58 protein-coding genes and 1 pseudogene (2 of these 59 cut by a window edge) are annotated in these 57,671 nt (G+C 50.3%); 35 read left to right on the top strand and 24 right to left on the bottom strand.

The window, feature by feature from the left end:
• Together mdtJ and A9587_RS25610 are read right to left on the bottom strand one after the other, a co-directional pair.
• On the bottom strand, nt 1–42 hold the 5' portion of the coding sequence (gene mdtJ / locus A9587_RS02265; protein ID WP_000276139.1) for a multidrug/spermidine efflux SMR transporter subunit MdtJ. Its footprint begins 324 nt before the window's first position; the window shows 42 of its 366 coding nt (coding positions 1–42); its start codon is at nt 40–42; its stop codon lies off the left edge, out of view.
• 105 nt (nt 43–147) lie between these two features.
• The gene (locus tag A9587_RS25610; protein WP_085947940.1) at nt 148–318 is read right to left on the bottom strand and encodes a protein YdgV; all 171 of its coding nucleotides are present in this window, start codon (nt 316–318) and stop codon (nt 148–150) included.
• A 125-nt stretch (nt 319–443) separates the two neighbouring features.
• On the opposite strand from A9587_RS25610, the gene tqsA reads away from it, so the two are divergent.
• On the top strand, nt 444–1,478 hold the full coding sequence (gene tqsA / locus A9587_RS02275; protein ID WP_001516351.1) for an AI-2 transporter TqsA: 1,035 nt from the start codon (nt 444–446) through the stop codon (nt 1,476–1,478).
• A gap of 24 nt (nt 1,479–1,502) precedes the next feature.
• Here the strand turns inward: tqsA and pntB are convergent, their stop codons facing one another.
• Together pntB and pntA are read right to left on the bottom strand one after the other, a co-directional pair.
• Nucleotides 1,503–2,891, bottom strand: coding sequence for a Re/Si-specific NAD(P)(+) transhydrogenase subunit beta (gene pntB, locus A9587_RS02280; RefSeq protein ID WP_105263197.1), 1,389 nt, complete (start codon nt 2,889–2,891; stop codon nt 1,503–1,505).
• A gap of 10 nt (nt 2,892–2,901) precedes the next feature.
• On the bottom strand, nt 2,902–4,434 hold the full coding sequence (gene pntA, locus A9587_RS02285) for a Re/Si-specific NAD(P)(+) transhydrogenase subunit alpha (RefSeq protein WP_001516350.1): 1,533 nt from the start codon (nt 4,432–4,434) through the stop codon (nt 2,902–2,904).
• A gap of 522 nt (nt 4,435–4,956) precedes the next feature.
• On the opposite strand from pntA, the gene ydgH reads away from it, so the two are divergent.
• The 3 genes from ydgH to folM all read left to right on the top strand — a co-directional run bounded on the left by ydgH (nt 4,957) and on the right by folM (nt 8,227).
• Complete coding sequence (ydgH, locus tag A9587_RS02290) at nt 4,957–5,901, top strand: DUF1471 family protein YdgH (RefSeq protein WP_001516349.1); 945 nt, start codon at nt 4,957–4,959, stop codon at nt 5,899–5,901.
• Nucleotides 5,902–6,085: 184 nt separating this feature from the next.
• On the top strand, nt 6,086–7,468 hold the full coding sequence (locus tag A9587_RS02300) for an amino acid permease (RefSeq protein ID WP_000412361.1): 1,383 nt from the start codon (nt 6,086–6,088) through the stop codon (nt 7,466–7,468).
• A 36-nt stretch (nt 7,469–7,504) separates the two neighbouring features.
• Nucleotides 7,505–8,227, top strand: coding sequence for a dihydromonapterin reductase (gene folM, locus A9587_RS02305; RefSeq protein WP_105263198.1), 723 nt, complete (start codon nt 7,505–7,507; stop codon nt 8,225–8,227).
• Here the strand turns inward: folM and A9587_RS02310 are convergent.
• Nucleotides 8,224–8,559, bottom strand: coding sequence for a GlpM family protein (locus tag A9587_RS02310; RefSeq protein WP_000524883.1), 336 nt, complete (start codon nt 8,557–8,559; stop codon nt 8,224–8,226). The genes folM and A9587_RS02310 overlap by 4 nt on opposite strands.
• A gap of 128 nt (nt 8,560–8,687) precedes the next feature.
• On the opposite strand from A9587_RS02310, the gene rstA reads away from it, so the two are divergent.
• The 3 genes from rstA to tus all read left to right on the top strand — a co-directional run bounded on the left by rstA (nt 8,688) and on the right by tus (nt 11,716).
• Nucleotides 8,688–9,407 carry a two-component system response regulator RstA gene (rstA, locus tag A9587_RS02315; protein ID WP_001092496.1) on the top strand — a complete coding sequence of 240 codons (720 nt, stop codon included), beginning with the start codon at nt 8,688–8,690 and terminating at the stop codon, nt 9,405–9,407.
• Nucleotides 9,408–9,410: 3 nt separating this feature from the next.
• The gene (gene rstB / locus A9587_RS02320; RefSeq protein ID WP_000732531.1) at nt 9,411–10,712 is read left to right on the top strand and encodes a two-component system sensor histidine kinase RstB; all 1,302 of its coding nucleotides are present in this window, start codon (nt 9,411–9,413) and stop codon (nt 10,710–10,712) included.
• Between the two features lie 74 nt (nt 10,713–10,786).
• Nucleotides 10,787–11,716: a DNA replication terminus site-binding protein gene (gene tus / locus A9587_RS02325; protein WP_000135173.1), complete on the top strand. Its 930-nt coding sequence runs from the start codon at nt 10,787–10,789 to the stop codon at nt 11,714–11,716.
• On the opposite strand, the gene fumC is transcribed toward tus, so the two are convergent.
• Nucleotides 11,713–13,116, bottom strand: a complete 1,404-nt coding sequence (gene fumC / locus A9587_RS02330) for a class II fumarate hydratase (protein ID WP_105263199.1) — start codon at nt 13,114–13,116, stop codon at nt 11,713–11,715. The genes tus and fumC overlap by 4 nt on opposite strands.
• Nucleotides 13,117–13,322: 206 nt before the next feature.
• Nucleotides 13,323–14,969 carry a class I fumarate hydratase gene (gene fumB, locus A9587_RS02335; RefSeq protein WP_001516347.1) on the bottom strand — a complete coding sequence of 549 codons (1,647 nt, stop codon included), beginning with the start codon at nt 14,967–14,969 and terminating at the stop codon, nt 13,323–13,325.
• A gap of 198 nt (nt 14,970–15,167) precedes the next feature.
• On the opposite strand from fumB, the gene manA reads away from it, so the two are divergent.
• Both manA and A9587_RS02345 read left to right on the top strand, forming a co-directional pair.
• A complete protein-coding gene (manA, locus tag A9587_RS02340; RefSeq protein ID WP_016261997.1) occupies nt 15,168–16,343 on the top strand; it encodes a mannose-6-phosphate isomerase in 1,176 nt (391 codons plus the stop codon).
• Between the two features lie 98 nt (nt 16,344–16,441).
• The gene (locus A9587_RS02345; protein ID WP_016248682.1) at nt 16,442–17,950 is read left to right on the top strand and encodes a YdgA family protein; all 1,509 of its coding nucleotides are present in this window, start codon (nt 16,442–16,444) and stop codon (nt 17,948–17,950) included.
• A 42-nt stretch (nt 17,951–17,992) separates the two neighbouring features.
• On the opposite strand, the gene uidC is transcribed toward A9587_RS02345, so the two are convergent.
• From uidC to malI, 6 genes are all read right to left on the bottom strand, one after another.
• Nucleotides 17,993–19,258: a glucuronide uptake porin UidC gene (uidC, locus tag A9587_RS02350; protein WP_105263200.1), complete on the bottom strand. Its 1,266-nt coding sequence runs from the start codon at nt 19,256–19,258 to the stop codon at nt 17,993–17,995.
• 38 nt (nt 19,259–19,296) lie between these two features.
• Nucleotides 19,297–20,670 carry a glucuronide transporter gene (gene uidB / locus A9587_RS02355; RefSeq protein ID WP_001075870.1) on the bottom strand — a complete coding sequence of 458 codons (1,374 nt, stop codon included), beginning with the start codon at nt 20,668–20,670 and terminating at the stop codon, nt 19,297–19,299.
• On the bottom strand, nt 20,667–22,478 hold the full coding sequence (gene uidA / locus A9587_RS02360; protein WP_001516343.1) for a beta-glucuronidase: 1,812 nt from the start codon (nt 22,476–22,478) through the stop codon (nt 20,667–20,669). The genes uidB and uidA overlap by 4 nt, the downstream gene beginning before the upstream one ends.
• 383 nt (nt 22,479–22,861) lie before the next feature.
• Nucleotides 22,862–23,449 (bottom strand): DNA-binding transcriptional regulator UidR, encoded by a 588-nt coding sequence (uidR, locus tag A9587_RS02365; RefSeq protein ID WP_000369704.1) that lies wholly within the window; start codon nt 23,447–23,449, stop codon nt 22,862–22,864.
• A 229-nt stretch (nt 23,450–23,678) separates the two neighbouring features.
• Nucleotides 23,679–24,446 (bottom strand): 7-alpha-hydroxysteroid dehydrogenase, encoded by a 768-nt coding sequence (gene hdhA, locus A9587_RS02370; protein WP_000483368.1) that lies wholly within the window; start codon nt 24,444–24,446, stop codon nt 23,679–23,681.
• Nucleotides 24,447–24,559: 113 nt separating this feature from the next.
• Nucleotides 24,560–25,588 carry a mal regulon transcriptional regulator MalI gene (gene malI / locus A9587_RS02375; protein ID WP_001516341.1) on the bottom strand — a complete coding sequence of 343 codons (1,029 nt, stop codon included), beginning with the start codon at nt 25,586–25,588 and terminating at the stop codon, nt 24,560–24,562.
• Nucleotides 25,589–25,762: 174 nt separating this feature from the next.
• Here malI and malX point away from each other — a divergent pair, with 174 nt between their 5' ends.
• From malX to add, 3 genes are all read left to right on the top strand, one after another.
• Nucleotides 25,763–27,355: a PTS maltose transporter subunit IICB gene (malX, locus tag A9587_RS02380; protein ID WP_105263201.1), complete on the top strand. Its 1,593-nt coding sequence runs from the start codon at nt 25,763–25,765 to the stop codon at nt 27,353–27,355.
• A 9-nt stretch (nt 27,356–27,364) separates the two neighbouring features.
• Nucleotides 27,365–28,537: a MalY/PatB family protein gene (locus tag A9587_RS02385; RefSeq protein ID WP_001516339.1), complete on the top strand. Its 1,173-nt coding sequence runs from the start codon at nt 27,365–27,367 to the stop codon at nt 28,535–28,537.
• A 103-nt stretch (nt 28,538–28,640) separates the two neighbouring features.
• Entirely contained in the window at nt 28,641–29,642 is a 1,002-nt protein-coding gene (gene add, locus A9587_RS02390) for an adenosine deaminase (RefSeq protein WP_000567479.1), read from the top strand.
• 96 nt (nt 29,643–29,738) lie between these two features.
• Here add and A9587_RS02395 read toward each other — a convergent pair whose 3' ends face one another.
• Complete coding sequence (locus tag A9587_RS02395; protein ID WP_001282501.1) at nt 29,739–30,779, bottom strand: oxidoreductase; 1,041 nt, start codon at nt 30,777–30,779, stop codon at nt 29,739–29,741.
• A gap of 240 nt (nt 30,780–31,019) precedes the next feature.
• Here A9587_RS02395 and blr point away from each other — a divergent pair, with 240 nt between their 5' ends.
• From blr to gstA, 12 genes are all read left to right on the top strand, one after another.
• Entirely contained in the window at nt 31,020–31,145 is a 126-nt protein-coding gene (gene blr, locus A9587_RS02400; protein ID WP_032141301.1) for a division septum protein Blr, read from the top strand.
• A gap of 268 nt (nt 31,146–31,413) precedes the next feature.
• Nucleotides 31,414–31,629, top strand: coding sequence for a transcription modulator YdgT (ydgT, locus tag A9587_RS02410; RefSeq protein WP_000126621.1), 216 nt, complete (start codon nt 31,414–31,416; stop codon nt 31,627–31,629).
• Nucleotides 31,630–31,715: 86 nt separating this feature from the next.
• On the top strand, nt 31,716–32,156 hold the full coding sequence (locus A9587_RS02415; RefSeq protein ID WP_001516338.1) for a DUF2569 domain-containing protein: 441 nt from the start codon (nt 31,716–31,718) through the stop codon (nt 32,154–32,156).
• Between the two features lie 76 nt (nt 32,157–32,232).
• Nucleotides 32,233–32,814, top strand: coding sequence for an electron transport complex subunit RsxA (gene rsxA, locus A9587_RS02420; RefSeq protein WP_000133193.1), 582 nt, complete (start codon nt 32,233–32,235; stop codon nt 32,812–32,814).
• Nucleotides 32,814–33,392: an electron transport complex subunit RsxB gene (gene rsxB, locus A9587_RS02425; RefSeq protein ID WP_000991825.1), complete on the top strand. Its 579-nt coding sequence runs from the start codon at nt 32,814–32,816 to the stop codon at nt 33,390–33,392. The genes rsxA and rsxB overlap by 1 nt, the downstream gene beginning before the upstream one ends.
• Nucleotides 33,385–35,415: an electron transport complex subunit RsxC gene (gene rsxC, locus A9587_RS02430; RefSeq protein WP_105263202.1), complete on the top strand. Its 2,031-nt coding sequence runs from the start codon at nt 33,385–33,387 to the stop codon at nt 35,413–35,415. The genes rsxB and rsxC overlap by 8 nt, the downstream gene beginning before the upstream one ends.
• Nucleotides 35,416–36,474, top strand: a complete 1,059-nt coding sequence (gene rsxD / locus A9587_RS02435; protein ID WP_001516335.1) for an electron transport complex subunit RsxD — start codon at nt 35,416–35,418, stop codon at nt 36,472–36,474.
• A gap of 3 nt (nt 36,475–36,477) precedes the next feature.
• Nucleotides 36,478–37,098 carry an electron transport complex subunit RsxG gene (gene rsxG, locus A9587_RS02440; protein WP_000920812.1) on the top strand — a complete coding sequence of 207 codons (621 nt, stop codon included), beginning with the start codon at nt 36,478–36,480 and terminating at the stop codon, nt 37,096–37,098.
• A 3-nt stretch (nt 37,099–37,101) separates the two neighbouring features.
• The gene (gene rsxE, locus A9587_RS02445) at nt 37,102–37,797 is read left to right on the top strand and encodes an electron transport complex subunit RsxE (RefSeq protein WP_001289639.1); all 696 of its coding nucleotides are present in this window, start codon (nt 37,102–37,104) and stop codon (nt 37,795–37,797) included.
• The gene (gene nth, locus A9587_RS02450) at nt 37,797–38,432 is read left to right on the top strand and encodes an endonuclease III (RefSeq protein ID WP_001030339.1); all 636 of its coding nucleotides are present in this window, start codon (nt 37,797–37,799) and stop codon (nt 38,430–38,432) included. The genes rsxE and nth overlap by 1 nt, the downstream gene beginning before the upstream one ends.
• 609 nt (nt 38,433–39,041) lie before the next feature.
• Nucleotides 39,042–40,544 (top strand): dipeptide/tripeptide permease DtpA, encoded by a 1,503-nt coding sequence (gene dtpA, locus A9587_RS02460; RefSeq protein WP_000100948.1) that lies wholly within the window; start codon nt 39,042–39,044, stop codon nt 40,542–40,544.
• 105 nt (nt 40,545–40,649) lie between these two features.
• The gene (gene gstA / locus A9587_RS02465) at nt 40,650–41,255 is read left to right on the top strand and encodes a glutathione transferase GstA (RefSeq protein WP_000765734.1); all 606 of its coding nucleotides are present in this window, start codon (nt 40,650–40,652) and stop codon (nt 41,253–41,255) included.
• Nucleotides 41,256–41,298: 43 nt separating this feature from the next.
• Here the strand turns inward: gstA and pdxY are convergent, their stop codons facing one another.
• From pdxY to anmK, 5 genes are all read right to left on the bottom strand, one after another.
• Entirely contained in the window at nt 41,299–42,159 is an 861-nt protein-coding gene (gene pdxY, locus A9587_RS02470) for a pyridoxal kinase PdxY (protein WP_000789755.1), read from the bottom strand.
• 60 nt (nt 42,160–42,219) lie between these two features.
• The gene (gene tyrS, locus A9587_RS02475) at nt 42,220–43,494 is read right to left on the bottom strand and encodes a tyrosine--tRNA ligase (RefSeq protein WP_001516333.1); all 1,275 of its coding nucleotides are present in this window, start codon (nt 43,492–43,494) and stop codon (nt 42,220–42,222) included.
• Nucleotides 43,495–43,622: 128 nt separating this feature from the next.
• Nucleotides 43,623–44,279, bottom strand: coding sequence for a pyridoxamine 5'-phosphate oxidase (gene pdxH / locus A9587_RS02480; RefSeq protein ID WP_016248676.1), 657 nt, complete (start codon nt 44,277–44,279; stop codon nt 43,623–43,625).
• Between the two features lie 58 nt (nt 44,280–44,337).
• Nucleotides 44,338–44,667: a C-type lysozyme inhibitor gene (mliC, locus tag A9587_RS02485; protein ID WP_000480882.1), complete on the bottom strand. Its 330-nt coding sequence runs from the start codon at nt 44,665–44,667 to the stop codon at nt 44,338–44,340.
• 84 nt (nt 44,668–44,751) lie between these two features.
• Entirely contained in the window at nt 44,752–45,873 is a 1,122-nt protein-coding gene (anmK, locus tag A9587_RS02490) for an anhydro-N-acetylmuramic acid kinase (RefSeq protein ID WP_105263203.1), read from the bottom strand.
• Between the two features lie 274 nt (nt 45,874–46,147).
• On the opposite strand from anmK, the gene slyB reads away from it, so the two are divergent.
• Nucleotides 46,148–46,615: an outer membrane lipoprotein SlyB gene (gene slyB / locus A9587_RS02495; RefSeq protein WP_000597202.1), complete on the top strand. Its 468-nt coding sequence runs from the start codon at nt 46,148–46,150 to the stop codon at nt 46,613–46,615.
• Between the two features lie 46 nt (nt 46,616–46,661).
• Here the strand turns inward: slyB and slyA are convergent, their stop codons facing one another.
• The gene (gene slyA / locus A9587_RS02500; protein WP_001516330.1) at nt 46,662–47,096 is read right to left on the bottom strand and encodes a transcriptional regulator SlyA; all 435 of its coding nucleotides are present in this window, start codon (nt 47,094–47,096) and stop codon (nt 46,662–46,664) included.
• A 200-nt stretch (nt 47,097–47,296) separates the two neighbouring features.
• Between slyA and A9587_RS02505 the strand changes: the two genes are divergently transcribed.
• From A9587_RS02505 to A9587_RS02515, 3 genes are read left to right on the top strand one after another with little or no spacing between them, the layout of a single operon-like run.
• Nucleotides 47,297–47,533 carry a DUF1656 domain-containing protein gene (locus A9587_RS02505; RefSeq protein WP_000670973.1) on the top strand — a complete coding sequence of 79 codons (237 nt, stop codon included), beginning with the start codon at nt 47,297–47,299 and terminating at the stop codon, nt 47,531–47,533.
• 2 nt (nt 47,534–47,535) lie between these two features.
• Complete coding sequence (locus A9587_RS02510) at nt 47,536–48,393, top strand: efflux RND transporter periplasmic adaptor subunit (RefSeq protein WP_000023825.1); 858 nt, start codon at nt 47,536–47,538, stop codon at nt 48,391–48,393.
• The gene (locus A9587_RS02515) at nt 48,393–50,405 is read left to right on the top strand and encodes an FUSC family protein (protein WP_105263204.1); all 2,013 of its coding nucleotides are present in this window, start codon (nt 48,393–48,395) and stop codon (nt 50,403–50,405) included. The genes A9587_RS02510 and A9587_RS02515 overlap by 1 nt, the downstream gene beginning before the upstream one ends.
• Here A9587_RS02515 and sodC read toward each other — a convergent pair.
• From sodC to A9587_RS02530, 3 genes are all read right to left on the bottom strand, one after another.
• Nucleotides 50,402–50,923 carry a superoxide dismutase [Cu-Zn] SodC gene (gene sodC, locus A9587_RS02520; RefSeq protein WP_000819798.1) on the bottom strand — a complete coding sequence of 174 codons (522 nt, stop codon included), beginning with the start codon at nt 50,921–50,923 and terminating at the stop codon, nt 50,402–50,404. The genes A9587_RS02515 and sodC overlap by 4 nt on opposite strands.
• A gap of 79 nt (nt 50,924–51,002) precedes the next feature.
• Nucleotides 51,003–51,899 carry an aldo/keto reductase gene (locus A9587_RS02525; protein WP_000250649.1) on the bottom strand — a complete coding sequence of 299 codons (897 nt, stop codon included), beginning with the start codon at nt 51,897–51,899 and terminating at the stop codon, nt 51,003–51,005.
• Between the two features lie 48 nt (nt 51,900–51,947).
• Nucleotides 51,948–52,187, bottom strand: a complete 240-nt coding sequence (locus tag A9587_RS02530) for a DUF1289 domain-containing protein (protein ID WP_024191872.1) — start codon at nt 52,185–52,187, stop codon at nt 51,948–51,950.
• Nucleotides 52,188–52,289: 102 nt separating this feature from the next.
• Here A9587_RS02530 and nemR point away from each other — a divergent pair, with 102 nt between their 5' ends.
• From nemR to A9587_RS02555, 5 genes and pseudogenes are all read left to right on the top strand, one after another.
• Nucleotides 52,290–52,889 carry a DNA-binding transcriptional regulator NemR gene (gene nemR, locus A9587_RS02535; protein WP_061091132.1) on the top strand — a complete coding sequence of 200 codons (600 nt, stop codon included), beginning with the start codon at nt 52,290–52,292 and terminating at the stop codon, nt 52,887–52,889.
• A 41-nt stretch (nt 52,890–52,930) separates the two neighbouring features.
• A complete protein-coding gene (gene nemA / locus A9587_RS02540; protein ID WP_000093624.1) occupies nt 52,931–54,028 on the top strand; it encodes an N-ethylmaleimide reductase in 1,098 nt (365 codons plus the stop codon).
• Between the two features lie 80 nt (nt 54,029–54,108).
• Nucleotides 54,109–54,516: a lactoylglutathione lyase gene (gene gloA, locus A9587_RS02545; protein WP_001237802.1), complete on the top strand. Its 408-nt coding sequence runs from the start codon at nt 54,109–54,111 to the stop codon at nt 54,514–54,516.
• 102 nt (nt 54,517–54,618) lie between these two features.
• On the top strand, nt 54,619–55,266 hold the full coding sequence (rnt, locus tag A9587_RS02550; protein ID WP_001282288.1) for a ribonuclease T: 648 nt from the start codon (nt 54,619–54,621) through the stop codon (nt 55,264–55,266).
• Between the two features lie 203 nt (nt 55,267–55,469).
• Nucleotides 55,470–55,733: pseudogene (locus tag A9587_RS02555) on the top strand (ATP-dependent helicase); the annotation flags it as partial.
• 48 nt (nt 55,734–55,781) lie between these two features.
• On the opposite strand, the gene grxD reads toward A9587_RS02555, so the two are convergent.
• Nucleotides 55,782–56,129 carry a monothiol glutaredoxin 4 gene (grxD, locus tag A9587_RS02560; protein ID WP_000108172.1) on the bottom strand — a complete coding sequence of 116 codons (348 nt, stop codon included), beginning with the start codon at nt 56,127–56,129 and terminating at the stop codon, nt 55,782–55,784.
• Nucleotides 56,130–56,463: 334 nt separating this feature from the next.
• Between grxD and mepH the strand changes: the two genes are divergently transcribed.
• Entirely contained in the window at nt 56,464–57,291 is an 828-nt protein-coding gene (gene mepH / locus A9587_RS02565; protein WP_038354310.1) for a peptidoglycan DD-endopeptidase MepH, read from the top strand.
• A 127-nt stretch (nt 57,292–57,418) separates the two neighbouring features.
• Nucleotides 57,419–57,671, top strand: the beginning of a protein-coding gene (gene sodB / locus A9587_RS02570) for a superoxide dismutase [Fe] (protein WP_000007276.1). Its footprint extends 329 nt past the window's final position; 253 of the gene's 582 nt are visible here — the first part of the coding sequence; it begins with the start codon at nt 57,419–57,421; the stop codon falls past the right edge of the window.

Below are 57,671 nucleotides of genomic sequence, written 5' to 3' on the forward strand. Positions count from 1 at the left end.
TGTGGCAATAGCCAGACCTAATAAAGCCCAATAAATATACATCGTCCTTCCCCTGCAAGAGAATTATTTTAATGTTCGCTGAATTCAGCGAAACCAAAGAAAAGTATTCAGTCCAGCGCAGAGCGCCAGCTTTGACAGAAGAAAGGACTAAAGCGCGTTGCGCCAGTGTTGCTCGCCTGCGAGCAAGATGCTGGATGAGGTACGAAGATGGGTAAATGTAGAAAATAACGTCCTGAACAAATTGTCCATAATATTACAATTATCCGCAGTGTTGCTTCTCGTCATCGCGGATGATAATTGTCCTCGGTAGTTGTACACGCCTGATTTGTATCATAGCTTAAGAATTAACTCAAAACATTTTCATATCTTTACCTGAGTAGTTTGATTTTCGTTATAATGCCGCAGAAAAAATATTATTCGCGAAGAAAAAAACGGGGATAAACATGGCAAAGCCGATCATCACGCTCAATGGCCTAAAAATCGTCATTATGTTGGGAATGCTGGTCATTATTCTCTGCGGTATCCGGTTTGCCGCCGATATCATCGTCCCCTTTATCCTCGCCCTATTTATCGCAGTCATTCTTAACCCGCTGGTACAACGCATGGTTCGCTGGCGAGTACCGCGCGTACTGGCGGTGTCGATTTTAATGACCATCATCGTAATGGCGATGGTGCTTATGCTGGCCTATCTCGGTTCAACACTCAATGAACTGACCCGCACTTTGCCACAGTATCGCAGCTCAATCATAAAGCCTCTGCAAGCTCTGGAGCCTTTATTACAGCGCGTGGGTATTGATGTCTCAGTTGACCAACTGGCGCATTACATTGACCCGAACGCGGCGATGACGTTGCTGACCAACTTACTGACGCAGTTATCTAACGCCATGTCATCAATATTTTTATTGCTGTTGACGGTGCTGTTTATGCTGCTCGAAGTTCCGCAACTGCCCGGCAAACTCCAGCAAATGATGGCACGTCCGGTCGAAGGAATGGCGGCGATTCAGCGCGCGATTGACAGTGTGTCGCATTACCTGGTGCTGAAAACGGCCATCAGCATCATCACCGGACTGGTCGCCTGGGCGATGCTCGCAGCACTGGACGTTCGCTTTGCTTTTGTCTGGGGATTGCTGGCCTTTGCGCTTAATTACATTCCTAATATTGGTTCGGTCCTTGCGGCTATTCCCCCTATCGCCCAGGTACTGGTGTTTAATGGTTTCTACGAAGCGTTGTTGGTGCTGGCGGGATATCTGCTGATTAATCTGGTCTTCGGTAATATTCTGGAACCACGCATTATGGGACGCGGATTGGGGCTTTCCACACTGGTGGTCTTTTTGTCGTTAATTTTTTGGGGATGGTTGTTAGGACCGGTGGGGATGCTGCTTTCGGTGCCGTTGACGATTATTGTCAAAATTGCGCTTGAACAAACAGCGGGAGGTCAAAGCATCGCCGTGCTGTTAAGCGATCTCAAGAAAGAGTAACGGCCTCCGCAGAGGCCGTTGAGGTTACAGTGCTTTCAGAATCGCATCCACGCTGGCTTTGGCGTCACCAAACAGCATGTGGGTGTTTTCCTTGAAAAACAGCGGGTTTTGCACACCAGCATAGCCGGTGTTCATCGAACGTTTAAAGACAATCACGTTCTGCGCTTTCCACACTTCCAGCACAGGCATACCGGCAATTGGGCTTTTCGGATCGTCCTGCGCCGCCGGGTTAACCGTATCGTTCGCACCAATTACCAGCACGGTATCGGTATCAGCAAAGTCATCGTTGATCTCGTCCATTTCCAGCACGATGTCATACGGCACTTTCGCTTCTGCCAGCAATACGTTCATATGCCCAGGCAAACGCCCCGCAACCGGGTGAATACCGAAACGCACGTTGATACCGCGGGCACGCAGTTTCTCGGTGATTTCTGCCACCGGATATTGCGCCTGCGCGACTGCCATGCCGTAACCTGGGGTGATGATCACTGAATGCGAATTTTTCAGCAGTTCCGCCGTCTCTTCCGCCGTAATTTCGCGATGTTCACCCACTTCCTGATCGTCGCCGGTAGAGGAACCATCGGTGCCGAAACCACCCGCAATGACGCTGATAAAGGAACGGTTCATCGCCTTACACATGATGTAAGAAAGGATTGCCCCCGAAGAACCGACCAGCGCACCGGTCACAATCAGCAAGTCGTTGCTGAGCATAAAGCCCGCGGCCGCTGCCGCCCAACCAGAGTAAGAGTTCAGCATCGACACCACCACTGGCATATCTGCGCCACCGATGGAAGCCACTAAATGCCAGCCGAAGACCAGTGCAATGACGGTCATTATCAGCAATGCCAGAACTTGCAGGCCAACGCTTTCGGTGCGGACAAACACAATCAGCAGCAGGAAGGAAACGACCAGAGCAGCCAGATTCATTTTGTGACGGTTTGGCAGCATCAGCGGTTTAGACGAAATTTTGCCGCACAACTTACCGAATGCCACGACCGAGCCGGTGAAGGTCACCGCACCAATGAAGATACCGAGGAATACTTCCGTCAGGTGAATGTTGGCCAGAATCGGAGCCATATCCGCATCGTGATGCAGATAGCTATTAAAACCAACCAGCACCGCCGCCAGCCCCACAAAACTATGCAGGATCGCCACCAGTTCCGGCATTTCAGTCATTTCGACCTTCTTCGCCAAGCGGATACCAATTGCGCCACCGATGACCATCGCCAGCAAGATCCAACCAACATTGCCAGTATCCGGCCCCAAAATAGTAGCGATTAACGCAATCGCCATCCCGGCGATACCGAAGTTGTTACCCTGGCGAGAGGTTTCATGTTTCGAAAGCCCGGCCAGGCTGAAGATAAACAGGATCGCGGCAACAATGTATGCAGCTGTAACTAATCCTCCAGACATATGTTACCCCTTAGTTTTTGCGGAACATTTTCAGCATACGCTGAGTCACGGTGAAGCCACCGAAAATATTAATGCTGGCTATAAGCACCGCGATAAAACTAAGGAAGCTAACCCAGCCGCCCTGGCCAATCTGCAACAGTGCTCCGACAACAATAATCCCTGAAATCGCGTTGGTGACCGACATCAGCGGCGTATGTAGCGCGTGCGATACATTCCACACCACGTAATAGCCCACAACGCACGCCAGCGCGAACACGGTGAAATGCCCGAGGAACTCTTTTGGTGCAACATTTGCCAGCCAACCGAAGAGGATGATTGCCAACGCCATCAGGGCGTATTTACGCCACGGTGAACAGGTGCATTTTTCCTCTGCTTTGACTTCCGGTGCGGCTTTCTGTGTCGCCTGTGGCTGGGCTGAAACCTGAATCGGCGGTGCCGGCCAGGTAATTTCGCCAGCACGAATCACGGTCACGCCGCGAATCACTACATCATCAAAATCAACAGTAATGTTGCCGTCTTTCTCCTTGCACAACAGCTTCAGCAGATTGACAAGGTTGGTGCCGTAAAGCTGTGAGGATTGTGTTGGCAGACGCCCCGGAAGATCGGTATAACCAATCACTTTGACGCCATTTTCCGTAGTGAAGATTTCACCCGGCACGGTGTATTCACAGTTACCGCCGTTTTGTGCGGCCAGATCGACAATCACACTGCCCGACTTCATGGAGTCAACCATTTCGCGGGTAATCAGTTTCGGTGCCGGTTTACCTGGAATAAGCGCGGTGGTCACAATGATATCGACCTCTTTTGCCTGCGCAGCAAAGAGTTCCATTTCTGCCTTGATGAACGCTTCCGACATCACTTTGGCATAGCCATCGCCGCTGCCTGCTTCCTCTTTGAAATCCAGTTCGAGGAATTCCGCGCCCATACTTTGAACTTGTTCTTTCACTTCCGGGCGGGTATCAAACGCACGCACAATCGCACCGAGACTATTTGCCGCACCAATGGCCGCGAGACCCGCAACACCCGCACCAATCACCATCACTTTTGCCGGAGGCACTTTACCTGCCGCGGTGATTTGCCCGGTAAAGAAACGCCCAAACTCATGCGCCGCCTCAACAATGGCGCGATAGCCGGCGATGTTCGCCATCGAACTTAACGCGTCCAGTGATTGCGCGCGTGAGATACGCGGTACGGAGTCCATCGCCATCACGGTGACGTTACGTTCCGCAAGCTTTTGCATTAGCTCCGGATTCAGCGCAGGCCAGATAAAACTCACCAGCGTTGTTCCTGGATTCAGTAACGCAATTTCATCATCTAACGGCGCATTGACCTTCAGAATGATATCTGACTGCCAGACGTTATTCCCTTCTACTATTTCAGCGCCCGCTTGCACAAACGCTTTATCGTCAAAACTTGCCAGTTGACCCGCGCCGCTCTCTACCGCGACGGTAAAACCCAGTTTCAGCAACTGCTCCACTGTTTTGGGCGTTGCTGCAACACGGGTTTCATTGGTTAACCGTTCTCTTGGTATTCCAATTCGCATGATATTCCCTTCCATCGGTTTTATTGATGATGGTTTGCCTGTGTCAGGAACCACACAAGCCGCTCATATACGAGCTAAATGTTACTCCGTTAAAATAAATTAGTAACAAACGCCCTATAACGTACTGAAAATAATGCTTGCGATCTAGCGCCAAAAATCACTATTTCGGCGTTAACTCGAAAAATATTAACGATTCAGCCTTGATAGTGAGATAAACACCATAGAACAACGGATAAAGGGCGATAATTGTCTCCGATAGCCAGGTAAAACATGAGATCACCCCGGTGCAAACTGTCACTTAACATTAAATTAACTTATACAATTCAGCCGTTTCAGCCGTTGTATGTTGCCACGGTTACTTTTTAATCACAGATGATTATTCGATCAGGTTTAAAATCAAATCAGGAAGTCTGATATGAAAAATCACGCAGACAGTTACACCGTTTAAATGCAATAATCAGCCACGTTTCTCGTTAATAACAATACCAGTACCTGGTTTGCGCAAGGCGAAGGATTATTTTTATGAAGCTTAAGAACACCCTCCTGGCGTCGGCACTGCTTTCTGCTACGGCATTCTCCGTTAACGCAGCAACAGAACTGACACCGGAGCAAGCGGCAGCGGTTAAACCTTTTGATCGTGTAGTGGTTACCGGACGTTTCAATGCCATTGGCGAGGCGGTGAAAGCCGTTTCCCGTCGTGCTGATAAAGAAGGTGCAGCCTCCTTTTATGTTGTCGACACGTCAGATTTCGGTAACAGCGGTAACTGGCGAGTGGTTGCCGATCTCTATAAGTCTGATGCTGAAAAAGCAGAAACCGAAAAAAATCGCGTGATTAACGGTGTGGTTGAACTGCCAAAAGACCAGGCCGTTCTGATTGAGCCGTTTGACACTGTCACCGTCCAGGGCTTCTACCGTAGCCAACCGGAAGTGAATGACGCCATCACCAAAGCGGCGAAAGCAAAAGGCGCATACTCTTTCTACATCGTTCGCCAAATCGATGCCAACCAGGGCGGTAACCAACGCATTACAGCGTTCATCTATAAAAAAGATGCTAAGAAACGTGTAGTCCAAAGCCCGGATGTGATCCCGGCAGACTCCGAAGCCGGACGTGCAGCCCTGGCTGCCGGTGGCGAAGCCGCGAAGAAAGTTGAAATCCCGGGTGTTGCCACTACCGCATCACCAAGTTCCGAAGTTGGTCGTTTCTTCGAAACTCAGTCCTCAAAAGGCGGACGTTACACTGTCACGCTTCCTGACGGCACTAAAGTCGAAGAACTGAACAAGGCAACCGCAGCGATGATGGTGCCGTTCGACAGCATTAAGTTCTCAGGTAACTACGGTAACATGACCGAAGTCTCCTACCAGGTTGCTAAACGTGCCGCGAAGAAAGGTGCGAAGTATTACCACATCACCCGCCAGTGGCAGGAACGTGGTAATAATCTGACCATCAGCGCAGACCTGTATAAATAACTATTCAGTATCCCAATGAGGCGGCTTTATGCCGCCTTTAGCATTTTTAGTCACAAATTTCCCCGTGACCATTGCATGCAGACACATCTCTTCGTAAAATCCCGCGCTTCAGTGGCAAACACCATTTTTATGCGTCCTGCCCTAATATTTATTCTTTTGAACACCTTTTAAACACTGGATATCGATGGAAAAGAAACTGGGACTGAGCGCACTCACCGCGCTGGTATTAAGCTCAATGCTGGGCGCAGGTGTTTTCAGTCTGCCACAAAATATGGCTGCGGTTGCCAGCCCGGCAGCACTGCTCATCGGTTGGGGCATTACTGGCGCTGGCATTTTATTACTCGCCTTTGCCATGCTGATCCTGACACGCATTCGTCCCGATCTTGACGGCGGCATCTTTACCTATGCTCGTGAAGGTTTTGGCGAACTCATTGGTTTCTGCTCCGCATGGGGATATTGGCTGTGCGCGGTTATCGCTAACGTCTCCTATCTGGTGATCGTCTTTTCTGCATTGAGTTTCTTCACCGATACGCCGGAACTGCGCCTGTTTGGCGATGGCAACACCTGGCAATCGATCGTCGGTGCATCCGCACTTTTGTGGATTGTTCACTTTTTGATCCTGCGCGGTGTACAGACCGCTGCCAGCATTAACCTGGTGGCAACGCTGGCAAAATTGTTGCCATTGGGACTGTTTATTGTACTGGCGCTGATGATGTTCAAACTGGACACCTTCAGACTCGACTTCTCTGGCCTTGCACTTGGTGTACCGGTGTGGGAACAGGTGAAAAACACCATGCTGATCACCCTGTGGGTATTCATTGGTGTGGAAGGTGCGGTGGTGGTTTCTGCGCGTGCGCGTAATAAACATGATGTCGGCAAAGCGACACTCCTGGCGGTACTTTCCGCGCTGGGCGTTTATTTACTGGTCACTCTGCTTTCGCTGGGCGTGGTTGCGCGTCCTGAACTGGCGGAAATTCGTAACCCGTCTATGGCGGGCCTGATGGTGAAAATGATGGGGCCGTGGGGCGAGATTATCATCGCTGCCGGATTGATCGTTTCCGTTTGTGGCGCATATTTAAGTTGGACCATTATGGCGGCAGAAGTCCCCTTCCTGGCAGCGACCCATAAAGCATTCCCGCGCATTTTTGCCCGCCAGAACGCACAGGCTGCGCCATCCGCCTCGCTGTGGCTGACCAACATCTGCGTGCAAATTTGTCTGGTGCTAATCTGGCTGACCGGTTCCGATTACAACACGTTGCTAACCATTGCCTCAGAAATGATTCTGGTGCCCTATTTCCTTGTTGGCGCGTTCTTGCTGAAAATCGCAACCCGCCCGCTGCATAAAGCGGTAGGTGTCGGTGCCTGCATTTATGGCTTATGGTTATTGTACGCCTCTGGTCCAATGCACCTGTTGTTGTCCGTCGTTCTGTATGCGCCGGGGTTGCTGGTATTCCTGTACGCGCGTAAAACGCATACACATGATAATGTTCTGAATCGTCAGGAAATGGTACTGATTGGCATGCTGTTAATTGCCGCAGTTCCGGCGACCTGGATGCTGGTGGGATAACGTTCGTCCCATCGTTGGATAGCAAAGGAGATAACGATGGGTAATACCCAGCCCTTGCCAATATTAATCACTGGCGGAGGCCGTCGCATCGGCCTCGCCCTCGCCTGGCATTTTATTAATCAAAAGCAACCGGTGATTGTCAGCTATCGGACGCACTATCCTGCCATTGATAGCCTGATTCAGGCGGGAGCACAGTGTATTCAGGCTGATTTTTCGACGAATGATGGCGTGATGGCGTTTGCCGATAAAGTATTAAAAAGCACCCACGGCCTGCGTGCCATTTTGCACAATGCCAGCGCGTGGATGGCAGAAAAACCAGGTACGCCACTGGCTGACGTGCTGGCCTGCATGATGCAAATCCACGTTAATGCCCCATACCTTCTTAACCACGCTCTGGAAAGATTACTGCGTGGTCACGGGCACGCCGCCAGCGATATTATTCACTTCACCGATTATGTGGTGGAACGAGGCAGCGACAACCATATCGCCTATGCAGCAAGCAAAGCAGCCCTGGATAATATGACCCGCTCATTTGCCCGCAAGCTGGCACCGGAAGTGAAAGTGAATTCTATTGCACCGTCGCTGATCCTGTTTAATGAACATGATGATGCTGAATATCGCCAACAGGCGCTGAATAAATCGCTGATGAAAACCGTGCCTGGCGAGAAAGAGGTGATCGATCTGGTCGATTACTTGCTCACCAGTTGCTTTGTTACCGGGCGCAGTTTCCCGCTTGATGGAGGTCGACATCTGCGTTAATGCAGTTTCATCCAGCAAATAATCAGCACCCATGCGCTTAGTCCCCAGCACACCACAGAACCTACAAAAGCCGCGGGCAAGCGCATGATTCCAGTGAAATACCACAGCGACGCCAGATAAATAAAATAAGGAATGATCGACCACATACTGAAAATGATGGTTGCGCGTAAGGCTTCAATGCCGCGTTCGCTGGCAACAATATAATGCGCGATGAGCGCAAAGGTTGGGAAAAGCGGGATCAGCCCGGCTATGTAGTAATTTTTCGTTTTTGCTAATACACCAATCAACACCACCACCAGCGCACCAAGCGCGGCTTTGATTACCAGCCCCATCTTTTTACCTTAACACTTCCATAACAAGTCCTTAGTAGAATACCTGATGCAAACTTGTTTAGAAACGATTGATAGTAAGTAAAAACGGTGCAGTGTATTGTGACGTTTTTATATCTACCGTGAATAATATGAACACTATCGTATTTGTGGAAGATGACGCAGAAGTTGGTTCACTGATTGCCGCATACCTGGCGAAACATGATATGCAGGTAACCATAGAACCTCGCGGCGACCATGCAGAAGAAACGATCCTGCGGGAAAATCCGGATCTGGTGCTACTCGATATCATGCTACCAGGCAAAGACGGCATGACTATCTGTCGCGATTTAGGTTCTAAGTGGTCCGGACCAATCGTTCTGCTGACCTCCCTCGACAGTGATATGAACCACATTCTGGCGCTGGAAATGGGTGCCTGCGACTATATTCTCAAAACGACTCCTCCTGCAGTTCTGCTGGCTCGGCTACGTTTACATTTGCGTCAGAATGAGCAAGCGACGCTGACCAAAGGCATTCAGGAAACGCCTCTGACGCCCTACAAAGCATTGCATTTCGGCACGTTGACCATCGACCCTATTAACCGCGTAGTCACCCTTGCTAACACTGAGATTTCACTCTCTACCGCCGATTTCGAACTGCTCTGGGAATTAGCCACTCATGCGGGGCAAATTATGGATCGCGATGCGTTGTTGCGAAATTTACGCGGCGTCAGTTATGACGGTCTGGATCGTAGCGTGGACGTGGCTATTTCGCGGTTAAGAAAAAAACTGCTCGATAACGCTGCTGAACCGTATCGTATTAAAACTGTGCGTAACAAAGGCTATCTTTTTGCGCCCCATGCATGGGAATGAGCGATGAAAAAACTGTTTATCCAGTTTTATCTTTTACTGTTTGTCTGCTTTCTGGTGATGTCCCTGCTGGTTGGACTGGTGTACAAATTTACCGCCGAACGCGCGGGCAAACAGTCGCTGGATGATTTGATGAACAGTTCGCTGTACCTGATGCGTAGCGAGTTGCGGGAGATCCCCCCGCACGACTGGGGAAAAACACTGAAGGAGATGGATTTAAATCTCTCTTTCGATCTGCGCGTCGAACCCTTGAGTAAGTATCATCTCGATGAAATTTCCATGCACCGACTGCGTGGCGGTGAGATTGTTGCTCTGGATGATCAGTACACTTTTTTGCAACGCATCCCACGCAGCCACTACGTGCTGGCCGTCGGTCCCGTTCCTTATCTCTATTACCTCCATCAAATGCGTTTGTTGGATATCGCGCTGATTGCCTTTATTGCCATCTCTCTCGCCTTTCCAGTGTTTATCTGGATGCGTCCGCACTGGCAGGACATGTTAAAACTGGAAGCAGCGGCGCAACGATTTGGCGATGGCCATCTCAATGAACGCATTCACTTTGATGATGGTTCGAGCTTTGAACGACTGGGCGTAGCATTTAACCAGATGGCGGACAATATCAATGCATTAATTGCCAGCAAAAAACAGCTTATCGACGGGATTGCTCACGAACTGCGAACGCCGTTAGTGCGCCTGCGTTATCGGCTGGAGATGAGCGATAACCTGAGTGAAACAGAGTCTCAGGCTCTGAATCGTGATATCAGCCAACTAGAAGCCTTGATCGAAGAACTGCTGACCTATGCCCGATTAGACCGCCCGCAAAATGAGTTGCATCTTAGCGAGCCAGACCTACCGTTATGGCTGTCAACACATCTGGCCGATATCCAGGCTGTTAACCCCGACAAAACGGTACGGATAAAAACGCTCATGCAAGGTCATTATGCGGCGCTGGATATGCGCTTAATGGCGCGCGTGTTGGATAACTTGATCAATAACGCCCTGCGCTACTGCCATTCAACCGTAGAAACCAGCCTGCTACTGGCAGGAAACAGAGCGACATTAATTGTCGAAGATGATGGGCCAGGAATAGCCCCACAGGATCGCGAGCATGTCTTTGAACCCTTTGTGCGTCTCGATCCTAGCCGTGACCGTTCAACCGGCGGTTGTGGGTTGGGACTGGCGATTGTCCACTCTATTGCACTGGCAATGGGCGGCACGGTTAACTGTGACTCCAGCGAACTGGGTGGTGCCCGCTTCTCGTTTAGCTGGCCGTTATGGCATAACATCCCGCAATTTACCTCTGCCTGACACTACGCGCACGGTGGTCAAGTTACCGTCATTGTGTTATATAATAAGTATGTTGTAACTAAAGTGGTGATTTTATGGCTCGTTACGATCTCGTTGACCGACTCAATACTACCTTTCGTCAGATGGAGCAAGAACTGGCCGCGTTTGCCGCTGAGCTTGAGCAGCACAAGTTGCTGGTTGCCCGCGTGTTCTCTTTACCGGAAGTCAAAAAAGCGGATGAGCATAATCCGCTGAATTGCATTGAAGTTAAGCAACATCTCGGCAAAGAGGCGCAGGCGCTGGCACTACGTCATTTCCGCCATTTGTTTATTCAGCAACAGTCCGAAAACCGCAGCAGCAAGGCCGCTGTTCGTCTGCCTGGCGTGTTGTGTTATCAGGTCGATAATCTTTCACAAGCGGCGCTGGCAAGTCATATTCAGCGCATCAATCAACTCAAAACCACTTTTGAACATATCGTCACGGTTGAGTCAGAACTCCCCACGGCGGCGCGTTTTGAATGGGTACATCGTCATTTGCCGGGACTGATTACCCTTAACGCTTACCGCACGCTCACGGTTCTTCACGATCCTGCCACTTTACGTTTTGGCTGGGCGAATAAGCATATCATTAAGAATTTGCATCGTGATGAAGTACTGGCTCAACTGGAAAAAAGCCTGAAATCACCACGCAGCGTCGCGCCGTGGACGCGCGAGGAGTGGCAAGGAAAACTGGAGCGTGAGTATCAGGATATCGCCGCCCTGCCGCAGGATGCGAAATTAAAAATCAAACGCCCGGTGAAGGTGCAGCCAATTGCCCGTGTCTGGTATAAGGGAGATCAAAAACAGGTACAACATGCCTGCCCTACGCCGCTTATCGCGTTGGTTAATCGGGATAATGGTGCTGGTGTGCCGGACGTTGGCGAGCTGCTAAATTATGATGCCGACAATGTGCAGCACCGTTACAAACCCCAGGCGCAGCCGCTTCGCTTAATCATTCCACGGCTGCACCTGTATGTTGCAGATTAACGCCCGACTTTCATACTGCCGACCATCTGTTCTGGTCGTACCCAACTATCAAACTCGGCTTCGCTAAGATACCCCAACGCAAGGGCTGCGGCTTTTAAAGTCAGCCCTTCTTTGTGTGCTTTTTTAGCGATCTCAGCGGCTTTGTCATAGCCAATGTGGGTGTTGAGCGCAGTCACCAGCATTAGCGACTCATTGAGCAATTGATTGATTCGCTCACGATTCGGCTCAATTCCCACTGCACAATGTTTGTTAAAACTTTCCATGCCATCCGCCAGTAAGCGCACCGATTGCAGGAAATTGTGGATCACCATCGGGCGGAAGACGTTCAGTTCGAAATTACCGGAAGCGCCACCGATGTTGATCGCCACGTCGTTTCCCATCACCTGACAGCAAAGCATGGTTAACGCTTCACACTGCGTTGGGTTCACTTTCCCTGGCATGATTGAGCTGCCCGGCTCGTTTTCCGGAATTGAGATTTCGCCAATGCCACAGCGAGGGCCTGAAGCCAGCCAGCGGACATCGTTCGCAATTTTCATCAGTGACGCCGCCAGCCCTTTCAACGCGCCATGAGCCTGAACCAGTGCATCGCAGGTCGCCAGTGCTTCAAATTTGTTCGGAGCAGTAACAAACGGCGCACAGGTAATTACCGAAAGCTCATCCGCTACGCGACGGGCATATTCCGGATGGGTATTCAGCCCCGTCCCTACCGCTGTACCGCCCAGCGCCAGTTCCGCCACATGCGGCAGGCTGTATTCAATATGTTTGAGATTATGCTCCAGCATCGCTACCCAGCCGGAAATCTCCTGGCCCAGTGTCAGCGGCGTGGCGTCCTGCAAGTGGGTACGACCAATTTTGACGATATCGGCAAATGCGCGCGATTTCTCATTCAGCGTTTGTGTCAGTGTTTTAAGCTGCGGGATGAGTTGCTTGCGTAGCGCCAGCAGCGCCGCAACGTGCATTGCTGTCGGAAAGACATCATTTGAACTTTGGCTTTTGTTCACGTCGTCGTTAGGGTGAACTTTACGTTCCATTCCGCGCACGCCACCGAGCAGTTCGCTCGCCCGATTGGCCAGCACTTCGTTCATATTCATGTTGCTTTGCGTGCCGGAACCCGTCTGCCAGATAGCCAGCGGAAATTCATCGTCATGCTGTCCCGCCAGCACTTCATCCGCTGCCTGACGGATAGCACTCGCTTTCTCTTCAGAGAGTAAACCTAAATCTTCGTTAACTTTTGCCGCTGCACGCTTAGTCAGCGCCAGCGCATGAATCAGTGAGGTGGGCATTTTCTCCGTGGAAATACGGAAATGCTCCAGCGAGCGTTGAGTTTGTGCGCCCCACAGCTTATCTGCCGGGACATCGATCGCACCCATCGAATCTTTTTCGCTGCGTACTGTATTCATGGCCTGCTCCTCACCTGATTAATTTTTTCTTTCTGTTTTGCTTTCGTTAAGCAACTTTTAGCTCACTCATTATTTACTATTTTGCAACAAATGTTTGGTCTTTCGTGCCATGTAAAAAAGCCGCCCCGAAGTAAAGGGCGGCTCAGATTGTTTGCAAAGTACGCTTTGTTCATGCCGGATACGGCGTGAACGCCTTATCCGACCGCTTATTTCACGCAGCGGGTACACTGCGTGAGTTGAATCTGCTGGAAGAAGTCATTCCCTTTATCATCAACAAGGATAAATGCCGGGAAATCTTCCACTTCAATTTTCCAGATAGCTTCCATACCCAGTTCCGGATATTCAACACATTCCAGGCTCTTAATACTGCCCTGCGCCAGCACTGCTGCCGGGCCGCCGATACTGCCAAGGTAAAAGCCACCATGTTTTTTACAAGCATCGGTCACCTGCTGACTGCGATTACCCTTCGCCAGCATGATCATACTGCCGCCCTGCGCTTGCAGTTGATCGACGTAAGAATCCATCCGTCCGGCGGTCGTTGGGCCAAGAGAGCCGGAGGCATAACCTTCTGGCGTTTTTGCCGGACCAGCATAGTAAATCGGGTGATCTTTGATGTATTGCGGTAACCCTTCGCCGTTGTCCATGCGCTCTTTCAGTTTGGCGTGGGCAATATCACGACCAACAATAATCGTGCCGTTCAGCGACAAGCGGGTAGAAACGGGATACTGCGACAACTGTGCGAGGATCTCTTTCATCGGACGATTAAGGTCAACGCGCACCGCTTCGCCTTCCCCTGCTTTACGCAATTCTTCCGGGATATATTTGCCTGGATTATGTTCCAGTTTTTCGATCCAGATCCCCTGACGATTGATTTTCGCTTTGATATTACGGTCAGCAGAACAGGAAACGCCCATACCAACCGGACAGGATGCGCCGTGGCGTGGCAGACGAATCACGCGGATATCATGGGCAAAATATTTACCGCCAAACTGCGCCCCCAGACCAAGATTTTGCGCTTCAATCAGCAACTCTTTTTCCAGCTCCACATCACGGAACGCCTGACCGTGCTCATTCCCTTCCGTTGGCAGCTCGTCATAGTATTTAGCGGAAGCCAGTTTTACTGTTTTAAGGTTAGTTTCCGCAGATGTACCACCGATCACGAAGGCAATGTGATACGGAGGACACGCCGCCGTGCCCAGCGTACGCATTTTCTCAACCAGATAATTTTTCAGTTTCCCTGGCGTCAGTAACGCTTTGGTTTCCTGATAGAGATACGTCTTGTTTGCTGAACCGCCACCTTTGGCGATACAGAGGAATTTATACTCGTCGCCATCAACAGCATAAAGATCGATCTGCGCTGGCAGGTTGGTGCCAGTATTCACCTCTTTATACATATCCAGCGCTGCGTTTTGCGAGTAGCGCAGGTTATCTTCGATATAGGTGTTATAGACACCGCGCGCCAGCGCCGCTTCATCACCACCACCGGTCCATACACGCTGCCCTTTTTTACCGACGATTATCGCGGTGCCGGTATCCTGGCAGGTTGGCAGAACGCCTTTTGCGGCGATGTCGGAGTTGCGCAGGAATTGCAGCGCCACATATTTGTCGTTTTCGCTGGCTTCCGGGTCGCGCAGGATATCGGCCACTTGCTGCTGGTGAGCCGGACGCAGCATAAATGACGCATCATGAAACGCCTGACGCGCCAACAAAGTTAACGCTTCTGGCGCGACTTTCAAAATCTCCTGCCCTTCAAATTCAGATACGCTAACGTGTTCGCTGGTCAGCAGGTAGTACTCGGTATCATCTTTTTTGAGTGGGAAAGGAGCCTGATAATGAAAGGGTTTGTTTGACATTGTTCTCTCACTTACTGCCTGGTTTGGTTATGCTCTGGGCGGGTGTTCCATTGCCCTGTTAAAAGCGAGTTACATTATCCTACACACTTTTTTAACAAAAACTGAGACTAGTACGACTTTTTGCGGCTCCAGGTTACTTCCCGTAGGATTCTTGCTTTAATAGCGGGATTAATTTCCACATTCAAACAGGGATTGATCATGCAAAAACTTATTAACTCAGTGCAAAACTATGCCTGGGGAAGCAAAACGGCACTGACTGAACTTTATGGCATGGAAAATCCATCCAACCAGCCGATGGCTGAATTGTGGATGGGCGCACATCCGAAGAGCAGTTCACGTGTGCACAATGCCGCCGGAGATATCGTTTCACTGCGTGATGTGATTGAGGGTGATAAATCAACTCTGCTGGGAGATGCCGTTGCCAGGCGCTTTGGCGAACTGCCTTTCCTGTTCAAAGTGTTATGCGCAGCCCAGCCGCTCTCCATTCAGGTTCATCCAAATAAACGCAATTCTGAAATCGGTTTTGCCAAAGAAAATGCCGCCGGCATTCCAATGGATGCCGCTGAGCGTAACTATAAAGATCCTAACCACAAGCCAGAGCTGGTTTTTGCCCTGACCCCTTTCCTCGCGATGAACGCGTTTCGTGAGTTTTCCGAGATTGTTTCCCTGCTCCAGCCCGTCGCGGGCGCGCATCCGGCGATTGCTCATTTTTTACAGCAGCCCAATGCCGAACGTTTAAGCGAACTGTTCGCCAGCCTGTTGAATATGCAGGGTGAAGAGAAATCCCGCGCGCTGGCGATTTTGAAATCGGCGCTCGACAGCCAACAGGGTGAGCCGTGGCAAACGATTCGTTTAATTGCTGAATTTTACCCGGATGACAGCGGCCTGTTCTCCCCACTGTTACTGAATGTGGTAAAACTGAACCCTGGTGAAGCGATGTTCCTGTTCGCTGAAACACCACACGCCTACCTGCAAGGCGTGGCGCTGGAAGTGATGGCGAACTCCGATAACGTGCTGCGTGCGGGTCTGACGCCAAAATATATTGATATTCCGGAGCTGGTTGCCAACGTTAAGTTTGAAGCCAAACCGGCCAGCCAGTTGCTGACCCAGCCGGTGAAACAAGGTGCAGAGCTGGACTTCCCGATTCCGGTTGATGATTTTGCTTTCTCGCTGCATGACCTTAGCGATGAAGAAACTACCATCAGCCAGCAAAGTGCCGCCATTTTGTTCTGCGTTGAAGGCGAAGCAACACTGGGTAAAGGTTCTCAACAGTTAGCGCTTAAACCGGGTGAGTCCGCATTTATTGCCGCCAATGAGTCGCCGGTGACGGTGAAAGGCCACGGACGTTTAGCGCGTGTTTACAACAAGCTGTAAGAGCTTACTGAAATAATTAACATCTCTTGCTAAGCTTATTAAAGGCTTATAACACTTCAGGCGGCCAGTCCGCCTGATTTCATTTATGGATAATCATTATGAATAAATCGCTGGTAGCGGTAGGCGTCATTGTTGCGCTCGGCGTAGTCTGGACAGGCGGCGCATGGTACACAGGCAAGAAGATTGAAACCCATCTCGAAGACATGGTCGCACAGGCGAACGCGCAACTCAAACTGACAGCTCCTGAATCCAACCTGGAAGTGAGTTATCAAAACTATCATCGCGGCGTGTTCAGCAGCCAGTTGCAATTAGTGGTGAAGCCCATCGCCGGGAAAGAAAATCCGTGGATTAAAAGTGGCCAGAGCGTCATCTTCAATGAATCTGTTGACCACGGTCCCTTCCCTCTGGCCCAGCTTAAAAAACTGAATTTGATCCCGTCGATGGCGTCGATTCAAACCACGCTGGTCAATAACGCTGTGAGCAAGCCACTGTTTGATATGGCAAAAGGAGATACACCTTTTGAGATTAACTCTCGCATCGGTTACAGCGGCGATTCCAGTTCAGATATCTCGCTCAAGCCACTGAATTACGAGCAAAAAGATGAAAAAGTCGCCTTTAGCGGCGGTGAGTTCCAGTTAAATGCTGACCGAGACGGTAAAGCCATCTCCCTTTCCGGGGAGGCGCAAAGCGGTCGGGTCGATGCAGTTAACGAATACAACCAGAAAGTGCAGTTGACCTTTAATAATCTGAAAACCGATGGTTCCAGCACGCTGGCAAGTTTCGGTGAGCGCGTGGGTAACCAAAAACTGTCGCTGGAAAAAATGACCATTTCAGTGGAAGGCAAAGAACTGGCTCTGTTGGAAGGCATGGAGATCAGTGGTAAATCAGACCTGGTTAATGACGGTAAAACGATCAATAGCCAACTGGATTACTCGCTAAACAGCCTGAAGGTACAGAATCAGGATCTGGGCAGCGGCAAGCTGACTTTAAAAGTCGGTCAGATTGACGGTGAAGCCTGGCATCAGTTTAGCCAGCAATATAACGCGCAAACACAGGCGTTACTGGCACAGCCAGAGATTGCCAACAATGCCGAACTTTATCAGGAGAAAGTGACGGAAGCCTTCTTTAGCGCCCTGCCGCTGATGTTAAAAGGCGATCCGGTAATTACGATTGCGCCGTTAAGCTGGAAAAACAGTCAGGGTGAAAGCGCGCTGAATTTGTCGCTGTTCCTGAAAGATCCGGCAGCGACTAAAGAAGCGCCGCAAACACTGGCGCAGGAAGTTGATCGCTCGGTTAAATCTCTGGATGCAAAACTGACTATTCCGGTCGATATGGCAACCGAACTGATGACTCAGGTGGCGAAGCTGGAAGGCTATCAGGAAGATCAAGCTAAAAAGCTGGCGAAACAGCAAGTTGAAGGTGCATCAGCAATGGGCCAGATGTTCCGTCTGACCACCTTGCAGGACAATGCCATCACCACCAGCCTGCAATATGCTAACGGTCAGATCACGTTGAATGGTCAGAAAATGTCGCTGGAAGATTTTGTCGGTATGTTTGCGATGCCAGCACTTACCGTTCCGGCTGTACCGGCCATCCCGCAACAGTAATTCACAACCAAAACGCCGGAGAGTTTTCTCTCCGGCGTTTTTTCACTTCAACATAAAGTCATACTGAATACTCATTTTCACATCCCAGTAATTCAGGCGATTGCCCAGCGTACTACCATTGCGCTTTTCCCGTCCTTTATCGGCTGCAAGAAAGAAATTCATCCCTTGTAGCGGCCCTTCGCTGACCCGATAGTTCATACCGCCTAAGATACCTGCGCCTTCAATCCGCACATCTCGTTTACTGGATTCATAGCCGCGAGTCACAATCGGTGCCAATGTCAGCGTAAATTGCGGGGTTAAACGATAATTGACACCCAATTGCCAGGACTGCATACCTTCCCGGTTACGATCAAGACTTAACGAGAAAGGATAACCAATATCGGTGTCCACCACGGCTCCGTTCATCGCATGACGCAGATAACCACCGCTACCAAACACGCTTCCCCACGGCGCGCTCCACGTCAGTTGGCCGCTAACCAGCGCCGTTTCATTGGGCTGGTTGGTGTTACGACTTAAGCCTTCCAGTTGCGCATAAAAGCCGAGCAACTCCCCTTTCAGCGCATAATCCCGGGCGAGCGAAATGCTTTTCTCAAAAATAGTTTGTAGCTGATTAGAAACATCTTTCTGTGCCGATGCCCCCAAAGAATAACGGCTGGTATCATCATGCCAACTGGCAGCTAAAAAAGAACGAGCGCGATGTTTATCGTATTTTCCGGTCTGGCTGTTATAAACACCTTCATCACGGATACCGGTTGTTGAATCAGTCCATAAAAATACCCGGGAGCGCCACATTCCCCACAGTTCAATATTGGGCGTTAAAGCCCAATAACCTAATGCTCCTTCAGAAACGGTCGGTAATGTACGTTGCGAACTGCCAGCAATTAACGGAATACGATAAGGTAAACTACCATAACTATAATCTGTCCCGAAACGACCTAATTTAAGTAAACTCTTTTCACTCGGTTTTATTTTTACCGCACCCAATGCATAGCCAAAACTTTTATCGCCATCAAGATACCATCGGGTACTCATATCAGCACGAGCACCTAATTTATAAACATAATAGGCTCCACCTTCGACGCCAATAATATTAGCGTAATAACCGCTATTAAAATCGAGCAATCCTCCTTGCACCCATGCGTAAATATCTCTTCCCGCGCCAGCACTGGGCTTGTCAGCCCGGCGCAATTCATTTTTCAGTCTGATTCGTAGTCCCGCTTCATCGTCAGCCAGTTGTGCAGCGTAAGCGGAGGTAAGGCCAGAGGCAGCCGTCAGGGAAATAACGGCCATGGCCACTATTTTTCTCATAGTTGCACCTTTGATGTTCTGATTATTTTTATAAGATATTAATTAGTGATATCGCTGATTAATTGCTGCTGCATTTTTTTACGATTATCAATTTCGACCACAATTTCTTTGAATTTTTTATCAGTCAGCGGATAAAACCAAATTATAACGAATGCCAGTAGCATAAATCCGCAAGGGACTAAGGCAATTGATGTGCGGATCCCCATAATAACTTCCGGCGTTTGTGCCTGATTCGCAATATATCCGCTTAATCCCAAAATAAAGGCGGGAATTGAACCCCCTATTGCCTGTCCACATTTTCGGGTAAATGAGAATAATGAATAGGTAAGCCCTTCAATGCGTACACCGGTCAGGTATTCACCATATTCTACAGTATCGGCCTCCAGCGCCCACATCACCGTCATGGTAACGCCCTGACCAACTGAAGCGATGGCTAACGCGATCAGTGCCACCGGCAGCGACCAGACTGAAACCCAGAAGAACAGCAAATAACCACAAGTTCCCAGCAGAGCGCCAATCAGGAAGGTATTCTTTTTACCGATTCTGGCAACCATTCCCGGCACCAGCGGTGCCGATGCCACTGTGCCGACCAGGTTTTGCACCAACACCAGCACAGTAAACAACCCGGCATCATTCAGTACATAGCGCACGTAGAACAACGACGAAGCACTGACCGCGAAGGTCGAGATCAGCACGCATAGCGCGCCAATGCACAACATAAACAGCGGACGATTCCGTTTCAGCGTTTGCAGGCTGATCTTCAATGACGGCTGCGCCACGATACGCACTACATTCTCGCGCGTCGATTTAAAGCAAATGAAGTAAAGCACCATCCCGGCAATCGCCAGGGTAATCGTCCAGAAATGGTATACCGACACCATCTCCTCCGGGCTGGAGTGCTTAATGCTCGGGCCAATCAGAAAAGCCAGGCAGACAAAGGTCAGCGAAGCGGCAATCCCGCGAGCCGCGCCCAGACGGGCGCGGGATTGTGGTTGTTGGGTCATGGCAGTTGCCAGTGAGCCATAAGGTATATTGACCAGGCTGTAACAAAGCCCCAGCCCCATATAAGTCAAATATGCATACACCACTTTGCTGCTATGACTCCAGTCGGTCGGCACCCAGAAAACCAGCACGCTGAAGATCATTAACGGTGCAGTGCCGAACAGCAAGAAGGGGCGGAATTTGCCCCAACGGGTATTTACGCTGTCTACCACCCGTCCGGCGAAGACGTCAGCAAAAGCATCGAATACCCGCACCAGTAATAGCATGGTGCCCGCCGCAGCGGCACCGACGCCAGCGACGTCGGTGTAGTAACTCAACAGGAAGAGCGCCCCCATGGCGAAGGCGAAGTTATTGGCAACGTCACCGAGGCTGTAGCCGACGATGGTGCGCCATGAGAGTTGTTGATTCATTTTTTGCCTCCCTGCTGCGGTTTTTCACCGAAATTCATGCCAGTCCAGCGTTTTTGCAGCGAGAAAGCCGCCGATTTTGGTTTGCGGTCACGAGTGAAAATCCCTTTCTTGTTACCGCCAACGCGCAGAATGCCCTGCGAAGTCGCAAAATCAGCGAAGTTCCATACCTGTTCACCAACGACAGCACTAACGCGGTCAAAGACGCGGTGATACATATCCAGCCACGCGCACTGATACTCTTCACTCCACATATCGGTGTACATCGAGTGCAGACCGGCTAACGTATCCACCCCGTATTCGGTGATGATAATCGGCTGATGCAGTTTCTCCTGCCACGCAAGCAGTTCTTTTTCCAGTACCTTTTCTGCCGTCTCCAGATCGCCGCTTTGGACATACCAGCCGTAATAACGGTTCAGACACAGCACATCAAAGAGATCGCTGATGGTATCGGTGTGAGCGTCGCAGAACATCACATTGACGCAGGTGATCGGTCGTGTCGGGTCGAGTTTACGCGTTGCTTCTGCCAGTGGCGCGAAATATTCCCGGGCACCTTGCGGGCGGGTATCTGGTTCATTGGCAATGCTCCACATCACCACGCTTGGGTGGTTTTTATCACGCGCAATCAGTTCTTTAATCGCCTGTAAGTGCGCCTGCTGGGTTTCCCCATTGACCGCCTCTTCGCTGTACAGTTCTTTCGGTTTGTTGCCCGCTTCGAAACCAATTCCTAAAGAAAGGTTAAAGCCGACGGCGGCAGTTTCATCAATCACCACAATGCCATGTTCGTCAGCCCAGTCGAGCATCTCTTCAGCGTAAGGGTAATGCGAGGTGCGGTAAGAGTTGGCACCAATCCAGTCCATCAATGCGTGATCGTGCACCATCAGCACGTTATCGAATCCCTTGCCACGCAAATCCGCATCTTCATGACGACCAAAGCCAGTGAAGTAGAACGGTTTGTGGTTGATCAGGAACTGTTCACCCTTTACTGCCACCGAGCGGATACCGACGCGCAGTGGATAGATGTCGCACTCTGTCTGGCTTTTTGCGGTGACGCACAGTTCATAGAGATACCCATCACCGGGTTGCCAGAGATTCGGGTTCACCACTTGCAAGGTTCCGCTGTGACCTTGTCCGGCTGCGACAACCTGCTGATCAGCATCACGCAGTTCGACGCTGATATCACCATTGGCCACCACCTGCCAGTCAATGGAAGCGTGGTTGCAGTCTTGCGCTACATGCGTCACCACGGTGATATCGTCCACCCAGGTGTTCGGCGTGGTATAGAGCATTACGCTGCGGTGGATCCCGGCGTAGTTAAAGAAATCATGGAAATAAGACTGCTTTTTCTTGCCGTTTTCGTCGGTAATCACCATTCCCGGCGGGATAGTCTGCCAGTTCAGCTCATTGTTCACACAAACGGTGATACGCACACTTTTTCCGGCAATCACATATGGAGTAACATCGGCTTCAAACGGCGTATAGCCGCCCTGATGCTCCATCACTTCCTGATTATTAACCCACACTTTGCCGTAATGAGTGACCGCATCGAAACGCAGCACGATACGCTGGCCCGCCCAACCTTTGGGTATAAAGACTTCGCGCTGATACCAGACATTGCCCACATAATTACGAATATCCGCATCAGCAAACTGATCGTTAAAACTGCCTGGTACGGCAATCGCCCGACTCTCTTGCAACGTGCTTTCCCACCAACGCTGATCATTTCCACAGTTTTCGCGATCCAGGCTGAATGCCCACAGACCGTCGAGTTTTTTGATTTCACGAGTTGGGGTTTCTACAGGACGTAACATAAGGGACTCCTCATTAAGATAAAAATACTGGTCAACCTTTAATTTGATTAGTTAACCAATTAAGCAATGCAAACAGTTATCTGTGAGAAACCCACGGAAGAGAAATGGAAATAAAAAGAACTGACACCGCGATCAAAAAACCAAAAACTGCAATACCCACAGCGTGACATGGATCGCATTAATCTCTAAAACAACGTTGACAGAAGCTACAAAATAAGCAACCGAACGCTCGTTCGAGTTACTTAAAACGCTAAATTTCCGTGACATATGGTTGTGGTGTATGTGTTAACGGGATTTTGCGATCAGGCGAGAACGTTTTGGTATGGTGCTGTTAAGGACATTAAATGCGGGCGCAGTGGTCACCGGCCCGCGGCAAGAAGATATCAGGATGCGGTTAAAATACCGCCAATCATCGCACGTAATCCCTGGGCAAATGACGCGTCACCCGCCAGGTCTTCGGCTTCGATGTCGGCCAGTACGCCATAGGTCAGATCCAGCAATAAACGAGAGGTCATCGCCGTGTTAATGTCAGGACTTATCTCACCTTTTTGCTGGGCATCGCGCATACGCTGGGCGATGTATTCGGTGATTGTCAGATGCTTATTCCTGAGCATAGCGGCAACCTGCGGATTACGCATTCCTTCCGCCATAATCTCTACCACCAGCGCCCGCTGGGCAAAGGCTTCATGCGTCAGGGAGACTATCGACTCGACCATATATTCTACAAAATGAATCCCTTCGATAGGGTCCCGGAAGCGGGCCAGCGCCCTCTCCTGATCCTGGAGGATAATTGCCTGAATCAAGGCTTCTTTAGAAATGAAATGGTGGTAAAGCGTCCCGGGACTTATACCGCAGGATTTACAGATGGCTTTCATCGAGGCACTGTGAAATCCATTTTCTGAAAAAATCTCTCTGGCAGCATTGAGGATCCGGGTCCGTGTCGGTTGTGCTTCAGTCTGCATGTTATCCATCGTTAAACCAATATAGTTAGCATGAATAACTAGTTTACCGCGTTGTCAGGTGAGCGCCTATCATTGCTGTTGAATAGTGCGAAGGCACACCCGATTCGTTTACTATTCACACGATAATTGGTCAACCAATGAACATAACATGGTTACCAGTTTTCTGGCGTTTTTTCACTGCTGAACTCGCTGTACCGGTAAACAACACTCACTCAGTTGTTTACCGGCCTGCTAGCGATTAATTAAGCTCCTGTACCCCACCGCCGGATACGGTGAGTATTTGCCCGCTTATCCAACTGGCAGCAGGTGAACACAGAAACAGCGCCGCGTTAGCAATATCTTGCGGTTGACCCAGACGTCTGATTGGCGTGTGCTGCAACATTTTTTGTTCAATTTCTGGCGTAATAACGGATTTTAGAGCATCAGTTAATATTGCCCCCGGCGCAATGCCATTCACCCGAATATTTTTTTCACCCAGATCAAATGCCATATTTCTCACCAGATGACTGGCCGCAGCTTTAGATGACGCATAGGAAGTCATGTTTTTATTTTTATTTTCTGCAGCCATAGAAGTGATAGTCAGAATAACGCCTCCGCCATTTTTTTCCATTTCTGGCGCAATGAGTTGTGACAGATGGAAAAAAGAAAACACATTCAGTTCATAAGCGCGGCGGAAATCCGCCATTGGCATATCAAACGGTTTAGGACCACCGCCACCCGCGTTGTTAACCAGAATATCCACTTTGCCCAACTTACTGATGGCAAAGTCTGCCAGAGCAGATAATTCCTGTTCGGAAGTAATATCACAACGCCAGGCAAATGCCTGTCCACCAAGCTGTTGAATCTCATCAACAACATGATTTGCTGCATCGGCATTAATATCACTGACCACCACAGATGCACCTGCTGTCGCGAATGTAATGGCAATTTCTTTACCAATACCAGCACCCGCACCGGTGATGATGGCGCATTTTCCGTCGAGTCTCAGGTTGTCAGAATTAAACACATAAACCTCCTGTGAACTTCAGTAAATAAATTAAAAGGCACCGCCTGTGTGCCACATTTTTTATCATTAACCTCGGGGAAAAGACACTACCAGGTATAGCAGATAAAGAGAGATTATTTCGCCGTAATGAGCCGCGCGGGGATAATCAGATTTCGAGAGTGATTCTCTTCGTGACTGATTTTTTGCATCATGCGATCGGCAAGCGTAAAGCCCAGTTCCCGCGCAGGTGTGCAGGCCCAGACAATCGGAAAATCATCAAGAGCAGTTTGCGTTACATCAGTAAATGCCGCTAATGAAACCTGTTGCTCAAAATAACGATCGACCCCGCTTTCGCCGCTTTGCCGCCCTGCTTTCAGTAAACCAAACCACGCGCCCATCGCAATGGTTTCGTTGTAGCACACCACCGCGCTGATGGTCGGGTTATGGCGCAAAAGCGCCGTTATAGCTTCCGCAGCCAGCTTCTGGCTGGAAGAACATTCCAGTACCCAATCGCTGTGAAACGGCAGACCAAATTTTAATAGTGTTGCGCAATATCCACCCACTCGTTCCGCGCGGGTTAAAGAGGAACTTTGCCCTCCCAGCCAGGCGATACGCTGATGCCCATTGCGAATAAGGTGTTCCGTCAATAACTGCGCTGCCTGCATGTTATCCGGGCGAACAGTATCCACATCTTCAAGATAGCTGGCACGGGATGCAAAAATCACCGGGATGTCTTTTTCTTCTGCCATGCGCCGCAGGTCATCACTGCTTCCTGCCGCACCGGCAATCACCACACCATCGACACCCTGATTCAGTAGCAGTGAAAATCGCTGGGCCAGTTGCTCGCCATCTTTACCGCCGTGGAGCAAAAAAACCATCCGCCCCTGTGCTTCCAGTGCCTCTGTCAGCCCGGCCGTTAATTCAGCGTAAAACGGCGAAGATAAGTCGCGCACAATTAAGCCAATTACGCCACTCTGCCCGCCGCGCAGCGCAGATGCCTGGCGATTTCGCACAAAGCCTAACTCTTCAATGGCCGCGTTAACCCGTTCTCCCGTGGCGGCAGATATTCGCCCTTTGCCACTAAGCACCAGCGAAACGGTACTGACTGACACGCCCGCAGCCAGCGCAACATCATGAATAGTGATTTTTTTGGCGGTAGCCATGCAGATGACCTACTCCCTGATTATGTGACAGATAAAACGTTTTACCTTTAATTTATCTTATACCCGCTATTATCGTTGCGTAATGTGATTTATGCCTCACTAAAATTTGATAAAACGTTTTATCTTCTCGCGCAATTTATTGAATCCAGACTGTTCTCAACAAGGAGTCGTTTTATGACGGCGAAAGCAGCACCGAAAGTCACGCTGTGGGAATTCTTCCAGCAGTTAGGCAAAACCTTTATGTTACCCGTGGCGTTATTGTCGTTCTGCGGCATTATGCTCGGAATTGGCAGTTCCCTTAGCAGCCACGATGTCATCACCCTAATCCCGGCATTGGGTAACCCCGTGTTGCAGGCCATCTTTACCTGGATGAGTAAGGTTGGCTCGTTTGCTTTTAGCTTTCTGCCAGTGATGTTCTGTATTGCAATCCCACTCGGGCTGGCGCGTGAAAACAAAGGTGTTGCAGCATTCGCGGGTTTTGTCGGTTACGCGGTCATGAACCTTGCGGTTAACTTCTGGTTGACCAATAAAGGCATTCTACCAACCACCGATGCAACCGTTCTGAAAGCCAATAATATCCAGAGTATTCTTGGGATCCAGTCGATCGACACCGGGATCCTCGGTGCAGTGATCGCCGGTATCATTGTCTGGATGCTGCATGAGCGTTTCCATAATATCCGCCTGCCAGATGCGCTGGCGTTCTTCGGCGGCACCCGCTTCGTGCCCATTATCTCCTCACTGGTGATGGGACTTGTCGGTCTGGTAATTCCGTTAGTCTGGCCGATATTTGCTATGGGCATTAGTGGATTAGGTCATATGATCAATAGCGCAGGCGATTTCGGACCGATGCTGTTTGGTACTGGCGAACGTCTGCTGTTGCCGTTTGGTCTGCATCACATTCTGGTGGCATTAATTCGCTTTACTGATGCGGGCGGCACGCAGGAAGTCTGCGGTCAAACCGTAAGCGGCGCGCTGACTATCTTCCAGGCGCAATTAAGCTGCCCGACCACACACGGTTTCTCTGAAAGCGCTACGCGTTTCCTCTCCCAGGGAAAAATGCCTGCCTTCCTCGGCGGCCTGCCTGGTGCGGCATTAGCCATGTATCACTGCGCACGCCCGGAAAATCGCCATAAAATTAAAGGCCTGCTGATTTCTGGCCTGATCGCCTGTGTCGTTGGCGGCACCACAGAACCGCTGGAGTTCCTGTTCCTGTTCGTTGCGCCAGTCCTGTATGTCATCCACGCACTGTTAACCGGCCTCGGCTTCACTGTCATGTCCGTTCTCGGTGTCACCATCGGTAATACCGACGGTAATATCATCGACTTTGTGGTATTCGGTATTTTGCATGGTCTGTCGACTAAGTGGTACATGGTGCCAGTGGTGGCGGCAATTTGGTTTGTTGTTTATTACGTCATCTTCCGTTTCGCTATCACCCGCTTCAATCTGAAAACACCGGGGCGCGACAGTGAAATCGCCAGCTCAATCGAAAAAGCCGTTGTCGGTACGCCGGGTAAATCAGGTTACAACGTTCCGGCAATCCTCGAAGCCCTGGGTGGTGCCGACAATATTGTCAGCCTTGATAACTGTATTACTCGCCTGCGTTTGTCTGTGAAAGATATGTCGCTTGTGAATGTGCAGGCGCTGAAGGACAATCGGGCAATTGGCGTAGTTCAATTGAATCAACATAACCTGCAGGTTGTTATTGGGCCGCAAGTTCAATCGGTAAAAGATGAAATGGCCGGTTTGATGCGCACTGTTCAGGCATAAGGATAAAATATGTTCGATTTTTCAAAGGTCGTGGATCGTCATGGAACATGGTGTACACAATGGGACTATGTCGCTGACCGTTTCGGCTCTGCGGATCTGCTGCCGTTCACGATTTCAGACATGGATTTTGCCACCGCACCCTGCATTATCGAGGCACTGAATCAGCGCCTGATGCACGGTGTGTTTGGCTACAGCCGCTGGAAAAACGATGAGTTTCTCGCGGCAATTGCCCACTGGTTTTCCACCCAACATAACACCGCCATTGATACGCAGTCGGTGGTTTATGGCCCTTCTGTTATCTATATGGTGTCGGAATTGATTCGCCAGTGGTCTGCCGTCGGTGAAGGCGTGATGATCCATACCCCCGCTTACGACGCATTTTACAAAGCCATTGAAGGTAATCAGCGCACCGTGATGCCCGTTGCTTTAGAGAAGCGGGAGGACGGTTGGTTTTGCAATATGGCAAAACTGGAAGCTGTACTGGCGAAACCAGAATGTAAAATTATGCTCCTGTGTAGCCCGCAGAACCCCACGGGTAAAGTCTGGACTTGCGATGAACTGGAGATAATGGCAGACCTTTGCGAACGCTATGGTGTACGCGTTATCTCCGATGAAATCCATATGGATATGGTATGGGATGAGCAACCACATATTCCCTGGAGCAACGTGGCGCGCGGAGACTGGGCGCTGCTGACTTCTGGTTCGAAAAGTTTCAATATTCCTGCCCTGACCGGAGCTTACGGTATCATTGAAAACAGCGAGAGCCGCGAGACGTATTTATCAGCACTGAAAGGTCGTGATGGGCTTTCCTCCCCTTCTGTACTGGCATTAACAGCACATATCGCCGCCTATCAGCAAGGCGCAGCGTGGCTGGATGCCTTACGTGTCTATCTGAAAGACAATCTGAGGTATATCGCCAATACAATGAACGCCGCGTTCCCGGAACTCAACTGGCAGCCCCCACAATCCACTTATCTCGCCTGGCTTGATTTACGGCCTCTGAACATTGATGACAATGCACTGCAAAAAGTCCTGATTGAGCAAGAAAAAGTGGCGATCATGCCGGGATATACCTACGGCGAAGAAGGCCGTGGCTTTGTTCGTCTCAATGCCGGATGCCCTCGTTCGAAACTGGAAAAAGGTGTCGCCGGATTAATTAACGCCATCCGCACTGTACGTTGATTGCGATTGCGCAACGCAAATAATCGTTGCGCAATCGTAGATTTTTACCCTGCTTTGTTTTTATAATGGTGCGCACTTTTATATCCAGAAAAAGAGTGCGACCATGATTGATACCACCCTGCCATTAACTGATATCCATCGCCACCTTGATGGCAACATTCGTCCCCAGACCATCCTTGAACTTGGCCGCCAGTATAATATTTCACTTCCTGCACAATCGCTGGAAACGCTGATCCCCCACGTTCAGGTCATCGCCAACGAACCCGATCTGGTCAGCTTCCTGAGCAAACTTGACTGGGGCGTTAAAGTTCTCGCTTCTCTTGATGCCTGCCGTCGCGTGGCATTTGAAAATATTGAAGATGCCGCTCGAAACGGCCTGCACTATGTCGAACTACGTTTTTCGCCAGGCTACATGGCGATGACGCATCAGTTGCCTGTTGCGGGCGTGGTCGAAGCCGTCATTGATGGCGTGCGTGAAGGTTGCCGCACTTTTGGTGTGCAGGCGAATCTTATCGGCATTATGAGTCGAACCTTTGGCGAAGCCGCCTGCCAGCAAGAACTGGAGGCATTTTTAGCCCACCGTGACCAGATTACCGCGCTGGATTTAGCCGGTGATGAACTTGGTTTCCCGGGGAGTCTGTTCCTTTCTCACTTCAATCGCGCACGTGATGCGGGTTGGCATATTACTGTTCATGCAGGTGAAGCTGCTGGCTCGGAAAGCATCTGGCAGGCTATTCGTGAACTGGGGGCGGAACGTATTGGACATGGCGTAAAAGCCATTGAAGATCGGGCGCTGATGGATTTTCTTGCCGAACAGCAAATTGGTATTGAATCCTGTCTGACCTCAAACATTCAGACCAGTACCGTAGCCTCTCTGGTGGCACATCCACTGAAAACGTTCCTTGAGCATGGTATTTGCGCCAGCATTAACACTGATGATCCGGGGGTTCAGGGCGTAGATATCATTCACGAATATACCGTCGCCGCACCCGCTGCGGGTTTATCTCGCGAGCAAATTCGCCAGGCGCAGATTAACGGTCTGGAAATGGCGTTTTTGAGCGCCGATGAGAAACGTGCTCTGAGAGAAAAAGTGACTGCGAAGTAAGAACATGCCTGATAAGGCGCGTAAGCGTCGTATCAGGCATTTGAATTCATCGCCGGATGCAGTGTAGTCGCTTTATCCGGCTCCAAAAATCGATTATCACGCCAGGCACAGCGTCGCGCGATGTTTGGCGGATTCGATACCAAGTTCAATGAGTTCCATCACCTGAATCGCCTGACTTGCCGGCACCGGATTTTCTCCGTCACCATTCAACGCATCACGAATAGCAGCGTAGTAAGCCGGATAATTTCCCGGCACCGTCAGCAGTGTTTCTTCGACGCGTTCCTCACCTTCAACACGGGTAAGTACGCCGTCACGCATATCATAGCCCCAATCTTCCTGCGGCAAACGTTCGCCATTTTTCAGCCGCTCTTCCTGTGGATCGAGTCCATACTTAACGTAGCTGCCGCGAGAACCATGAACGATATAGCGTGCCGACTCTGCTGCCGCCAACATAGTGCCGTGTAAAATGACCCGCCGCTGTGGGTAGGACAAAATGGCGTGGAAATAATCTGTCGACTGCGCTCCCGGGCGTAACTGTGCTAAATCTACGGTCATGCTGACGGGTAAGCCAAACAGCGTAATAGCCTGATCGAGCAAATGCGGCGCTAAATCGTACCAGATACCGCTACCGGGGCCGCCCTGTTCACGCCAGCGATCGCGCACCTGTGGACGGAAGCGGTCGAAATGAGACTCAAAGTAAGCCACTTCCCCCAGCAAGCCTTCCGCGAGCAAACCTTTTAGCGTCAGGAAATCGCTATCCCAGCGACGGTTATGAAACACTGACAACACGCGCCCAAGACTCTTTGCCAGAGCATCCAGCTCCCGTGCTTGTGACAGTGTCACGGTGAAAGGCTTATCAACAACCACATGTTTACCCGCTTCCAGTGCCGCTTTTGCTAACGGAAAATGGGTATCGTTGGGCGTAGGAATGACAATCAGGTCAATATTAGGATCATTAAAGAGATGCTTCGGTTCAGAGACAACCGTAACTGTTGGCCAATCAGCCTTCACTTTTGTTTCGTCACTGCTGGAGATCACCGCCAGCTCCAGCCCGGGCGTGCCCGCAATCAGGGGAGCATGGAAGGTTTTGCTCGCATAACCGTACCCAATCAACCCAACACGGATGTTGTCGCTCATGTCATTGCCTCTCATTGAAGTATGATGCTATTTGACACTATCCTTTACCCTCTCTCAACAGTTTAATAACCTGCCTGCAATACGGGGGGTTATTTAACTTAAGTCAAAAAAAGAGCGAATTTTCTGAAGGCAAAAGATAAATATCGCAAAAACATCAGTAAAAATCTTGCTGGAGCAATTATTGCTAAGTAACATTTACGGCCTTAGTTAATGGATCAATCAACATAGATGTGGGCAGTAATGAATCGTCTTATTGAATTAACAGGTTGGATCGTTCTTATCGTTTCAGTCATTCTTCTTGGCGTGGCGAGTCACATTGACAACTACCAGCCGCCTGAACAGAGTACCCCGGTACAACACAAGTAATCTCTGCGTTTGCAGGGCAACATGCAGCCCGTCCGGGTGCATGTTTTGACTTGTCGGGTATTTAAACCAAGAATTTATTATTTTGCACGGTGTTGTTGACGATTGTCAGGGATAGTAAAGCGCGTTACTCTTTTATTAGCAGTATTTCATCCCAGAATTATTTGCCATCAGCACATTCTTATTATTGCTTTAACGTTCACCTATGGTGAGATTTTATCATTACATATAATGCCTACCACTTTGGTATTAGTTATTTAATGGATCTTTTATGACAGCTCAGGAATACTTATTAAAATTTCGTAAAATCAATTCACTCGAAAGCCTGGAAAAACTCTACGATCATCTTAATTACACCCTGACGGACGATCAGGATATTATAAATATGTATCGTGCAGCCGATCACCGCCGAGCAGAGCTGGTTTCTGGCGGGCGTTTGTTTGACCTCGGGCAGGTTCCGAAATCGGTCTGGCACTACGTTCAATAAAGAAAGTAGCGATCGGTTATAAAAGCTTTATAATGACGCCCCTAAAATTAGATTTGCCCGTTTGCTGTCGCTATTCTGGAGAACTTATGACCACCACAACGCCACAACGTATTGGAGGCTGGTTGCTTGGCCCGTTAGCCTGGCTGTTAGTTGCCTTACTGAGTACGACGCTGGCGCTGTTGCTGTACTCCGCAGCGTTATCTTCTCCTCAAACATTTAAAACGCTCAGCGAACAATCCCTGACAACGCAAATCTCATGGGGCGTTTCGTTTATTACCGCCATCGCTATGTGGTATTACACACTGTGGTTAACCATCGCTTTCTTTAAACGTCGGCGTTGTGTTCCTAAACATTATATTATCTGGCTACTGATTTCCGTATTACTGGCAGTTAAAGCCTTCGCGTTTTCTCCGGTTGAAGATGGTGTAGCCGTTCGCCAGTTGCTGTTTACTTTGTTGGCAACTGCATTGATCGTCCCCTATTTCAAACGCTCGTCGCGGGTGAAAGCGACGTTTGTGAATCCGTAATAACCTTACAGTTAACCTGTTGTCGCCTGCTCTGGATTAACGGATAATAGGCGGCTTTTTTATTTCAGGCCGAAAAATGACTGACTACCTGTTACTGTTTGTCGGAACTGTACTGGTCAATAACTTTGTACTGGTCAAGTTTCTGGGTCTCTGTCCGTTTATGGGGGTTTCCAAAAAGCTGGAAACCGCGATGGGCATGGGGCTGGCAACAACATTTGTGATGACGCTGGCGTCTATTTGCGCCTGGCTTATCGACACGTGGATTTTAATCCCACTCAATCTGATTTATCTGCGCACCCTGGCGTTTATTCTGGTGATTGCCGTAGTCGTGCAGTTCACCGAGATGGTGGTGCGTAAAACCAGCCCGGTACTTTATCGACTACTCGGGATTTTTCTGCCGCTTATCACCACCAACTGTGCGGTGCTCGGCGTAGCGTTGCTGAATATCAACCTCGGGCACAATTTCTTGCAGTCGGCGCTGTACGGTTTTTCTGCTGCTGTCGGCTTCTCGCTGGTGATGGTGCTTTTTGCCGCCATTCGCGAACGTCTTGCTGTGGCCGATGTTCCGGCCCCTTTTCGTGGTAATGCCATTGCGCTGATTACTGCGGGTCTTATGTCTCTGGCCTTTATGGGCTTTAGTGGTTTGGTGAAGTTGTAATGAATGCTATCTGGATTGCCGTTGCCGCCGTGAGCCTGCTGGGCCTGGTGTTTGGCGCCATTCTGGGTTATGCCTCCCGCCGTTTTGCGGTGGAAGACGATCCGGTCGTTGAGAAAATTGACGAAATTTTACCGCAAAGCCAGTGTGGTCAGTGCGGTTATCCAGGCTGTCGTCCGTATGCGGAAGCCATCAGTTGTAATGGCGAAAAAATCAACCGCTGCGCACCTGGTGGCGAAGCTGTGATGTTGAAAATTGCCGAGTTGCTTAATGTCGAGCCACAGCCGCTGGATGGCGAAGCGCAAGAGTTGACGCCTGCGCGCATGGTGGCAGTTATTGATGAAAATAACTGTATTGGCTGCACTAAGTGCATTCAGGCGTGTCCGGTAGACGCCATTGTTGGCGCTACCCGCGCAATGCATACAGTGATGAGCGATCTGTGCACGGGCTGCAATCTTTGCGTTGACCCATGCCCTACACACTGCATCTCCTTACAACCGGTCGCAGAAACGCCTGACTCCTGGAAATGGGATCTGAACACCATTCCCGTGCGCATCATTCCCGTGGAACACCATGTTTAAGTTATTTTCTGCTTTCAAAAAAAATAAAATCTGGGACTTCAACGGCGGTATTCATCCACCGGAAATGAAAACCCAGTCCAACGGTACGCCTCTACGCCAGGTGCCACTGGCGCAGCGATTTGTCATTCCGCTGAAGCAACATATTGGCGCTGAAGGTGAGCTGTGTGTTAGCGTCGGGGATAAAGTGCTGCGCGGTCAGCCACTCACTCGCGGTCGCGGCAAAATGCTGCCGGTTCACGCACCAACCTCCGGCACCGTTACAGCTATTGCCCCCCACTCTACGGCTCATCCTTCAGCATTAGCTGAATTAAGCGTGATTATTGATGCTGATGGTGAAGACTGCTGGATCCCACGTGATGGCTGGAGCGATTACCGCTCACGTAGCCGGGAAGAGTTAATTGAACGTATTCATCAGTTTGGCGTCGCCGGGCTGGGGGGGGCGGGCTTCCCTACGGGTGTTAAATTGCAGGGTGGCGGCGATAAAATCGAAACCTTGATTATCAATGCTGCCGAGTGCGAACCGTATATTACCGCCGATGACCGTCTGATGCAGGATTGCGCCGCTCAGGTGGTGGAAGGCATTCGCATTCTTGCGCATATCCTACAACCGCGCGAAATTCTTATCGGTATTGAAGATAACAAACCACAGGCGATTTCCATGCTGCGCGCAGTGCTGGCAGACTCCCGCGATATCGCTCTACGGGTTATTCCAACTAAATATCCTTCCGGCGGTGCCAAACAGTTAACGTACATCCTGACCGGGAAGCAGGTGCCACACGGCGGCCGTTCATCAGATATCGGTGTGTTAATGCAAAACGTCGGCACCGCTTACGCGGTGAAACGCGCTGTTATCGATGGCGAGCCCATTACCGAGCGCGTGGTGACGCTGACTGGTGAAGCCATTGCACGTCCGGGTAACGTCTGGGCGCGACTGGGTACACCTGTGCGTCATTTATTGGATGATGCCGGATTCCGTCCTTCTGCTGATCAAATGGTGATTATGGGCGGCCCGCTAATGGGCTTTACATTGCCGTGGCTGGATGTGCCGGTCGTCAAAATCACTAACTGCCTGCTGGCACCGTCGGCCAGTGAACTCGGTGAACCGCAGGAAGAACAAAGCTGCATCCGCTGTAGCGCCTGTGCTGATGCCTGCCCTGCCGATCTTCTGCCGCAACAGTTGTACTGGTTCAGCAAAGGTCAGCAGCACGATAAAGCCACCGCGCACAACATTGCCGACTGTATTGAATGTGGGGCCTGCGCCTGGGTTTGCCCGAGCAACATTCCACTGGTGCAATATTTCCGTCAGGAAAAAGCAGAAATTGCCGCCATTCGTCAGGAAGAGAAACGCGCCGCAGAAGCAAAAGCGCGTTTTGAAGCCCGTCAGGCACGTCTGGAGCGCGAAAAAGCCGCGCGTCTTGAACGACATAAGAGCGCGGCGGTACAACCTGCAGCCAAAGACAAAGACGCGATTGCTGCCGCACTGGCACGTGTGAAAGAGAAGCAGGCCCAGGCCACGCAGCCTATTGTGATCAAAGCTGGCGAACGTCCGGATAACAGCGCAATTATTGCAGCACGGGAAGCGCGTAAAGCGCAAGCCAGAGCGAAGCAGGCAGAATTACAACAGATCAACGACGCAACAACCGTTGCTGATCCGCGCAAGGCTGCCGTCGAGGCCGCTATTGCCCGCGCCAAAGCACGCAAACTGGAACAGCAGCAGGCTAACGCCGAGTCAGAAGAACAGGTTGATCCGCGTAAAGCTGCCGTCGAGGCCGCTATTGCCCGTGCCAAAGCACGAAAACTGGAACAGCAGCAGACTAACGCCGAGCCGGAAGAACAGGTTGATCCGCGCAAGGCTGCCGTCGAGGCCGCTATTGCCCGCGCCAAAGCGCGTAAACTGGAACAACAGCAGGCTAACGCCGAGTCAGAAGAACAGGTTGATCCGCGCAAAGCGGCAGTTGCCGCGGCTATTGCCCGCGTTCAGGCAAAAAAAGCCGCCCAGCAAAAGGTTGTAAACGAGGACTAAATGGTATTCAGAATAGCTAGCTCCCCATATACCCATAACCAGCGCCAGACATCGCGCATTATGCTGCTGGTACTGCTCGCAGCCGTGCCTGGAATCGCGGCACAACTGTGGTTTTTTGGCTGGGGCACTCTCGTTCAGATCCTGCTGGCATCGGTCAGTGCATTGTTAGCCGAAGCGCTTGTGCTTAAGCTGCGCAAGCAGTCAGTAGCCGCAACGTTAAAAGATAACTCAGCATTACTAACAGGCTTATTGTTGGCGGTAAGTATTCCACCTCTCGCGCCGTGGTGGATGGTCGTGCTGGGTACGGTGTTTGCGGTGATCATCGCTAAACAGTTGTATGGCGGTCTGGGGCAAAACCCATTCAACCCGGCAATGATTGGTTATGTAGTATTACTGATCTCCTTCCCGGTACAGATGACCAGTTGGTTGCCGCCGCATGAGATTGCGGTCAACATCCCTGGATTTATCGACGCTGTGCAGGTTATCTTCAGCGGCCATACCGTCAGCGGCGGTGATATGAACACGCTACGCTTAGGCATTGATGGTATCAGCCAGGCGACGCCGCTGGATACGTTCAAAACCTCTGTCCGCGCCGGTCATTCGGTTGAGCAAATTATGCAGTATCCGATCTACAGCGGTATTCTGGCAGGCGCTGGCTGGCAATGGGTAAACCTCGCCTGGCTGGTTGGCGGCGTGTGGTTGCTATGGCAGAAAGCGATTCGCTGGCATATTCCCGTCAGCTTCTTAGTGACGCTGGCGCTATGCGCAACGCTGGGCTGGTTGTTCTCACCGGAGACGCTGGCATCACCGCAAATTCATCTGCTGTCTGGCGCGACCATGCTTGGCGCATTCTTTATTCTGACCGATCCGGTGACCGCTTCTACGACTAATCGTGGTCGTCTGATTTTTGGCGCACTGGCGGGCTTATTAGTCTGGTTGATCCGCAGTTTCGGCGGCTATCCTGACGGCGTGGCTTTTGCTGTCCTGCTGGCGAACATCACGGTTCCTCTGATCGATTACTATACGCGTCCGCGCGTTTACGGCCATCGCAAAGGATAAACCATGCTGAAAACTATCCGAAAACACGGTATTACGCTGGCACTGTTTGCCGCCGGTTCAACAGGTTTAACGGCGGCCATCAACCAGATGACCAAAACGACGATTGCTGAACAGGCCAGCCTGCAACAAAAGACGTTATTTGATCAGGTGTTGCCAGCCGAACGCTATAACAATGAGCTGGCACAAAGTTGCTATTTAGTGAATGCGCCTGAGCTGGGTAAAGGTGAACATCGGGTTTACATCGCTAAACAGGATGGCCAGCCGGTAGCTGCCGTTCTGGAAGCGACTGCGCCGGATGGCTATTCAGGCGCGATTCAGCTACTGGTCGGAGCCGATTTTAACGGCACTGTACTTGGCACACGCGTGACAGAACATCACGAAACGCCAGGGCTTGGCGATAAAATCGAACTGCGCCTCTCTGACTGGATCACTCATTTTGCGGGTAAAAAAATCAGCACCGCAAATGACGCTCACTGGGCGGTAAAGAAAGATGGCGGTGATTTCGACCAGTTCACCGGCGCGACCATTACGCCTCGCGCGGTGGTGAATGCGGTAAAACGCGCCGGGTTGTACGCCCAAACGTTACCAGAACAACTTTCTCAACTTCCTGCCTGTGGAGAATAGACCGTGAGCGAAATTAAAGACGTTATTGTTCAGGGGTTATGGAAGAACAACTCCGCACTGGTTCAGTTGCTCGGTCTCTGCCCGCTGCTGGCAGTCACGTCAACTGCCACCAACGCACTGGGTTTAGGGCTTGCGACTACGCTGGTGTTGACTCTCACCAACCTGACTATCTCGACGCTGCGTCACTGGACGCCAGCCGAGATCCGTATTCCTATTTACGTGATGATCATCGCCTCGGTGGTCAGTGCCGTACAAATGCTGATCAACGCCTACGCCTTTGGTCTGTATCAATCGTTAGGAATTTTTATTCCGCTGATTGTCACTAACTGTATCGTTGTTGGTCGCGCTGAAGCCTTCGCTGCAAAAAAAGGTCCGGCGCTTTCGGCGCTGGACGGCTTTTCGATTGGCATGGGTGCAACCTGCGCAATGTTCGTGCTGGGTTCACTGCGCGAAATTATCGGCAACGGAACGTTATTTGACGGTGCCGATGCGCTGTTGGGTAACTGGGCAAAAGTATTGCGCGTGGAGATCTTCCACACTGATTCCCCTTTCCTGCTCGCAATGTTACCACCAGGGGCATTTATTGGCCTGGGACTGATGCTGGCAGGAAAATACCTGATTGATGAAAAAATGAAAAAGCGCCGCACTGAAGCAGCCGCTGAACGCGAGTTGCAAAACGGTGAAACAGGGAATGTCTGATGAACAAAGCAAAACGACTGGAGATCCTCACCCGCCTGCGTGAGAACAATCCTCATCCCACAACCGAGCTTAATTTCAGTTCGCCTTTTGAATTGCTGATTGCTGTACTACTTTCTGCCCAGGCCACTGATGTCAGCGTTAATAAAGCAACAGCGAAGCTCTACCCGGTAGCCAATACGCCTGCCGCGATGCTCGAACTGGGTGTTGAAGGCGTGAAAACGTATATCAAAACCATTGGGTTATATAACAGCAAAGCGGAAAATATCATCAAGACCTGCCGTATCTTACTGGAGCAGCATAATGGCGAAGTTCCGGAAGATCGCGCTGCGCTGGAAGCATTGCCCGGCGTTGGACGCAAAACAGCTAACGTGGTGTTGAATACCGCTTTCGGCTGGCCGACCATTGCTGTAGATACCCACATTTTCCGTGTCTGCAACCGCACCCAATTTGCTCCCGGGAAAAACGTCGAACAAGTTGAGGAAAAACTGCTAAAAGTAGTTCCTGCAGAATTTAAAGTCGACTGCCATCACTGGTTAATCCTTCACGGGCGTTATACCTGCATTGCCCGCAAACCGCGCTGTGGCTCCTGCATTATTGAAGATCTTTGTGAATACAAAGAGAAAGTTGACATCTGACACAAACAGGTACTGCCGTTTCTTCATCCATTACCGCTACTCATCCTCTTCAAAAACAACTTTCTAACGTTAATGATGCCGCCTCGCTGCGGCATCATTAGGCAATCCGTTTGTGAATAACCAAAAATGCAGGTTAATTGTTTTTTTAATAGCGAAATTTTCTATTCATTTGTGATCGAAATCACACTGATACACAAATGTAAAAATAATGCACCTCAAAAGTTAAATTTGACAAAGCATTGATTCAATCCGACCTGAAACCTACAAAACATTACACTGGCTATTTTTCAGATAATGGACTATCCCACTACATGAAACACCTTATAGCAGAACATATCGCCAAAGAGGAATTATTACCCGGCTCCAGTAGTGAAAAAATCTGCCGTTACGTTTTTTGAAAAATTTAACGCTGGATAACATTTCCCAAAACCGATGAATTCTCCAGGCCAGTTATATGTAACAGATTATTACAAAGGACTTGTCTGAAAGTGCAAGATAGTGAACATTACCTGCCGTTTCCCCTCCCACTATAACAATTGCGCGTATGTTTTTTAGACATCACGCGAGAATGCACCCCCGTTAATATGGGATGTAAAAAAAGAGGTAAAAGTGTCCACTGCAAACCAAAAACCAACAGAAAGCGTTAGTTTGAACGCTTTCAAACAACCGAAGGCGTTCTATCTCATCTTCTCGATTGAGTTATGGGAACGTTTTGGTTATTACGGCCTACAAGGAATTATGGCTGTCTACCTGGTTAAACAACTGGGTATGTCTGAAGCGGATTCAATCACACTTTTCTCTTCCTTTAGTGCCCTGGTTTATGGTCTGGTCGCTATCGGCGGCTGGTTAGGTGACAAGGTACTGGGTACTAAACGCGTCATTATGCTTGGCGCTATCGTGCTGGCGATTGGCTATGCGCTGGTTGCGTGGTCTGGTCACGACGCAGGTATCGTCTATATGGGTATGGCGGCAATTGCTGTCGGTAACGGCCTGTTTAAAGCCAACCCGTCTTCGCTGCTCTCGACTTGCTATGAGAAAAACGACCCGCGTCTGGACGGTGCATTTACCATGTACTACATGTCCGTCAACATCGGTTCTTTCTTCTCTATGATTGCAACCCCGTGGCTGGCGGTTAAATACGGCTGGAGCGTCGCGTTTGCGCTTAGCGTAGTCGGTCTGTTGATCACCATTGTTAACTTTGCCTTCTGCCAGCGCTGGGTTAAACAGTACGGTTCGAAACCTGACTTTGAACCAGTCAACTACCGTAATCTGCTGCTGACCATTATTGGCGTTGTGGCACTGATCGCGGTTGCAACCTGGCTGCTGCACAACCAGGAAGTTGCGCGTATGGCGCTGGGCGTTGTTGCCTTCGGTATCGTTGTTATCTTCGGTAAAGAAGCGTTCGCCATGAAAGGTGCTGCGCGTCGTAAAATGATCGTTGCCTTCATTCTGATGCTTGAAGCAATCATCTTCTTCGTGCTGTACAGCCAGATGCCGACGTCGCTGAACTTCTTTGCGATTCGTAACGTTGAACACTCCATTCTGGGGATGGCGGTTGAACCTGAACAGTATCAGGCGCTGAACCCATTCTGGATCATCATTGGTAGCCCGATTCTGGCCGCTATCTATAACAAGATGGGCGACACTCTGCCGATGCCGACCAAATTTGCAATCGGTATGGTGATGTGTTCTGGCGCATTCCTGATCCTGCCAGTGGGCGCGAAATTTGCTTCTGACGCCGGTATCGTTTCTGTAGGCTGGCTGGTAGCAAGCTATGGCCTGCAGAGTATCGGTGAACTGATGATCTCCGGTCTGGGTCTGGCAATGGTTGCTCAGCTCGTTCCTCAGCGTCTGATGGGCTTCATTATGGGTAGCTGGTTCCTGACCACTGCCGGTGCAAACCTGATTGGTGGTTATGTTGCGGGCATGATGGCTGTTCCGGATAACGTAACCGATCCGCTGATGTCGCTGGATGTGTATGGCCGCGTGTTCTTGCAGATTGGTGTCGCCACTGCCGTTATCGCAGTGCTGATGCTGCTGACCGCACCGAAACTGCATCGCATGACTCAGGACGATGCTGCAGACAAAGCAGCGAAAGCTGCCGTAGCATAAATTTCAGGGAAACTCTTTTACAAGCCGCTAACTTTTCGTTAGCGGCTTTTTTTTTATTCAACAACGCACTACCATTCTTTAAACCACAGCCAAAAGGAGTTACCGATGAAACTGTTCTATAAACCGGGCGCCTGCTCTCTTGCTTCCCATATCACCCTGCGTGAGAGCGGAAAGGATTTTACGCTCGTCAGTGTGGATTTGATGAAAAAACGCCTCGAAAATGGTGATGATTACTTTGCCATTAACCCTAAGGGACAGGTTCCTGCGTTACTGCTCGATGATGCCACGCTACTGACAGAAGGCGTGGCGATTATGCAATACCTTGCCGATAGCGTACCCGACCGTCAATTACTAGCTCCGGTAAATAGTATTTCGCGCTATAAAACCATCGAATGGCTGAACTATATTGCCACCGAACTACATAAAGGCTTTACCCCGCTGTTTCACCCGGCTACACCAGAAGAGTTCAAACCGATTGCGCGCGCACAACTGGAGAAAAAACTGCAGTATGTTAACGACGCGCTGAAAGATGAGCACTGGATCTGTGGGCAACGTTTTACTATTGCTGATGCCTACCTGTTTACGGTTCTGCGCTGGGCATACGCGGTGAAACTGAATCTGGAGGGTTTAGAGCACATTGCGGCATTTATGCAACGTATGGCTGAACGTCCGGCGGTGAAAGCTGCGTTGACGGCGGAAGGATTGCAGTAATAGTCATCGGCCCACAGGAAACTGTGGGCCGAAAAGAGGTATTTCAGAGTTTCGTTGCGCTGAAATAATGTTCCGGTTTGGCTATACGATCTTGTGCTGCAACCACCTGCAGCTCATATTCCTGCATTGCTTTGGTGGTCACCATAATTTCGTATACTGCGGCAGTCACATGTTCCAGCGCCTGTTGCAACGTTGCGCCCTGCAACAGTTTCACCAACAGTAAACCGCTCGTCACATCACCAACACCGACCGGCTGACGCATACCAAAATCTACCAGCGGACGGCTGATATGCCAGGCTTCATCGGCAGTAACCAGCAGCATTTCAAAACGATCGCGGCTGTAACCCGCACGCGCCAGGTGTTTAACCAACACAATTTGTGGCCCTTGCGTAATGAGTTCGCGCGCAGCTTTAACGGCTTCTTCGACGGTATGTACCGGATGCTCACAGAGGATTTCCAGCTCCACCAGATTCGGCGCGATGATATCGCTGGCAGGCAGACCGTGACGCACATGAAACTCCGCCACACCCGGCGCGACGATGCAACCTTTTTCAGGATGCCCCATTACCGGATCGCAAAAATATTTCGCCTGTGGATTCGCCGCTTTCACCTGACGGACAATACCGAGGATATGTTCCCCCTGTTCCGCCGACCCCAGATAACCACTGAGTACAGCATCACAGGTATGTAATTTATCGATGGCGGCAATGCCCTGAACAATTTCGGTTAAATGGCTGGGCGGCATTACGCAGCCAGTCCATTTGCCGTATTGGGTGTGATTAGAAAATTGAACGGTATTCAACGGCCAGACATTCGCGCCCAGGCGGCGCATCGGAAACTCTGCCGCACTGTTACCCGCATGACCATAGACAACGTGAGACTGGATAGCGAGAATATTTTTCATCGTGTTCCCTGTATAAAAACCAGGGGAGTGATTTCTCACTCCCCTTTTCCACTTAGTGCATTATTTCCAGCAAATCAGACAGTAATTCTTTTTGCCACGACGCAGTAAGGTATAACGACCAAACAGACGATCTTCTTCTTTAAAGAAGTATTCAGGATCGGACTGTTTTTCACCGTTAATGGTGATGGCATTGGACGCGATAGTTTTACGCGCCTGACCACGGGACGGTTGAAGCTCAGAATCGACCAGTGCCTGCATCAGATCAGCGCCTTTTTCCATCTCAACCATCGGTACGCCGTCCTGCGCTAGCTGTTCGAAGTCCGCTTCACTAAGCGCACTCAAAGAACCGCTGAACAGGCATTCGGTAATACGTTTCGCGGCTTGCAAACCCTCTTCACCGTGAACCAGACGCGTCACCTGCTCCGCCAGTACATACTGGGCGCGTGGTGCTTTACCACTGTTCTTATCTTCCTCTTCGAGGGCATTGATCTCTTCAATGCTCATGAAGGTGAAGAACTTCAGGAAGCGGTAAACGTCGGCATCAGCGGTATTGATCCAGAACTGGTAGAACTTGTACGGACTGGTTTTCTTCGGATCCAGCCATACGGCTCCGCCTTCAGTTTTACCAAACTTAGTGCCGTCAGCCTTGGTGATCAAAGGAACAGTCAGGCCAAACACCTGATTCTGATGCAGACGGCGAGTCAGATCGATACCAGAGGTGATGTTCCCCCACTGGTCAGAACCGCCAATCTGCAACGTCACACCATACTGTTTATTCAGGCAGGCGAAGTCATAGCCCTGCAACAGGTTATAAGAAAACTCGGTGAACGAAATACCTTGATCTTCACGGTTGAGACGCTGCTTAACCGCTTCTTTGTTGATCATCTGGTTAACGGAGAAGTGCTTACCGATATCGCGCAGGAAGGTCAGCACGTTCATATTGCCGAACCAGTCATAGTTGTTCGCGGCGATAGCAGAATTTTCTCCACAGTCGAAATCGAGGAACGGGGCAACCTGCTTGCGGATTTTGTCCACCCACTCCTGAACAGTTTCTTCGGTGTTCAGCTTACGCTCGGCAGCTTTGAAGCTCGGGTCGCCAATCAGACCCGTCGCGCCGCCTACCAGCGCAACCGGCTTGTGGCCCGCTTGCTGGAAGCGTTTCAGGCATAACAATGGAACAAGATGCCCCAAATGCAAGCTGTCAGCGGTAGGATCGAAGCCGCAATAGAGCGCGATCGGGCCTTGCGCCAGTCGCTCTGCTAACGCTTCTTCGTCCGTCACCTGGGCCACCAGCCCCCGCTCTTGCAATTGTTTAATCAAGTTACTGCTTGCCATCAAAATCTCCATGTATATAACGACTGCACCTTTGCCGGTACACGACTTTTCGCCAGATGCGAAAGAGACATAGAATAAAGTGCCGGAATCAGGAGTGCCAGCGATTAAAGCAAGATTTTTGCATCTTTTCAGGGTGCGAGACGATCGATTTTCCACGCCTCATTTTCACGCTGGTACAAAAAGCGGTCATGCAGACGATGCTCACCACCCTGCCAGAACTCAACCTGCTCAAGACTGACGCGGAAACCGCCCCAGAAACTCGGTAAAGGGACTTCGCCCTGCTGAAACTTCTGCTTCAGCTCAAGGAATTTACTCTCAAGGATCCCGCGCGCGGAAATACGGCTGGACTGCTTCGATACCCACGCGCCAATCTGGCTGTCACGGGGACGGCTATGAAAATATTTCATCACTTCGAGAGGCGAAAGACGTTCCGCTTTACCGATAACCATCACCTGGCGCTCAAGAGTATGCCAGGGGAAAAGCAGGCTAACGCGCGGATTTTGTTCGATTTGATGCGCTTTGCGACTGCCAAGGTTAGTGTAAAACACCATACCTTTTTCGTCGTAATGTTTGAGTAAAACGATGCGCTGATAAGGCTGACCATGTTCATCAACGGTCGCGACGACCATCGCTGTAGGATCAGCCAACTTAGCTTCACACGCCTGGGAGAGCCAGCGTTCGAAAAGGGTTAATGGATCGGCGGGAAGATCGCGGCGGCGTAAACCGCCTTTGGTGTATTCACGCCGCAGATGCGCGATTTGCTGCAATTCGTCGTTATCAGACATGGTTTTCTTTACGGATTGTCAGTGGGTGACGCTATTGTGCGCCGCCCCTGGAAAAATCTCAACGCTGTGGATTTTGTAACTGACAGTTATTCAAGACAATGCGGTCACGCTTATAGACCGTCGCCTCATTGCCTTTCGACCAGAAAACGTAGATACCGTCGGTATAACGCGCGCCTGATGCTGAAATGCCCTGTTTAAGGTGCAGTAATTGATTGTCGTAGACAAAACTGACTTCCTGACGTGGATTATTCAGTTTTACCGTCAACGGTTTTTCATCACACTGGTATTCCAGCGTATCGGTTTGCATGCGCTCAACCAGTTGATTGAACGCGCTACAGCCGGTGAGAAGCACCGGTAAACAGATCAGTAACAGTTTTTTCATAAACATATCCCGAAGACTTTCCTGGTCCGGAGAGCAAAACGCTCTCCTCAACATCCAAGTGTAACGGCAGAAGCAGTAGGAAAAATTCAGTTAACTCTGATATCGCGGGTTTGCGGGAAAAATTGCGCCCAATACCGTCGCCTCGCTTGCGCCAGTGACCGAGGGCAGATTGCCAGGCAGCCCCGCCAGCGTCCGCCAGGCAAGCCAGGCGAAGGCCAATGCTTCCATGTCATCACCGCTAATGCCGACAGCATCAGTGGTGGTCACTTCCGTTCCTGGCAGCAAGGCAGCAAGTCGCGTCATCACTAATGGATTACGGCTTCCGCCACCACATACCATCAAACGATCACAACCACCACTCAATAACACCTGTTCAGAAATGGTCACTGCTGTCAGTTCCACCAGCGTCGCCTGGACATCGCGCGCATCAACGCCCGGGAATTGACGCAGGTGACGCTCCAGCCAACCGTAGTTAAAGTATTCACGCCCGGTGCTTTTTGGCGCAGGCTGGGAAAAATACGCATCACTAAGCATATTTTGCAGCAGAGGGAGAATGACCTTGCCCGCGCGTGCCCACTCAGCGTCTTTATCGTAAGGTTTACCCGCCTGACGCCAGATCCACGCATCCATCAGCATGTTACCCGGTCCGGTATCGTAGCCACCCACCGGTTGCCCAGGAATGAGCAGTGACAAATTGGCAATACCACCAATGTTGAGCACCATACGCCGCTCAGTAGGATGAGCCAGCAATGCATGATGAAACGCTGGCACCAGCGGTGCGCCCTGCCCACCCAGGGCGATATCGCGACGGCGAAAATCCCCGACGACAGTAATTCCAGTGCGCGCCACAATTTGGTTGTTATCCCCAATCTGTAGAGAATGCGGCGCGACGCCCGTGGGTTCGTGCCATACAGTCTGACCGTGACAACCAATAGCAACGATATCTTTCGGCTGCAAATTTTCTTCTTTGAGCAATGCGTTAACGGCATCGGCAAACAGGCGACCAAGTTGAGTATCCAGTTGACCAAACTGCGAAAGTGTAAGCTGCTGTCCCTGGCAAATATCCAGCACCGCTTGTTTAAGTGATGGAGGGATCGGCCAACTCAAACTTGCCAACTGCGCCACCCTGTGTTCATCGATTGTCGCCAGCACAACATCGACACCATCCAGACTAGTGCCTGACATTACGCCAATAAAGCGGCCTGATTTCATAGTTCATCCTTTTTCAACCTGACGTTTGCGCTCCACTCAAACACAAACCTCTCGCGAATTCCATGCATGAGTGCCGATTTTTACCGTTGGTAGGAAAACATTATATTTATATCAATAACTACTATGAATGTTTTGTTTATACTTGGTTAACCGTATTCTAATTATGATTCCATCATGTTTTAGTGGAACATGTAATCATAGTTATACCAATGCCATTTACTTTGGCCATGAGGGATGCTTGTGAGGCGTTTCATGGTAATCAGGAGATTTTTCAATGATTAAGCGCGTACTGGTTGTATCAATGGTCGGTCTGTCTCTTGTCGGTTGTGTCAACAACGATACCCTTTCTGGTGATGTCTATACCGCCTCTGAAGCGAAGCAAGTGCAGAATGTCAGCTATGGCACAATCGTTAATGTACGACAGGTACAAATTCAGGGTGGTGATGATTCCAACGTTATCGGCGCAATTGGCGGTGCGGTTCTCGGTGGCTTCCTTGGAAATACCGTTGGCGGCGGAACCGGGCGTTCTCTGGCTACCGCGGCAGGTGCTATCGCAGGCGGTGTAGCCGGTCAGGGCGTGCAGAGCGCAATAAACAAAACCCAGGGTGTGGAGTTGGAAATTCGTAAAGATGATGGCAACACCATCATGGTGGTACAGAAACAGGGCAATACCCACTTCTCTCCGGGACAACGTGTCATTCTGGCCAGCAACGGCAGCCAGGTGACTGTTTCCCCGCGCTAAACACGTTAACGTGTGGTCAGGTAACTGGCCACACGCCTCCTTCATTTCACCCTTTGGCCTGTAACTCTATGATGTTATGCTCAATTTTTACAATGAGCTTAATCAATTGTTCCAGCTCCTCTGCGGAAATCCCATGCAAAATTTCCGCCCGGGTTTTGTTAATCACAGCTTCCATTTCGCTAATCAGCGGCTCCGCCTTTTCCGTCAGTTTAATGCGTTTGGCCCGACGATCACTGGCACAAGTTTGACGCGAAATTAACCCTTTTTCTTCCAGTTGGTCCAACGTACGAACCAGTGAAGGCTGCTCAATGCCGATCGCTTTTGCCAGTTGAATTTGCGACTGGTCTGGAGGTAACTGATGGATATTGTGCAACGTTACCCAATGGGTTTGCGTTAACTCCAGCGGTTTCAGGCGATGGTCTATCAGAGCACGCCATATGCGCACCAACCGTGCCAGATCAGAACCTAGTGGCGATTCCAATTTCATCTCCTTATAATTAGCTTGCTAAGATATTATACAGCTTTTAGAATAGTGTGCAGCAATTGTATTGCTAAAACAAATGTATTGCTGCATTTGCTTACCATCAGACATGCTTTTCAGAAATAGCGAGTAACTTTCTCGCACATAAAGAATATTTATTAATCTAAAGCAATATATTCAGCCGTAAAGGAATCTATTTTGTGAAGTTTATGCATAGTGCAACAGGATTACCCTTACAAGATCTGGTGTTCGGTGCATCCATCTACTTTCCTCCGTTTTTCAAAGCGTTCGCGCTTGGATTTGTCATCTGGCTCGTTATACACCGCCTGCTTCGCGACAAAATCTACGCCGGAGACATCTGGCATCCCTTGTTAATGGATTTGTCGCTGTTTGCGATTTGCGTTTGCTTTGCCCTGGCAATACTGATTGCGTGGTAACTATGTCAATTAAAACCATTAAATATTTCTCAACAATTATTGTAGCGGTTTTTGCAGTTCTTGCCGGATGGTGGCTATGGAACTACTACATGCAGTCCCCCTGGACACGCGACGGAAAAATACGCGCAGAACAGGTTTCTATCACGCCACAGGTGTCTGGACGTATTGTTGAGCTGAATATAAAAGACAACCAGTTGGTTAACGCGGGTGATATTCTGTTCTCTATCGATAAAACGCCCTTTCAGATTGCTGTGCTTAATGCCCAGGCTCAGTTGGCAAAAGCGCAATCTGACCTCGCCAAAGCCAATAATGAAGCTAACCGTCGCCGCCATCTCTCACAAAACTTTATCTCTGCCGAAGAGCTGGATACCGCTAACCTCAATGTTAAAGCGATGCAGGCAAGTGTCGATGCCGCACAAGCAACGCTGAAACAGGCACAATGGCAACTGGCGCAAACGGAAATTCGCGCCCCGGTGAGTGGATGGGTCACTAATCTCACCACCCGCATCGGTGACTACGCCGACACCGGAAAACCACTGTTTGCTCTGGTGGACAGCCACTCGTTTTACGCCATTGGTTATTTTGAAGAAACCAAATTGCGCCATATCCGGGGCGGTGCGCCAGCACAAATTACACTCTACAGCGACAATAAAACGTTACAGGGTCACGTTTCCAGTATTGGTCGGGCGATTTATGATCAGAGTGTGGAAAATGATTCCAGCCTGATTCCCGACGTTAAACCTAACGTTCCCTGGGTTCGTCTCGCCCAACGTGTTCCTGTTCGTTTTGCTCTCGATAACGTCCCCGGCGATGTCACGCTGGTATCCGGCACCACCTGTAGTATCGCTGTAGGCCCGTAATGAACGTACCGCCATGGTCGCTGCACAATTTCCCCTGGTTCAGAGCCACGCTGGCGCAATGGCGTTATGCGTTACGCAACACCATTGCCATGTGTCTGGCGCTGACGGTTGCCTATTATTTAAATCTTGATGAACCTTACTGGGCAATGACCTCGGCGGCGGTGGTCAGCTTCCCCACCGTTGGCGGTGTCATCAGCAAAAGCATGGGACGTATTGCTGGCAGTTTGCTCGGAGCTATCGCGGCACTGATTCTTGCCGGACATACTCTCAACGAGCCGTGGTTTTTTCTGTTGAGCATGTCTGCGTGGCTTGGCTTTTGTACCTGGGCCTGCGCGCATTTCACGAATAACGTGGCCTATGCATTTCAACTGGCGGGCTATACTGCGGCCATTATCGCCTTTCCGATGGTCAATATTACTGAAGCCAGCCAGCTATGGGATATCGCTCAGGCACGTGTTTGTGAAGTGATTGTCGGTATTCTTTGCGGCGGCATGATGATGATGATCCTGCCGAGCAGTTCTGATGCCACCGCTCTTTTAACCGCACTGAAAAACATGCATGCTCGTTTACTGGAGCATGCCAGTTTGCTTTGGCAGCCCGAAACGACCGATGCCATTCGCACAGCACATGAATCGGTAATTGGGCAAATACTGACCATGAATTTGCTGCGTATTCAGGCGTTCTGGAGCCACTATCGTTTCCGCCAGCAAAATGCACGCCTGAATGCGCTACTCCACCAGCAATTACGTATGACCAGCGTCATCTCCAGCCTGCGACGTATGTTGCTCAACTGGCCCTCACCGCCCGGTGCCACACGGGAAATTATCGAACAGTTACTGACGGTGCTCGCCAACTCGCAAACAAATTTTTACACCGTTGCGCGCATTATTGCCCCGCTACGCCCAACCAACTTAGCCGACTACCAGCACGTCGCCTTCTGGCACCGATTACGTTATTTTTGCCACCTTTATCTGCAAAGTAGTCAGGAATTGCATCGCCTGGAAAGCAGCTCAGATGATCATACCAGGCTCCCTCGCGCATCTGGTCTGGCACGTCATACCGATAATGCCGAAGCTATGTGGAGCGGACTGCGTACATTTTGTACATTGATGATGATTGGCACATGGAGTATTGCCTCGCAATGGGATGCCGGTGCCAATGCATTAACGCTGGCAGCAATTAGTTGCGTACTTTACTCCGCAGTCGCGGCACCGTTTAAGTCGTTGTCGCTACTGATGCGCACGCTGGTATTACTTTCGCTATTCAGTTTTGTGGTTAAGTTTGGCCTGATGGTTCAGATTAGCGATCTGTGGCAATTTTTGCTGTTTCTCTTCCCGCTACTGGCGACAATGCAGCTTCTTAAGTTGCAGATGCCAAAACTGGCCGCGCTGTGGGGACAACTGATTGTATTTATGGGGTCGTTTATCGCTGTCACTAATCCTCCGGTGTATGATTTTGCTGATTTTCTTAACGATAACCTGGCAAAAATCGTTGGCGTGGCGCTGGCATGGTTAGCATTCGCCATTTTGCGACCGGGGTCCGATGCCCGCAAAAGCCGCCGTCATATTCGCGCACTGCGACGGGATTTTGTCGATCAACTTAGCCGTCACCCAACCCTGAGTGAAAGCGAATTTGAATCGCTCACTTATCATCACGTCAGCCAGTTGAGTAACAGCCAGGACGCGCTGGCTCGCCGTTGGTTATTACGCTGGGGCGTGGTGCTGCTGAACTGTTCACATGTTGTCTGGCAATTGCGCGACTGGGAATCACGTTCCGATCCTTTATCGCAGGTGCGAGATAACTGTATTTCATTGTTGCGAGGAGTGATGAGCGAGCGTGGCGTTCAGCAAAAATCACTGGCGGCCACACTTGAAGAGTTACAGCGAATCTGCGACAGCCTTGCCCGCCATCATCAACCCGCTGCCCGTGAGCTGGCGGCGATTGTCTGGCGACTGTACTGCTCGCTTTCGCAACTTGAGCAGGCACCACCACAGGGTACGCTAGCCTCTTAATTAATAACACCACAGGCATAGCGTTCACCGCCGCCGCCCAGCGGTTTTGGTTGATCGGACATATTATCGCCGCCAACGTGGATCATCAGCGCCTTGTCTTTAACTTCGTCGAGTGATTTCAGACGAGGCGCAATGACGGCATCGGTTGCTTTACCGTCATTGTTGACCACCAGCGCAGGCAGATCGCCTAAATGCCCTGCACCTTCTGGCCCTTCATGTTTACCGGTATTTTTGGGATCAAGATGTCCGCCTGCAGATTGCGCCGCAGTAGCTTTGCCATCTTTCGTTGCTGGCTGGCAGCTTCCTTTGGCATGAACATGGAAGCCATGCTCACCGGGCGGTAATGCTTTCAGATCGGGCGAAAATTCCAGACCTTTATCGGTTTCAGTAATCGTTATGCTGCCAATTGACTGCCCAATCCCCTGTGATGTGACGAGGTTCATCTCGACTTTTTCACTGGCGGCTTGCGCGCCGGTCGCAACAACCAGCGTCAGAATAGCCAGACTAAAACGTTTCATAAGACCTCCGCTCAATGTGCATACCTGAATAAGTGTAAACCAGTGACACATATTTGAACGGAGGCGATTCCGAAAGTGCTTACGGGACGTCGTAACCTAATGCCGCTTTACGGATACGGAACCACTGCTGGCGTGTCATTTTCAGGGATTCCGCTTCAACGGCGGCACGCACACGCTCAATTTTACCGGAGCCAATAATCGGCAGCGGCTGCGATGGCAGACGCAATATCCAGGCATAAACCACCTGCTCGATAGAACCCGCGTTTAATTCTTCCGCCACCACAGCAAGTTCATCACGTAGCGGCCTGAAATAATCATCATTAAATAAACGGCCACCGCCAAGACAAGACCAGGCCATCGGGCGAATACGCAGTTGTTGTAGTTGATCGAGCGTACCATCCAGCAACAACGGCTGATGCACCGGAGAAATTTCCACCTGATTAGTGGCAAGAGTAAATGGCAAACGCGATTGCAGCAGGGCAAATTGCGCAGGCGTGAAGTTCGATACGCCAAAATGGCGCACTTTGCCGCTCTGATGCAAATGTTTAAACGCATCCGCTACTTCATCGGCATCCATTAACGGGTCGGGACGGTGGATTAACAGTAAATCCAGATGATCGGTCGCGAGATTAATTAGCGACTGTTCGGCACTTTTAATAATATGGTCGCGATCGGTGATGTAATGACCAATAACGTTTTCTTCACGCGCAGTCGTCGCGATGCCGCATTTGCTGACAATTTCCATCCGTTCACGCAAATGCGGTGCCAGTTTCAGCGCCTCGCCAAATGCCGCTTCGCACTGATAGCCGCCATAAATATCAGCGTGATCCACGGTGGTCACACCGAGATCCAGATGCTCTTCAATAAAACTAACTAACTGGCGTGCGGACATATTCCAGTCCATCAGTCGCCAGTAGCCCATCACAAAACGGGAAAACTCCGGGCCTTGCGGCGCAATAGTAATACGCTGAACCATAATCGCTTCCTCTTATCAGATATGAGAGGAGTATACGCAAGATTGCTCTCAAAAGAGTGATGGTTGCTCTGGTTCGTCTGATGACGTTGGCCTGTTCGCGCGTAATTTACGCATAAGTCGTTGTCGGCAAAGTCGCAGAACCTCCTGTTTTTCACCATCACTCATTTTATTCCAGTTAAAACGCTCATCCCGGCTACGAAAACAGCCACGGCAAAATCCGCGTTCGTCAGACTGGCAAATTCCCCGGCATGGGCTCTGGACGGGAAAGAACTCTAATTGCTCCGCCACCTCGCCCTCCTTATATAAGATTATTACCACTATTGAAGCTGTTAATGCCCAAAGTAGCAACTTTGCTTGCACTAGACCGACCGGTCTACTACACTCAAGCGCATGAACAAACATCCTGAACACGATACTCGCGAACACCTCCTGGCAACCGGAGAGCAACTCTGCCTGCAGCGTGGGTTTACCGGAATGGGGTTAAGCGAATTACTGAAGACCGCCGAAGTGCCAAAAGGGTCTTTCTACCACTACTTTCGTTCTAAAGAGGCGTTTGGTGTTGCCATGCTTGAACGCCATTACGCGGCATACCACCAACGACTGACGGAGTTGCTGCAATCTGGCGAGGGAAATTACCGCGACCGTATTCTGGCCTATTACCAGCAAACGCTGAACCAGTTCTGCCAGCATGGGACGATCAGCGGCTGTCTGACAGTAAAACTTTCTGCTGAAGTGTGCGACCTGTCAGAAGATATGCGCAGCGCGATGGATAAAGGTGCGCGCCAGGTAATCGCTCTGCTCGCCCAGGCGCTGGAAAATGGCCGCGATAGCCACTGTTTAACCTTTTGCGGAGATCCGCTGCAACAGGCGCAAGTTCTCTATGCGCTGTGGTTGGGGGCCAATCTGCAAGCCAAAATTTCGCGCAGCTCCGGGCCTCTGGAAAACGCGCTAACACATGTCAAAACCATTATTGCGACGCCTGCCGTTTAGCAGGCATTTTTTATTTTATCACCAGACGACCGGGAGTCTTTATGTCATCTGAAAAACTGTATTCCCCACTGAAAGTGGGCGCAATCACGGCGGCAAACCGTATCTTTATGGCTCCTCTGACGCGCCTGCGTAGCATTGAACCGGGTGATATCCCTACTCCGTTGATGGCGGAATATTATCGCCAACGCGCCAGTGCAGGTTTGATCATTAGCGAAGCCACCCAGGTTTCCGCCCAGGCAAAAGGGTATGCGGGCGCGCCAGGCATTCATAGTCCGGAGCAAATCGCCGCGTGGAAAAAAATTACCGCCGGTGTTCATGCTGAAAATGGTCATATCGCCGTGCAACTTTGGCACACGGGGCGCATTTCTCACGCCAGCCTGCAACCTGGTGGCCAGGCACCGGTAGCGCCTTCTGCACTTAGTGCGGGTACACGAACTTCTCTGCGCGATGAAAATGGTCAGGCGATCCGCGTCGAAACCACCATGCCGCGTGCGCTGGAGCTGGAAGAAATCCCGGGTATTGTCAACGATTTCCGCCAGGCTATCGCCAACGCCCGTGAAGCCGGTTTTGATCTGGTGGAACTCCACTCCGCTCACGGTTATTTACTGCATCAGTTCCTCTCTCCATCCTCCAACCATCGTACCGATCAGTACGGCGGCAGCGTGGAAAATCGCGCTCGTCTGGTGCTGGAAGTTGTTGATGCCGGGATTAAAGAATGGGGTGCCGATCGCATTGGTATTCGCGTTTCGCCAATTGGTACTTTCCAGAACACCGATAACGGCCCGAATGAAGAAGCCGATGCGCTGTATCTGATTGAACAACTGGGTAAACGCGGCATTGCTTATCTGCATATGTCCGAACCAGACTGGGCAGGCGGCAAACCATATACCGAGGCGTTCCGCGAAAAAGTACGCGCCCGTTTCCACGGCCCGATTATCGGGGCTGGTGCATATACGGTAGAAAAAGCAGAAACGCTGATCGGCAAAGGGTTAATTGATGCGGTGGCGTTTGGTCGTGACTGGATTGCAAACCCGGATCTGGTCGCTCGATTGCAGCGCAAAGCTGAGCTTAACCCACAGCGTGCCGAAAGTTTTTACGGCGGCGGTGCGGAAGGTTATACCGACTACCCTACGCTGTAATCCAACATTGCGAGCGGCGCAAAACCGCCGCTATACTAAAACAACATTTTGAATCTGTTAGCCATTTTGAGGATATAAAGATGCGTCTTCTTCACACCATGCTGCGCGTTGGCGATCTGCAACGCTCCATCGATTTTTATACCAACGTGCTGGGCATGAAACTGCTGCGTACCAGCGAAAATCCGGAATACAAATACTCGCTGGCGTTTGTTGGCTACGGCCCGGAAACAGAAGAAGCGGTAATTGAACTGACCTATAACTGGGGCGTGGATAAATACGAACTTGGCACCGCTTATGGTCACATCGCCCTTAGCGTCGATAACGCCGCAGAAGCTTGCGAAAAAATCCGTCAGAACGGCGGTAACGTTACCCGTGAAGCGGGTCCGGTAAAAGGCGGTACTACGGTTATCGCTTTTGTGGAAGATCCAGACGGTTACAAAATTGAATTGATTGAAGAGAAAGACGCCGGTCGCGGTCTGGGCAACTAATCTCCTGCCGGGCGTGAACTCATCGCGCCCGCATCTTTACTGCATCAGCGGGTAATATTTGTCATAATGCACGCTGCAATTTTTCCGTATTAAGAGAATCAGATGTCCGATAACGCTCAACTTACCGGTCTGTGCGACCGTTTTCGTGGTTTTTATCCTGTTGTGATCGATGTCGAAACCGCCGGATTTAACGCCAAAACCGATGCACTGCTTGAGATCGCCGCCATCACCCTGAAAATGGATGAACAAGGCTGGCTGATGCCGGACACCACATTACATTTTCACGTCGAGCCGTTTGTCGGCGCTAATTTGCAACCAGAAGCCCTCGCCTTCAATGGTATTGACCCGAACGATCCCGATCGCGGTGCAGTCAGCGAATATGAGGCGTTGCATGAGATTTTCAAAGTTGTCCGTAAAGGCATTAAAGCGAGCGGCTGTAACCGCGCCATTATGGTGGCGCACAATGCCAATTTCGACCACAGTTTTATGATGGCTGCCGCAGAACGCGCCTCACTGAAACGTAACCCGTTCCACCCTTTTGTCACTTTCGACACCGCGGCACTGGCCGGGCTGGCTCTCGGACAAACCGTATTATCAAAAGCCTGCCAGACCGCTGGCATGGATTTTGACAGCACCCAGGCGCATTCCGCGCTGTACGACACTGAACGCACCGCCGTGCTGTTTTGTGAAATCGTCAACCGCTGGAAACGACTGGGCGGCTGGCCGCTCCCTGCCGCTGAAGAGGTGTAATCGAGTCGATGCCTGATGACATGTAATGACTCAGGCATCTATAGTGAGGCTATTCCACGAATCATGCATGATATTCACGGGGAATAGCGTTAATTGTTGTTCCGGGAAGTCGCCACCTGGTTCTCGAACGCTGTCACGATGAAATTGGCGACTGGCGTATTATTTTACACTCCCCTTATGGGCGACGAGTGCATGAACCGTGGGCGGAGGCGCTGGTAGTCATTGCTGGCGGAAAATTGTTGCTCTACCTGGCACAAGGCGGCAAGAAGATGCTGGTATGGCAAGAAAAAGATGAACTGCTCCCCCCAGAAGTATTCCACGCACTGGCAACCGCACTACGCCGCGAACCACGGCTACGCTTTACATTGACAGAAGTGAATGATCAACCGGTACGGCAAACGCCGATGTTTACGCTGCTGCGTGAGGCGGGATTTTCCAGTTCGCCACAAGGGCTGGATTGGGGATAAAAAACACTGACGGATGCCCGTTAGCCTCCGTCAGTATTGCGGGACGGATTATTCCGCGTCCGGCTCTTCAGACTTGTATTTAGCGGCGGTTTCTTTGATTAGCTGCTGCAGTTCGCCACGCTGATACATTTCGATCACGATATCACAGCCACCTACCAGCTCGCCGTCCACCCACAACTGTGGGAAAGTCGGCCAGTTAGCGTATTTCGGCAGTTCCGCACGAATGTCCGGATTCTGCAGGATATCAACGTAGGCAAAACGTTCGCCACATGCGGCAAGCGCCTGAACTGCCTGGGCAGAAAAACCGCAGCTTGGCAGTTTCGGTGAACCTTTCATGTACAGCAGGATCGGATTTTCAGCAATCTGGCGTTGGATTTTTTCGATAGTGGTGCTCATTGTCTTGCTTCCTCAAACTTCTTTACGGCAGTAATCTGACATTGTAGCGGGTCAGTGCGGCAACGGAAAATAACATTTTCATCACGCTTTTGCTATTTTATCCCTTTGCTCTATTTGTTGCATTTCAAATATTCGTTTCTTCGCTGTTGCGCTGTAAACTGGCGTATTTATGACCATTTCCAGCTTTCACTGCTGCATTTTTTTACGCTCACCGACGAAATATATTTTTTAACAATAAAAGCTATTAACTTTCTCTTCTTCTATGCATTAGAATCATCAAGTTTTGTAAATCAGACGCAGGCATGATAGACCTGCCTTAACAGAGGGACGCTCAGTGGCGCGGATAAACCGTATTTCGATCACGCTCTGTGCTTTACTTTTTACCACCCTGCCTTTAACGCCTATGGCCCATGCTTCAAAGCAAGCCAGGGAGAGTTCTGCTACTACTCACATCACCAAAAAAGCAGATAAAAAGAAAAGCACGGCAACCACCAAAAAGACCAATAAAGCCAGCCAGAAAACAGCGAAAAAAGCCGCCAGTAAAAGTACCACTAAAAGTAGAACTGCTTCTTCCGTAAAAAAATCCTCCATTACCGCTTCTAAAAACGCCAAAAACCGCAGCAAACAAGTTGTGAATAAAACAGCGGCAGCCAGCTTTACGGAAAAGTGCACTAAACGTAAGGGTTATAAAACACATTGCGTGAAAGTTAAAAATGCCGCACCCGGAACCCTCGCTGACGCGCATAAAGCCAAAGTACAGAAAGCCACTACCGTGGCAATGAATAAACTGATGCAACAAATTGGCAAGCCATATCGCTGGGGCGGCAGCTCACCGCGTACCGGTTTCGATTGTAGCGGGCTGGTTTATTACGCCTATAAAGATCTGGTGAAGATCCGTATTCCACGTACAGCTAACGAAATGTATCACCTGCGTGACGCCGCACCGATCGATCGCAGTGAATTGAAAAATGGCGACCTGGTCTTCTTCCGCACTCAGGGTCGCGGAACCGCCGATCACGTTGGCGTGTATGTTGGCAACGGCAAATTTATTCAGTCTCCGCGCAGTGGACAGGAAATTAAAATCACTTCTTTAAGCGAAGATTACTGGCAGCGCCACTATGTAGGTGCTCGTCGGGTAATGACCCCAAAAACACTTCGCTAAAACTTTACCCTGTTATTACAGCAACAGGGTAAGTTCATCTTTTGTCTCACCTTTTATTTTGCTACCCTATCCTCACGCACAATAAGGCTATTGTACGTATGCCAATTAATAATAAAGGAGAGTAGCAATGTCATTTGAATTACCTGCACTACCATATGCTAAAGATGCTCTGGCACCGCACATTTCTGCGGAAACTATCGAGTATCACTACGGCAAACATCATCAAACTTATGTCACTAACCTGAACAACCTGATCAAAGGTACTGCGTTTGAAGGTAAATCACTGGAAGAGATTATTCGTAGCTCTGAAGGTGGCGTATTCAACAACGCTGCTCAGGTCTGGAACCATACTTTCTACTGGAACTGCCTGGCACCGAACG

It is taken from the genome of Escherichia sp. MOD1-EC6162 (assembly GCF_002965125.1).
Taxonomy (GTDB): Bacteria; Pseudomonadota; Gammaproteobacteria; order Enterobacterales; family Enterobacteriaceae; genus Escherichia; species Escherichia marmotae.

Coding starts and splice junctions, on each gene's coding strand:
- tqsA (WP_001516351.1), top strand. CDS start 444: ATGGCAAAGCCGATCATCACGCTCAATGGCCTAAAAATCGTCATTATG.
- pntB (WP_105263197.1), bottom strand. CDS start 2,891: ATGTCTGGAGGATTAGTTACAGCTGCATACATTGTTGCCGCGATCCTG.
- pntA (WP_001516350.1), bottom strand. CDS start 4,434: ATGCGAATTGGAATACCAAGAGAACGGTTAACCAATGAAACCCGTGTT.
- ydgH (WP_001516349.1), top strand. CDS start 4,957: ATGAAGCTTAAGAACACCCTCCTGGCGTCGGCACTGCTTTCTGCTACG.
- A9587_RS02300 (WP_000412361.1), top strand. CDS start 6,086: ATGGAAAAGAAACTGGGACTGAGCGCACTCACCGCGCTGGTATTAAGC.
- folM (WP_105263198.1), top strand. CDS start 7,505: ATGGGTAATACCCAGCCCTTGCCAATATTAATCACTGGCGGAGGCCGT.
- A9587_RS02310 (WP_000524883.1), bottom strand. CDS start 8,559: ATGGGGCTGGTAATCAAAGCCGCGCTTGGTGCGCTGGTGGTGGTGTTG.
- rstA (WP_001092496.1), top strand. CDS start 8,688: ATGAACACTATCGTATTTGTGGAAGATGACGCAGAAGTTGGTTCACTG.
- rstB (WP_000732531.1), top strand. CDS start 9,411: ATGAAAAAACTGTTTATCCAGTTTTATCTTTTACTGTTTGTCTGCTTT.
- tus (WP_000135173.1), top strand. CDS start 10,787: ATGGCTCGTTACGATCTCGTTGACCGACTCAATACTACCTTTCGTCAG.
- fumC (WP_105263199.1), bottom strand. CDS start 13,116: ATGAATACAGTACGCAGCGAAAAAGATTCGATGGGTGCGATCGATGTC.
- fumB (WP_001516347.1), bottom strand. CDS start 14,969: ATGTCAAACAAACCCTTTCATTATCAGGCTCCTTTCCCACTCAAAAAA.
- manA (WP_016261997.1), top strand. CDS start 15,168: ATGCAAAAACTTATTAACTCAGTGCAAAACTATGCCTGGGGAAGCAAA.
- A9587_RS02345 (WP_016248682.1), top strand. CDS start 16,442: ATGAATAAATCGCTGGTAGCGGTAGGCGTCATTGTTGCGCTCGGCGTA.
- uidC (WP_105263200.1), bottom strand. CDS start 19,258: ATGAGAAAAATAGTGGCCATGGCCGTTATTTCCCTGACGGCTGCCTCT.
- uidB (WP_001075870.1), bottom strand. CDS start 20,670: ATGAATCAACAACTCTCATGGCGCACCATCGTCGGCTACAGCCTCGGT.
- uidA (WP_001516343.1), bottom strand. CDS start 22,478: ATGTTACGTCCTGTAGAAACCCCAACTCGTGAAATCAAAAAACTCGAC.
- uidR (WP_000369704.1), bottom strand. CDS start 23,449: ATGGATAACATGCAGACTGAAGCACAACCGACACGGACCCGGATCCTC.
- malI (WP_001516341.1), bottom strand. CDS start 25,588: ATGGCTACCGCCAAAAAAATCACTATTCATGATGTTGCGCTGGCTGCG.
- malX (WP_105263201.1), top strand. CDS start 25,763: ATGACGGCGAAAGCAGCACCGAAAGTCACGCTGTGGGAATTCTTCCAG.
- A9587_RS02385 (WP_001516339.1), top strand. CDS start 27,365: ATGTTCGATTTTTCAAAGGTCGTGGATCGTCATGGAACATGGTGTACA.
- add (WP_000567479.1), top strand. CDS start 28,641: ATGATTGATACCACCCTGCCATTAACTGATATCCATCGCCACCTTGAT.
- A9587_RS02395 (WP_001282501.1), bottom strand. CDS start 30,779: ATGAGCGACAACATCCGTGTTGGGTTGATTGGGTACGGTTATGCGAGC.
- blr (WP_032141301.1), top strand. CDS start 31,020: ATGAATCGTCTTATTGAATTAACAGGTTGGATCGTTCTTATCGTTTCA.
- ydgT (WP_000126621.1), top strand. CDS start 31,414: ATGACAGCTCAGGAATACTTATTAAAATTTCGTAAAATCAATTCACTC.
- A9587_RS02415 (WP_001516338.1), top strand. CDS start 31,716: ATGACCACCACAACGCCACAACGTATTGGAGGCTGGTTGCTTGGCCCG.
- rsxA (WP_000133193.1), top strand. CDS start 32,233: ATGACTGACTACCTGTTACTGTTTGTCGGAACTGTACTGGTCAATAAC.
- rsxB (WP_000991825.1), top strand. CDS start 32,814: ATGAATGCTATCTGGATTGCCGTTGCCGCCGTGAGCCTGCTGGGCCTG.
- rsxC (WP_105263202.1), top strand. CDS start 33,385: ATGTTTAAGTTATTTTCTGCTTTCAAAAAAAATAAAATCTGGGACTTC.
- rsxD (WP_001516335.1), top strand. CDS start 35,416: ATGGTATTCAGAATAGCTAGCTCCCCATATACCCATAACCAGCGCCAG.
- rsxG (WP_000920812.1), top strand. CDS start 36,478: ATGCTGAAAACTATCCGAAAACACGGTATTACGCTGGCACTGTTTGCC.
- nth (WP_001030339.1), top strand. CDS start 37,797: ATGAACAAAGCAAAACGACTGGAGATCCTCACCCGCCTGCGTGAGAAC.
- gstA (WP_000765734.1), top strand. CDS start 40,650: ATGAAACTGTTCTATAAACCGGGCGCCTGCTCTCTTGCTTCCCATATC.
- pdxY (WP_000789755.1), bottom strand. CDS start 42,159: ATGAAAAATATTCTCGCTATCCAGTCTCACGTTGTCTATGGTCATGCG.
- tyrS (WP_001516333.1), bottom strand. CDS start 43,494: ATGGCAAGCAGTAACTTGATTAAACAATTGCAAGAGCGGGGGCTGGTG.
- pdxH (WP_016248676.1), bottom strand. CDS start 44,279: ATGTCTGATAACGACGAATTGCAGCAAATCGCGCATCTGCGGCGTGAA.
- mliC (WP_000480882.1), bottom strand. CDS start 44,667: ATGTTTATGAAAAAACTGTTACTGATCTGTTTACCGGTGCTTCTCACC.
- anmK (WP_105263203.1), bottom strand. CDS start 45,873: ATGAAATCAGGCCGCTTTATTGGCGTAATGTCAGGCACTAGTCTGGAT.
- slyB (WP_000597202.1), top strand. CDS start 46,148: ATGATTAAGCGCGTACTGGTTGTATCAATGGTCGGTCTGTCTCTTGTC.
- A9587_RS02510 (WP_000023825.1), top strand. CDS start 47,536: ATGTCAATTAAAACCATTAAATATTTCTCAACAATTATTGTAGCGGTT.
- A9587_RS02515 (WP_105263204.1), top strand. CDS start 48,393: ATGAACGTACCGCCATGGTCGCTGCACAATTTCCCCTGGTTCAGAGCC.
- sodC (WP_000819798.1), bottom strand. CDS start 50,923: ATGAAACGTTTTAGTCTGGCTATTCTGACGCTGGTTGTTGCGACCGGC.
- A9587_RS02525 (WP_000250649.1), bottom strand. CDS start 51,899: ATGGTTCAGCGTATTACTATTGCGCCGCAAGGCCCGGAGTTTTCCCGT.
- nemR (WP_061091132.1), top strand. CDS start 52,290: ATGAACAAACATCCTGAACACGATACTCGCGAACACCTCCTGGCAACC.
- nemA (WP_000093624.1), top strand. CDS start 52,931: ATGTCATCTGAAAAACTGTATTCCCCACTGAAAGTGGGCGCAATCACG.
- gloA (WP_001237802.1), top strand. CDS start 54,109: ATGCGTCTTCTTCACACCATGCTGCGCGTTGGCGATCTGCAACGCTCC.
- rnt (WP_001282288.1), top strand. CDS start 54,619: ATGTCCGATAACGCTCAACTTACCGGTCTGTGCGACCGTTTTCGTGGT.
- grxD (WP_000108172.1), bottom strand. CDS start 56,129: ATGAGCACCACTATCGAAAAAATCCAACGCCAGATTGCTGAAAATCCG.